The organism is Erythrobacter colymbi (genome assembly GCF_002155685.1).
Classification (GTDB): domain Bacteria; phylum Pseudomonadota; class Alphaproteobacteria; order Sphingomonadales; family Sphingomonadaceae; genus Erythrobacter; species Erythrobacter colymbi.
Genome location: NZ_MUYK01000001.1, coordinates 619,850 through 673,046 on the forward strand (window position 1 = coordinate 619,850; position 53,197 = coordinate 673,046).

The window sequence follows — 53,197 nt, forward strand, 5'->3', positions numbered from 1 at the left end:
CGGCCCATTCGATGCCGGGCCGCTCCAGCAGGGCGAGGTTCTCCAGTTGCAGCAGCATCCCCGGAGAAAAGCGCGCATAGGCCTCGTCGAAGGCGGTCTTGTAGCTGTAGGCGCCTGGCGCGGTGATGAAGTTCGCGAGCATCGCGATCGCACGGCCATCGAGCCGGAGTGCGAGGCGTTCGAGCCGCCCCGCCGCCGCAGCCCCCGCCAGCGCCTCTTCGAACAGCGCGCGGGTATCGGGGGCGGAGGCCAGCGCGGAGCCCGCCTCGCCCTTCCATCCGGCGGCTTCGAGTGCGAGGAATTCGGCGGTCCAAGAGGCTAGGCCTTCGTCGCCTTCGACACGCTCGAAGGCGAGCGCGCCTTCCTCGGCCAGCCGGTTATGCTGGCGCCGCAGTTCCTTGCGCTTCTTGGCGCTCATCGCGGCTTCGAGATAGGCCGCCGCGGTGGTCTCGCCCGCCAGCATCGCGCGGTTCTCCCGCGAGGCGACGTAGTGTGCCGCACCCCGGCGCGCGAGCACCCTGTCGAGCGCGGCCACGAGCGGGCCGTCGGCGGGAAGCTGCGGCAGGTGGAGGAACAGCGCGCGGGCCGGGCGGCGGTCGAAATGGGTGAGGAGGTCGTCCCAGAAGGCCTCCTCCAGCCCCTCGGCCACCAGCGGCGTGCCGCAGAAGGCATTGGCGTGGAGCCACCCGGCGGCATGGGTGATCGGGTGGCCGTAATAGCGTGAAGGCCGCGACACGGGCAGCAGCCCGGCGAGCCGCCCCTCGTGGAACCACGCCTTGATCCTGACGCCCTCGCCCCACTGGCGCAGGCCGGGGATCAGGTACCACGGCTCGAAGAAGGGATTGGGCTCGGCCGCGCGGGCGACAAGGCGCTCCCATGCCGCGAGGAAAGCGGGCTCTTCCAGATCGGCGAGGGTCAGCAAGCGCAGCTGGCCATGCGGCAGGACGATGGGGGCGGCCGAAGCCCCGCCCGCACGGGTGCGAAAGCTGTCCGCACGTCCCATGTCCATCGTCGTTAACCCTGCCTTGCCCTGCAAATCTGCATATCCTCGCGGGTTCATCGCATAGGGCGATTAAGAAAGCCTCAGCGGGAGCGAGGGGTGTCCGATGCGGGGACAGGGGTACCGGCAAAGATAAACCCCGCCGGGATCGCGCCCGGCGGGGTTGAGATTTTCACCGACTGGAACGGCTTACGCCGCTCCGTGCGCCAGCGCCGCGAGCAGCAGCAACGCCACGATGTTGGTGATCTTGATCATCGGGTTGACCGCCGGGCCGGCGGTGTCCTTGTAGGGATCGCCGACCGTATCGCCCGTCACTGCGGCCTTGTGGGCTTCGGAGCCCTTGCCGCCGTGGTTGCCGTCCTCGATGTACTTCTTGGCGTTGTCCCACGCCCCGCCGCCGGCGGTCATCGAGAGCGCGACGAACAGCCCGCCCACGATTACGCCCAGCAGCAGCGCGCCCAGCGCCGCAAAGCCGTTGTCTTGCCCTGCGATCGCGGTGATCACGAAGTAGACCACAACCGGCGCCAGCACGGGCAGCAGCGAGGGGATGATCATCTCCTTGATCGCGGCCTTCGTCACGAGGTCGACGGTGCGGGCATAGTCGGGCTTGGAGGTGCCTTCCATGATACCGGGATTGGTGCGGAACTGCTCGCGCACGTCCACCACCACGTCGCCCGCCGCGCGGCCGACCGCGGTCATGCCCATCGCGCCGAACAGGTAGGGCAGCAGCGCCCCCAGCAGCAGGCCGACGATCACGAAGGGGTTCTCGAGGCTGAAGTCCACCTCGACATTCGGGAAGAAGGTCCGAAGGTCGGTGGTGTAGGCCGCGAACAGCACCAGCGCGCCGAGGCCCGCCGAACCGATGGCATAGCCCTTGGTCACGGCCTTGGTGGTGTTGCCGACGGCGTCCAGAAGGTCCGTCTTTTCGCGCACGCTATCGTCCAGACCCGACATCTCGGCGATCCCGCCGGCGTTGTCGGTGACCGGGCCATAGGCGTCGAGCGCCACGACCATCCCGGCCAGCGCCAGCATCGAGGTTGCCGCGTAGGCGATCCCCATGAGGCCGGCGAGACCATAGGCGATGATGATCCCGAACACGATCACCAGCGTCGGCAGCGCGGTCGCCTCGAGGCTGATCGCGAGGCCCTGGATCACGTTGGTGCCGTGGCCGGTTTCCGAAGCCTTGGCGATCGAGCGCACCGGACGGTACTTGGTGCCGGTGTAATACTCGGTGATCCAGATGATGAGGCCGGTGATGGCAAGGCCGAGCAGGGCGCAGTAGAACAGGCTCATGCCGGTGAAGCCGAGCGTGGTTGCGCTCGTCGCCTCGCCGTTGAGGGCTACGTTCATGTCGCCCAGCGCGAAGGTCATCACGCCGTAGATGGCCGGGATCGAGGTCACCGCGGTGACGATGAAGCCCTTGTACATGGCCCCCATCACGTTGGTCCCGCCGCCGAGGCGCACGAAGTAGGTGCCCAGGATCGAGGTGACGATGCACACGCCGCCGATCAGCAGCGGCAGCGCCATCATCGGCAGTAGCAGATCGCCGAGGCCGGTGAGCAGCAACGCGGTGAGCACCATGGTGGCGCCAACGGTGACGACATAGGTCTCGAACAGGTCCGCGGCCATCCCGGCGCAGTCGCCGACGTTGTCGCCCACGTTGTCCGCGATCACGGCGGGGTTGCGCGGGTCATCCTCGGGGATGCCCGCCTCGACCTTGCCGACAAGGTCCGCGCCGACGTCCGCCGCCTTGGTGAAGATCCCGCCGCCCAGACGCGCGAAGATCGAGATCAGCGAGGCGCCGAAGGCGAGGCCGACGAGACCGTCGATCACGGCGCGGCTCGAAGGCGTCAGGCCCATCGGCCCGACCATGACATAGAAGAACACGGCGATCGCGAGCAGCGCGAGGCCGGCCACCAGCATGCCGGTGATCGCGCCCGCGCGGAAGGCAAGGGTCAGACCGGCCTGCAGCCCTTCCGAGGCCGCCTGTGCCGTCCGGACGTTCGAGCGGACCGAGATGTTCATCCCGATATAGCCCGCCACGCCCGAGAGCACGGCGCCGGTGACGAAGCCGATCACCGCGGTGGTGCCGAGCGCGAAGGCGACGATCGCGGCGACGACGACGCCGACGATCGCGATGGTGGTGTATTGACGGTTCAGGTAGGCCTGAGCCCCTTCCTGGATCGCGGCGGCAATTTCCTGCATCCGCGCATTGCCGGCGCTCGCACTGAGCACCTGCTGGCTGGTGATGATGCCATAGACAATGGCAAGCACCCCCAGCCCAATCGAAATGAGCAATAGATTCACGAGCAATCCCCTCTCGTCTTATGTTGCTTCCCCTTCGCAGGGGCGCATGCGCCTCGTTGTGATCCCATGGGCGCAAGGCGGACAGTCATAGGGGCTTGCCGGGGGCTGGCAAGTCTCTGGGCGAGTGCCAATCCCCGTTTTGCGACGGTTTCAGCGATTTTGGGAGGGCAGGGCGCCCGCTCAGCCGTGGCGGTAGCCGAGGCTGGCGGGATCGCCGCGGGCCTCGCTGTCGAGCAAAAGCGGTGCTTTGCCAGAGGCTTGCACGGTTCCGATCCGGTGCGCGGGCACGGGCAGGGCGGCCGAGGGCGGGGCGGTGAAGAGCAACTCGTAATCATCGCCCCAGCGCAGGCAATCATCGGCGCGGGCCGGATCGGCGACGGGGATCGCTTCCCGCGAGAGGGCTAGCGTCACCCCGCTTGCTTCGGCCATGCGGTAGGCATCGAGCAGGAGGCCGTCGGAAACGTCCATCATTGCAGAGACTTGCGCCGCTAGTGCGCGGCCTTCGGCGAGGCGCGGCTGCGGGCGGTTGAAGGCTGCGAGGTGTTCGGGGTCGCCCTCGAACCCCAGCATCGCCCGGCCGACCGGGCCGGTGATCCAGACCCCGTCGCCCGGCTGCGCGCCGCTGCGGGAGGGGACGGGGGTGTGGCTCGCCCGCCCGATGGCGGTAAGGCCGAAGGCGCGCGGGCCGTGTGCCGCTATGGTGTCGCCGCCGAGCAGGGGCGTGTCGAAAGCTTCGAGCGCCTCGTGCAAACCCTTGATAAAGCGTGCATCTCCATCGCCCAGCATGTGCCCCAGCAGCACCCCCACCGGCTCCGCGCCCTTGGCGGCGAGGTCGGAGAGGTTGGTCGCGACCAGCTTCCATGCGACGTCGGCCAGATCGGCATCGGGGCGGAAGTGGGTACCCTCGGCCATCATGTCGTGGGTGAGGACGAGGGTTTCTCCCCCCACCGTCAGCACCGCGCAGTCATCCGCCAGCCCGCGCGCGGCGGGGTGGAGGGGCAGCGCGCGCAGGGCGGCGATGAAATCCGGCTCGTTCATGCCCGCTGATGCCTAGCCAATCGTCCGGGCCTTGTCGAAGGCTCGATGTTTCACGTGAAACCGCCCCGCGATGTCCCGCTGGAGGGGGTCTGAAGGGGTCTAGCGGGGGTCTGGAGGGGGTCTGGTGGGGTGCGAGTGCCCTGCGAGTGCCCTGCGAGTGCGCGGCTGGATCCCCGCCTGCGCGGGGATGACGGCGGAAGGCCCTTACCGCGCCGCTTTCGCCACGGCATCGAGAATGCCGTTCACGAACTTCGCCTGCCCGTCGTCGAAGAAGGCCTTGGCGACCTCGACATATTCGTTGATCGCCACCGCGGCGGGCACATCGTTGCGCGCCAGCAGCTCGTAGGTGCCCGCACGCAGCACCTGCAGCATCGCCTTGTCGAGCCGCGCGAGGTTCCATCCGGCGGCGAGCTTGCTTGCCACCAGCGCGTCGATCTCCTCGCGCCGCGCGTCCACCCCGCGCACCACGTCGTCGAAGAACGGCACTTCGGCCTCGGCATATTCCGCCGCGTCGAAGGCGTCCTCGTCGATCGTGCGGCCGAGGCGATGCTGGTGGAATTCGTCGAGCAGCCGCGCCAGCGCGGTGCCTTCCATGTGCTGCTGGTAGAGCGCCTGCACGGCGGCGAGACGCGCAGCCGAACGGGCCTGCGAGCGTGCGGGTTGGTTCATTTGATCCTCAGTTCCACGGACTTGGCGTGGGCAGGTAGCCCCTCGGCATGGGCGAGGGTCGCGGCGGCGGGGCCGACGGCAGCGAAGGAGGCCTCGTCAAGGCCGAGGAAGCTGGTGCGCTTCATGAAATCGAGCACCGAAAGCCCGCTCGAAAAGCGCGCGCGGCGGCCCGTGGGGAGCACGTGGTTCGGCCCCGCGACATAGTCGCCGACCGCCTCGGGCGTCATGCGGCCGAGGAAGATGCTGCCCGCGTGGCGGATCGCGCCGAGATAGGGCTCGGGATCGTCGACCGCGATCTCGACGTGTTCGGCGGCGAGGCGGTTGGCGAGCGCCGGGGCCTCGGCGAGGAGATCGTTGACGACGATCATAACGCCATGCGCATCCCACGATGCGCGCGCGGTCTTGGCGGTGGCAAGCTGGGTGATCTGCAAGTCGATGCAGTCCTCGACCTGTCGCGCGAAGCCCGCATCGTCGGTGATGAGGATCGACTGCGAGGTCGGGTCATGCTCGGCCTGCGAAAGCAGATCGGCGGCGATCCAGTCGGGATCGTTCTTGCCATCGGCGATAACGAGGATTTCCGAAGGCCCGGCGACCATGTCGATGCCGACCACGCCGTAAAGCTGGCGCTTGGCCTCGGCCACCCAGGCATTGCCCGGGCCGGTGATGACATCGACCGGGCGGATGCGCTGCGTGCCATAGGCGAGCGCGCCGACTGCCTGTGCCCCGCCGACGCGCCAGATCTCGTCGACGCCCGCGATGTGGGCTGCGGCGAGCACCAGCGGGTTCGACTGGCCCTTGGGCGTCGGGGTGACGACCACCAGCCGCTCCACGCCCGCGACCCGCGCCGGAATGGCGTTCATCAGCAGCGATGAGGGATAGGCCGCGCGCCCGCCCGGGACATAGAGCCCCGCCGCATCCACCGGACGCCAGATAGCGCCGAGCCTGACGCCCGCGCCGTCGATATAGTCGCGGTTCGCGGGCAGCTGCGCCTCGTGATAGGCGCGGATGCGCGCGGCGGCGAGTTCGAGCGCCTCGCGCAGATCGGGGGCCAGCTCGTTATAGGCCTGCTCGCAGCGTTCACGGGTGATCAGCCAGTCGGCATCGTCCACCAGCGTATAGCCATCGAAGCGCTGGGTGTATTCCACCAGCGCCGCATCGCCCCGGCCCTTCACCGCCTGAAGGATGCTCGACACCTGCCCCGCGACATCGCTGTCGGATTCGCGGCGGGCATCGACGATGCGGGCGAACTTCGTCTCGAAATCGGGATCGAGCGTGGAGAGGAGGGAGAGGGTCATGCCGGCTCGCGCGCCTCGGCTTCGCGGCGGAAGGCATCGACCAGCGCGGCGACGCGGCGGTCGGTCTTCAGCGCGGTGCGGTTGACGATCAGGCGCGCGGAAATCTCGAGGATGGTGGCGGTCTCGACCAGACCGTTCTCACGCAGGGTCGTGCCGGTCGAGACGAGATCGACGATCTGGCGCGCGAGGCCGAGCGAGGGGGCGAGCTCCATCGCGCCGTTCAGCTTGACGCACTCGGCCTGCACGCCCGCGGCCTCGAAATGGCGGCGGGTGAGGCTGGGATATTTGGTCGCAACCCGCAGGTGGCTGACGCTGGCGGCTTCCTCGGTGTCGTTCGCCATGCGTGCGACCGACAGGCGGCACAGGCCGATGCCGAGATCGACGGGGGCGTAGAGATCGGCGTAGTCGAATTCCTCGATCACGTCCGAGCCGACGATCCCGACCTGCGCCGCGCCGTGGGCGACGAAGGTCGCCACGTCGAAGGCGCGTACGCGGATGATGCGCATGTCGGGGCGGGTGCAGGCAAAGGCGAGCGCGCGGCTCTTGGGATCGTGGAACTCGGCATCCGGCTCCACACCCGCGCGCGCCATCACGGGAAGCGCCTCGTCGAGGATGCGCCCCTTGGGGACAGCAAACGTGAGCTGTCCGATATTGTCGGGAAGGCCGATGGTGGTCATGATCGGGGGCGCACTTAAGGGCGCGGGACGGAAAGGGCAATGGGAATGGCGGGAACGGGTGAACGGCCGACCTATGAACTGATCGACATGAATACGAAGGGCGAAGGCGCGGTGGCGACCGCGTTCGCCAATCAGGTCGCCTATTGCGTCCACGGCGGCGCGCCGCTGACCGCGCGGATTGTCGCGGGGGTGGCGGCGCTGCTCGAGGCAGGGGAGCCGGGCGAGTTACTCGACCGGGTGAGGGGCTGGCAGGGCGCACCGCTCGCCGATGCGCTGCCCTTGCGGGTGGCGGGGGGACTTCATGCGCTGCACCTTTCGGGCGCGGCGGCGGAGCTGGCGCCGATCTATGCGGGGGAGGCGGCGGACGATGCGGCGGTGATCGCGGGGGTGATCGCGCGCCACGAGGCCGCGCTGCTCCCGTGGCTCGATGGCCCGCCGCAGACCAACGAAGCGGGGCGCTCGGCCAATTTCATCGCGGCGATGCTGTGGCTGGCGGAGCAGGGCCTGCCGCCGGTGTTCGAATGCCTCGAGATCGGATCGAGCGCGGGGATCAACCTGATGCTGGATCGCTATGCCTATAACCTCGGCGGGGTGAGGGCAGGGCCGCAGGATGCGGTGATGCACTTCGCGCCGGAGTGGCGGGGGGCGCCGCCGCCCGCGCGGGACATCGCCATCCTTTCGACCAAGGGCTGCGATGTCGCGCCGGTCGACCTCACCGATCCCGCGCAGGCGCTCCGGCTCAAGGCCTATATCTGGCCCGAGCACAAAGTCCGCTTCGAGCGGATGGACGCGGCGATCCGTGCGGCGGGCGAGCGCAGGCCCGCGATCGTGCAGGCCACCGCCGCCGATTTCGTCGAGGCCGAGCTGTCGAAACCGCAGGCGGCGGGCACCACGCGGATGCTGATGCACTCGATCGTGTGGCAATATGTCCCTGCCGACCAGCAGGCGCGGGTGACGGCGGCGATGGAAGCGGCAGGCGCGGCGGCGACAGCCGAGCGCCCGCTCGCCTGGGTGCAGGTCGAGGCGGACCGCACCGTCCACTGCCACAAGCTGACGGTGCGATACTGGCCTGGCGGGGCCGAGGAAGTGCAACTCGCCTGGTCGCATCCGCACGGGGCGGATGTGGAGTGGGTGGTTTAGTCCAACGCCGGTCGTGCTGAGCCTGTCGAAGCACCGTCTTTCCTGACGCAGCGCGCAGTGTCAGAAGAAAAGTGCGGCCCTTCGACAAGCTCAGGGCGAACGGGGAAAGGTTATCCTGCGAGGAACTTTTCCATCGCCGCATTGACTGCCTCCGGCGCTTCCCACGGGACGAAGTGCCCGCAATCCGGCACCTTCACGATTGTCAGCGGGTCGATGATCTCCTCCAGCCCCTCGAGGTTCTCGGGCGGCAGGGCGAGGTCGTCCAAGGCCCAGATCACCAGTGTCGGGATCGTCAGCTTCGGCAGGGCCGGGGGCGTCCAGCCCTCGGGAATCGCGAAAGGCGCGTCCATCTCCGGCACGTCGATCGGGCTTGCGCGGTAGTAGTTGAGCATGCCGAAGGCCGCGTCGCGGTTCTGCCAGTCGCGGAGCAACGCATCGCGCTCCTCGGGCTCCATTGCGCTGGGGCGGTCCCACTTGACCTCTTTCAGCAGCAGGCCGGTAAGCCCATGCTCCTTCACCAGCGCGTCGTTGGCGGGGTCGCGGAAGCCGCGGATGTACTGGCTCGCCTCGCGCTGGCCGGGGTGGGTGTAGAGCAGGCGCTGGAACACCACCGGGTGCGGCGCATTGGCGATCACCGCCCGCGTCACCCGCGCGTGCTGGCCGCCCAGCGCTACCCCCCAGGCAATCGCGCCGCCCCAGTCGTGCCCGACGATGGTGAAATGCGCGATCCCCAGCGTGTCGGCGAGCAGGAAGATGTCGCCGATCAGCTTGTCGGGGGTATAGGCCTCCACGATCTGCGGCTTGGACGAGCCGCGATAGCCGCGCTGATCGGGCGCGATGCAGCGATAGCGGTCCTTGAAATGCGCGATCTGGTGGCGCCAGGTGCGGTGGCTTTCGGGAAAGCCGTGGAGGAAGATCAGCACCGGCGCATCCACCGGACCTTCGTCGACGATGTCGAGGTGGATGCCGTTGGGCAGGTGAACGCGTTTCTGGTCAAACATCACTGCTGCTCCAGCTTGTCCATGTAGCCCTTGGCGACCATCCCTGCGACCTGATCGAACAGCGCCTCGGGTGTGCGGCGCGCCTCGCCCATGGCGAGCTCCATGCCTTCGGCGACGATGATCTCGCGCGTGCCGGCTGCGATGCCATCGAGCATCTGGCGCGCGGCGACGTCGGCCGGGATGCCCTCGTCGATCGCCTTGTCGGACCGGCCGCGCTGCGAACCATCGGCGTTGAGCGCGTTCCTCGACACGTTGGTCGCGACCGAACCGGGGTAGATCGTGTGGACGCTGACGTCGTTGATCGACAGCTCCGCCCGCAGCGCATCGGCATAGCCCGCAAGGCCGAATTTGGCGGCGGAATAGGCGGTGCGCATCGGCACGCCGACCTTGCCCGCAATCGAGGAAATGAACCCGAGCGCCCCCGATCCGCGCTCCGCCATGTGGCCGATCAGCCCCTGAGTGAAGGCAATCTGGGCGAGAAGGTCTACCTCGATAATGTCGCGGTAGACCTGCATCGAGGTCTTAAGCGCGCGGCTGCGCTGCGAAATCCCGGCATTGGCGAAGGCGATGTCGACATGGCCCTTCCACGCGATGGCTTTCGCCGTGGCGTCGGCCAGCGCGGCCTCGTCGCGCACGTCGAAAGTGAGGATCAGCGTCTCGCCGCAGTCCGCCGCCACTTCCGCGAGGCGAGCCTCGTCACGCCCCGATAGAACAACGTGTGCACCGCGCGCTGCCAGCTCGCGCGCCAGCGCCGCGCCTATCCCTGAGGATGCGCCGGTGATCCATGCCACCTTGCCTGCAAAATCCATGTCTCTCTCCCTTTTGGCGAGAGGACTAGCGGGCGCTGGCGGCAAGGGCAATCAGGTTGCGGTTTGCGACCTAATCATCTCGGCCAGTTCCACCGGATAGACCGCCTCGTGCCAGGTCTCCAGCTCGCCGAGCGTGAACCAGCGGTGCTGCGTCATCACTTGCTGTTCGAGCGCGGTGTGGCCGTCCGTGCTGACCTGCGTATCGGCGACGCGGACGAGGAAGAAGCGCTCGTCCGCCTGCACCGGCTCGCCCTCGACCGTGACGAATTCGGGCGTCATCCGCGCGATCTGCGGGCCGGGATCGGCGGTGATGCCGGTCTCCTCGAAGAGCTCGCGCCGCGCCGCGTCCTCGAAAGTCTCGCCCGGATCGACCTCGCCGCCCGCCGTCACCCAGAACGGGTCGCGTTCCGGCACGTCATAGCGGAACATCAGCGCGCGGGTCTCGGCGTCGAGCACGATGATCCGCGCCGCGCGGCGCAGGCGCAGGGCGGGATTGAGGGTGGTCACGCCTCCGGCACGCTCGCCTTGATCGCCACCGCGTGCACCCGCTGGCCGACAATGTCCCCCAGCGCCGCGATCACCGCGCGCTGGCGGGCGAGGCGGTTCATGGGCGCGAAGGCGGCGGATTCGATCTCGACGGTGAAATGCGATTCGCCCGAACCGTCGTCGCCCATGTGGCCCGAATGCTTGGCGCTGTCGTTGATGATCGCCAGCCGCGTCGGCGCGAAGGCCTCGGTCAGGAGCGCATGCATTTCCTCGGCGACGGACATCGGGTCTTTCCTTCTTTGCAAGCGAGAGCGGCAGGTCGGGTCTTGGAACTTGGGGCCGCAATCGCCATTCAGCATGTCTTATGCCTTCACCACGATTCCACGGCCGCGTCGAGAGCCCCGGACGCGTTTGCGAAGCTCCGGGTTGCCGCGAGGCGGGCGAATTCCGCGCGCCCGGGCGGCGGCCGCATGGGTTCGACGGGCCGGGCGAATGGCGCTGGTTCTGCCTCGATCACGTGCGCGAGTTCAACGCGGGCTACGACTGGTTCGAGGGCATGAGCGCCGAGGAGATCCTGCGCGCGCAATCCCCCATCGCGGGCTGGCAGACTGAAAGCCGGGTGTTCCGCCCCACCGCCGGGATCGCCGATGGCCCGCGCTGGGCGGACTATGACGACCCGCTCGATGCCATTGCCGCACGTGCGCGCGGCATCAAGTCCCGCGCCGAGCGCGAGGCGAGGGCGGCGATGGGCGGCAGGTTCAGCCGCGAGGAAGCCGCCGCGCTGGAAGTCATGGGCCTCGGCTCCGACACCGACCGCACGCGCCTCAGGCGTCGCTATTCCGAGCTCGTCCGCCGCTATCACCCCGACCGCAACGGCGGCGACCGCGCGCACGAAGCGCAGCTGACCGCCGTGGTCGATGCCTACCAGCTATTGAGGAAGAGCGCGGCCTTCGTCTGAGCCGTCACAGCATCCGGCGGAAGAAGACGACCCGCTCGGTCTCTTCGAACCCGACCGCTTCATGGAAGGCGTGGCTGGCGGTGTTGTCGAGCAGGGCGTTGGAGGCAAGCTCGGTGCAGCCCTTGGCGCGGCCCCACTCGGCCACCGCCTCGACCAGCGCGCGCCCGACGCCCGTGCCGCGCCATTCGGGCACGATGAACGCGCCTTCTCCGAAGGCCACGGGAGAGGTGTCGCACCCGTCGACATAGTCGCGCCGGATGCTGGCTTCGACAAAGCCGAGGAGCGCGCCGTCTCGCCCCTCGGCGACGAAGGCGACCTGATCGGGATCGCCGGAGAGGAAGGTTTCGGCGATGTCCTCGGCATGGGCGGCGGCGTCGTCATCAGTCCACAACTGCGCGCGCATCGCGGCCCATTGCTGCACGTCGGCGGCGGTCGCGGGGCGGACGGTCACGGCGGTCATGGGATGCGTGTCTCCGGCAGGATTTCAATCGCGCTCCGGGGCCGGTCCGAGCGGCCAGAAATGGCGATAGGGCCGCGCCCCGTCGACCGCGCGGGCGACCGAAGGGCGCGCCAGCAGGCGGGCGCGATAGGCGCGAAGGCGCGGGTGCGTCTCGGCAATCGGATGCGTCCAGTCGGCATAGAACAGCGCCGGGGCCGCCGCGCAATCGGCCAGCGAGAAATCGTCGCCGCAGGCCCAGCGCGCATCGGGCAAGTTGGCTTCGAGCCACGCATAGACCGCAACGAGCGCCGCCTTGGCGCGGTCGATCCGACCCTGGTCGGGCGTAGGCGTGACGAAGGGCAGATGCTCGCTCACGATGGCCTGCATGTTCCCCATTACGTGATTGTCGAAAACCCGGTCCATGAAGCGCACGGCCAGCGCCTGTGCAGGATCGGCGGTGATCAGGCGCGGGCCGGGGTGGTGGAGATCGAGATGCTCGATGATGATCGAGCTTTCCGCCACGGCTGTCCCGCCGTCGTCGATCACCGGGAATTTTGCGAGCGGCCACAGGGCGGACAGCTCGGCCTGATGTTCGGCTTGGTCGGGGCCGAGCGTGCGGAACTCGTAAGTCAGCCCCTTCTCGTCCAGCGCGATGGCGGCCTTCCAGGTGTAGGACGAGAACGGGTGGCCATAGAGGATCATCCCGCCTGCTCCTGCGCCGCCTTGATGATGGCGGCGTCGATCCCGTTGGCCTCGGCATAGGCGGGGCGCTGGGTGATGCGATCGACATAGGCGCGGAAAGACGGGCGCTCGGGGATCGAGCCGAAGCGCAGGCCCCAGACGAACTGGCTGCCGACATAGGTGTCGGCCATGGTGAAGCGGTTGCCGGCCACAAAATCGTTCGCGCTCAGCCAGCTATCGAGCGCATCGAGCGTCAATTCGAAGCTGCCGAAGCCGGCCATACCGCTCTTGCCTTCGGGCACCTGCCAGCCCATCGCATTGGCGACCACCGCCTGCTCGAGCGGCCCGGCGGCGAAGAACAGCCAGCGGAAATAGGCGGCCTTCTCGTGCGTGTCGGGGAGCAGGCCTGCGTCGGGGTGGGTCTCGGCGAGGTAGTGGTTGATCGCCGCGCATTCGGTGACGATGTGGTCGTGGCCGCCGTGATGATGCACCAAGGCAGGGACCTTGTTCATCGGGTTGATGGTCTTGAAGCTTTCCGGACGTGTGGCCCAGTCGAACACCACGTGCTCGTAATCCGCGCCCGCCTCGTGCAGCGCCCAGCGGCTGATCTGGCCGCGGCTCATGGCGACGGTGTAGAAGGTGAATTCGGCCATGGCTCAGGCCTCCTTCCAGACGATGGGTTCGAACCCGCCGAAGATCATGCGCTTGCCGTCGAAGGGCATGTCGCTGCCGTCGGGATTGCCGAAATGCTCGGCCATGCGCGGGTCGGCCATCAGCTTTTCGTGGCTGGCGTCGACCGTGGCGCGGTCCGGCCAGGTGGTCCAGGCGAACACGATCTTCTCGCCCGGTTCGGCCTTCACGGCCATGCGGAAATCGGTGGTGGTGCCGTCCTTGACGTCGTCCTCCCAGCATTCGATCTGCGACAGGCAGCCGTAATCCTTGACGATGTCCCAGAACTTCTCGGCGACCTCGCGGTAAGCGTCCTTGTTGCCCTCCGGCACGGCGAGCACGAATCCCTGAACGTACATGATGCATCTCCTCCCGACCGCGCTTGTAGCAGCCGGGAAGGACGAGTGCGCATCAATTCTGGCGAAAGGCCCAGCGAAGCGTCCGGCCCATGCCCCATGTCGCCGCACGGGCGGGTAGCGCGGTCAGGACGGGGCGCTGCAAGTGCAGCATCGTGCGTGCCCAGTCGGGCAGCATGGCGACGGCATCGGCGGTGATCATGGTCTGCACGGCGAGCGGCGTGCCGGGCGGGCGCTGCGAGAGCACCAGCTGCGCGACCTCGCGCGCTTCCTTCGAGGTGGCGAGATCGTGGCGGAGTTCGCGGAAGATACGGTCCGCCTCGGCGCGGGTTTCGGGCACGGGATCGGCGCCGAGGGCGCGGGCGATCACGGCGAACTGGCGGTAGTATTCGTCCTGCTCGGCGATCGGCATCGAGGGGCGCACATGGCGGATATAGCCCGCAAGGAAGCTCTGCGCCTCGGTGACGTGAACCCAGGCGAGGGTGCGCGGATTGGTCGCCTCGTAGGGCGTCCCGTCGGGGAGCGTCCCGCCGACCTTCGCATGGATGCGGTTGACCCGCTCGATCGCTTTCAGCGCCTCGTCGCGGTGACCGAAGGTCGTGACCGCGATGAACCGCGCGGTGCGGCGCAGCCGCCCGTGCATGTCCTCGCGGAAATTGGAATGGTCGAGCACGCCCTGCAAGGCATGGGGGTGGAGCATCTGCAAGAGCAGCGCGCGCACGCCGCCGGTCATCATGCCGACGATGTCCGCGTGAACCTGCCGGATCGGCGTATCGCGCTCAAACAGCGCCTCGTCCGAGGGCGGGGTGGGTTGCTGACCGTTCGCGGTATCGTGGAACACCCCGCGCACCTGGGAGACCAGCCTGAGGCGCAGCGATTCGACCGGATCGGGCATGGGAGGAATATAGGCGCGAACCGCAAGGGCGAAAGGCGCGCTCGTCAAATTGCGAGGCAGGGGGCGCAAACCACCGCTTGCAGCCTCGCGCCATGCCGTTTAACCGTCCGCCCGCAATGACAACGATCCCCTCCGGCGCCAGCGCCATGCCCACCCAGCCCGATACCACCGTCGACGTCCGCGAGACCTTCGGCATCGATGTCGACTGGCAGGTTCCTGCCTTCTCGCAACGCGACGAACACGTGCCCGAGACCGACGGCGCCTATGTGTTCGATCCGGACACCACGCTGGCGATTCTCGCGGGCTTCGCGCACAACCGCCGGGTGATGGTGCAGGGCTATCACGGGACGGGCAAGTCGACCCACATCGAACAGGTCGCAGCCCGCCTCAACTGGCCCTCGATCCGCGTGAACTTGGACGCGCATATCAGCCGCATCGACCTCGTCGGGCGCGATGCGATCGTGCTGAAGGACGGGCTGCAGGTCACCGAGTTCAAGGAAGGCATCCTGCCCTGGGCGCTCCAGCACCCGGTGGCGCTGACCTTCGACGAATATGACGCCGGTCGCCCCGACGTGATGTTCGTGATCCAGCGCGTGCTCGAGTTCGACGGCCGCCTCACGCTGCTCGACCAGAACCGCGTGATCACGCCCAACCCGTTCTTCCGCCTGTTCGCGACGACCAACACGGTCGGCCTCGGCGACACCTCGGGCCTCTATCACGGCACGCAGGCGATCAACCAGGCGCAGATGGACCGCTGGAACATCGTTGTCGCGCTCAATTACCTGAAGCCCGAGGTCGAGCAGCAGATCGTCAAGTCGAAGACGCCGCAGAGCGACGACAAGCTGATCGCCGACATGGTGAAGGTCGCCGAACTGACCCGTCAGGGCTTCATGAACGGCGACATTTCGACCGTGATGAGCCCGCGCACCGTGATCACCTGGGCGCAGAACGCGGCGATCTTCGGCTCGACCGGCTTCGCCTTCCGCCTCTCGTTCCTCAACAAGTGCGACGAGGCCGAGCGCACGCTGGTGGCCGAATACTACCAGCGCGTCTTCGGCGAAGACCTGCCGGAAGGCGCGGGCAAGAAGCGCTGATGGGGGTGCGGGGGGCGCTCCTGCTCGTGCTCCTTGCAGCGCCGCTGGCTGCGCAGGAGACTGTCCTCGCCCCGCCGCCGCCTCGCCCGCTCGATGTCCGGATGGTGCCCGTCGCACCAGCGCCGCGGCACCCCCGGGAGGCGCGCGCCGAAAGCGTCAAGACGGTCGACATCCCGCAGGCGGCCAAGGACGAAGGCCATAATGGCCGCACGACCTACACCGCTACCGTAGGCCCCGATGGCAAGCTGGTCGCTCTGGTGCTCAAGGAAAGCTCCATGTCGCCCGCCATCGATGCCGCGGTCGAGGCGAAGGCACGCACGCTCTATTACTTCCCCGCCACCGACAAGGACGGCAACAAAGTCGAGGGCAAGGTCGACGTTTCGATGTCCTACGCCCGCCACGATGCCGACAGCCCGGGCGGCGGGATCGCAACCTACACCTGCGGCGATCTGGTGCGCGAGTGGGACTGGTTCACCGCCGCCAATGCCGGGCGGCGCAAGCTGTTCTGGCCGAACAATGCCTTCACCTCGCTCACGTCGATCGAAGCGATGCGGCAGGGCGTGACCCCGAGCCGCGAGGAACGGCTTCTGGCGCGGGCCGAGCGCGAGGAGATGTGGCTGAAGCTCATCAAGCGGTGCCGCAAGAAGCCGGCCCGGCTGATGCTCGAAGAGGTCGACCAGCCCGAGGCCTATGCGCGCCTCGTCAATTCGTTCTGACCGCTTGCGCCTGAGTGTGCTAGCCTGATAATACAGCGCTAACCATGGCGTTCTTCGACCGATTCTGGAAAGGCTCCCGCACCGGCGCTCCCGATGGGACGGGCACGCCTGCCGGCTTCTTCCCGCTCTACGAATCCTCCCGTCCCGTCGATGATGACGACGACGGGGACGTCGACGATCTCCCGCGGCCCCGCGTCTCGGCCAAGCCCGATTTCGACGCGTGGGACGCCAAGCTCGGCCTGCTCGACGAGGCGCTCGCGGTCGAGGAGAAGCGCCGCCTGCGCTGGTGGCAGCGCGATTACTGGCGGCAGCGCAGCAAGCTGTGGTGGACGGGGCGCAGCATCCTTGCCGCGCTGGCGCTGTTCGTCACGCTGGTGGGCTGGCTCGCGGTCACTGCGCCGCTCTCCAAGAGCCTCGAGCCGATTGCCCCGCCGCAGGTCACGCTGCTCGCCAGCGACGGCACGCCGATCGCGCGGCAGGGCGCGGTGGTCGAGGCGCCGGTGAAGATCAAGGACCTGCCGCCGCACGTCGCGCAGGCCTTCATCGCGATCGAGGACCGGCGGTTCTACAGCCACTGGGGCATCGACCCGCGCGGCATCGCCCGGGCGGCGTGGACGGGCTATGGCGGCGGATCGACCATCACCCAGCAGCTCGCCAAGTTCACCTTCCTCACGCCCGAACAGTCGATCAGCCGCAAGGCGCGCGAGGCGCTGATCGCGCTGTGGCTGGAGAGCTGGCTGACCAAGGACGAGATCCTCGAACGCTACCTCTCCAACGCCTATTTCGGCGACAACCAGTACGGGCTGCGCGCGGCCTCGCTGCACTATTTCTACCGCCAGCCCGAAAAGCTGCGGCCCGAACAGGCGGCGATGCTGGCGGGGCTGCTCCAGGCACCCTCGCGCTTTGCGCCGACCAAGCATTACGACAAGGCCAAGGCGCGCATGGAGCTGGTCATCAAGTCGATGGTCGAGGAGGGCTACCTCACGCAGGCCGAGGCGGACGCGCTGCCCGATCCGCGCATCGACGTGCGCACGCGCGACGACAACCTGCCGACCGGCACCTACTTTGCCGACTGGGCGCTGCCGCTGGCGCGCGAGGGGATGGATGCGGGCTATTCGCGCTCGGTGCTCACCACCACGCTGGATTCGCGGCTTCAGGCGCTCGCCAACCGCATCGTCGCGCGCGCGCCTCTGGGCAAGGCGCAGGTCGCGCTGGTGGCGATGCGCCGCAACGGCGAGGTGGTGGCGCTGGTGGGCGGGCGCGACTACGCCAAGTCGCCCTTCAACCGCGCCACGCAGGCGCGCCGCCAGCCGGGCTCGACCTTCAAGACCTTCGTTTACCTCACCGCGCTCGAGAACGGGTGGGAGCCCGACGACACCATCCCCAACACCCCTATCACGCAAGGCTCCTACCGCCCCAAGAACGCGCGCGAGCAATATTCCGACCAGATCACGCTGAAGGATGCCTTCGCCTCGTCGAGCAACGTCGCCGCGGTGCGCCTGCTGCAGGCCGTGGGGAGCGACAAGGTGATCGCCACCTCGCGCCGCCTCGGCATCACCGCACCGATGGCCGAGGGCGACCCGAGCCTCGCGCTCGGCACTTCGGCGATGACGCTGATGGAACTGACCGCCGCCTATGCCGGGATTGCTGCCAACGAATATCCGGTCGAGCCCCATGCCATCGCGCGCGGCGACCGCAGCTTCTGGGAGTGGATGACGACCCGCAGCGATTCCATGTCCTCGGACGATCACGAGGACCTTGAGGGTATGCTGCGCGCCGCGATCAACCGCGGGACGGGGCGCAACGCCTCGCTCCCCATCGCCAACTACGGCAAGACCGGCACGACGCAGGATTACCGCGACGCGCTGTTCGTGGGCTATGCGGGCGATCTGGTGGTGGGCGTGTGGATCGGGAATGACGACAACACGCCGCTGAATGGCGTCACCGGCGGCAGCCTGCCGGCGAAGATCTGGCGCGACTTCATGCGCTCGGCCCTCAAGATCGAGGCCGCGCCTGCGCCGGTGGTCGAGGATACCCCCGACCCCGAAGGCCCGGTGCAGCCGCTCGACGTTCTCGACGGGCAGGAAATCCCGCTCGGGCAGGACGGCGCGAGCGTGAAGGTGGACGAGGGCGGGGTGACCCTCAAGCAGGAGGGCGTGCCGGTCGAGGTCAGGGTCGATGGCGGGGGCGTGGTGGTGAAACCCGCACCCGGCGCAACGCCAAGCCCGCCGCCCTAGACCATTAGAATGTTCATCACGGCGGTGGCAATGGGCCGGCTGCGGTCGGTCTGCCACGCCTCGACCGTGACGTTGGCGTTGCGCCGTCCGAGCCGCGTGATGCGCCCCACGGCAAAGCTCGCCTGCGATTTGCCCGCGGCGAGATATTGCACTGTGATGTTGATCGGCTTCAGCTGCGGATCACGCCCCGCGGTGACCAGCGCGGTGCGCAGCGCGGCATAGCCCGCGTTCTCGAGCAGGCCTGCGGTCGCCCCGCCGTGGAAGTGCTGCGGGCGGCCCTCGACCGTGGGGCCGAAATCGACCGTCAGGACGGGCATCCCGCCCTCGTCCGCGCCGGTCGCGACGATCCCGAGCGAGCGGGCATAGGCGGGCAGTTCCACCGCGTCAGCCATGGCCCATCGCTCCCCTCAGCGCAGGGTTATCCTCGCGTGGGTCGGCGCCGATGGTCATGAAGCAGCCCGCGACATGGGCGACCGGATCATCCGGGCTCTCGTCATAGGCGATCCCGCGCACGAAGGCGGCGGAACGCGTGATGCGGTAGCATTCGACCCTGCCGCGCACGCTTGCCCGCTCGCGCGCGGGGCGCTGGTAATCGACGCGCAGGTCGAGCGTCGCGACCGGCTGGAAGCTGCCGCGCGTCTGCCAGATTGCCATGCCGCTCGCCATGTCCATCAGGCTGATGATCGGGCCGGAGGCGAGCACGTGGCGGCTGGAATCCCCGATCAGATCCTCGCGCCACGGCAGTTCGAGCTCGACCCAGTTGTCGCCCTGATCGGTAAAGCGCAGGCCGAGCCAGCCGGTATGGCCGTGGCGGAAGAACCACTTGGACGCCTCGCGCGCGTCGAACCGGGGGGTGGCGGGGGTGTTCATGGGGGAGCGCATAGGGCGAGGGGCGCGACGGTGGCAACGCCCTTTTTGCGAGGATAGTCCCCGGTCCCGTTCGCCTCGAGCGAAGTCGAGAGGCCGGTCACTGGTGTCTCGACTACGCTCGACACGAACGGCGCCGGTTACAGCACGCCCCCCGCCAGCCGGTCGATCGCGCCTTGCAGGATCACCGCCGCCGCATGGCTGTCGATGGCGGCGGCGCGTTTGGCGCGGCTCATGTCCATGCCGATCATCGCGGCTTCGGCAGCCTGGGTCGACCAGCGCTCGTCCCACAGGAGGACGGGCAGGGCGAAGGCCTCGGCCATGTTGCGGGCATAGGCGCGGCTGGCCTGTGCGCGCGGGCCTTCGGTGCCGTCCATGTTGCGGGGGAGGCCGAGGACGATGCCGCGCACGCTGCGGCTCTTGATCAGGGCGGCGAGGGTCTCGCGGTCTTTGCCCCACTTGCCGCGGGCAATCGTGGTGCCGTTGGTGGCAAAGCGCCAGCCCGCATCGCAGGTCGCGGTGCCGAGCGTCTTGGTGCCGAGATCGAGGCCGAGCAGCGCGCCGCCCGCTTCGCCCACCGCCTCGCCGAAGCTGCGCGCGTCCTCGAAGATCAATTCGCGGGCTTCCATGCGTCCACCCGCCGCGTCACGTCCGCCTTGGTGTTCGCCCAGAACAGCGGCAGATCGTAGACGTGGTAATTGTTGCCCGGCAGCACGTAGCTGCCCATTTCCGGCGGCGGACCGATCAGCAGCAGGCCGCGCATGTCGCAGCGCGCGGGGACCAGTCCGGGCTGGAGCGTGCCGTTCTGCATCGAATCCTCGGGCACCAGCGTGCCGAGATTGGCGCTGGCAGGCGCCGTGCCGCCGGTGAGACCGGTGAGCGGATTGGTGCACAGCATCGGCTCGGTTCCGGGCAGCTTGCCGTCGAGCGCCGGGGTGACGGCATAGGCGTCGAGCACAAGCGAGGGATCGGCCGGTTCGGCAAAGCTCGACCAGCTCAGCACGCAGCCGGTCTGGTCGGCGGCGGTGCAGGCGGGGATGCCCATCGCGGGCAGATCATGCAGCGGCGAGACCGGCCAGCCGATCACATAGGCCGCCACCACCCGCCCGGCGAGCGGGGTGCCCTTCACCTCCTCGGCGATCAGGCGCTTGAGGTGCAGCGCGCCTTGCGAATGGCCCGCCAGCACGATCGGGGTCTTGGGATCGACGCTGGAGAGGAAGAAGCGGAACGCCTCGCGCACATCGGCATAGGCCGCATCCACCGCCTTCTTGCCTTCCGGCGCATCGGTGAGAAAGGCGCCCATCGTCGCCTGACGGTAGCGCGGGGCCCAGATTTCGGTCGCGGCGTTGAAGGGGCTCGCCATCCCGCGCAGGTAGATCTTCGCGATGCGCTCGGCCTCGGGATCGCCGCCATTATCGAGCGGGGCGTTCCACGCGGCGCGGCTGACGAAGCTGGTCGGGTGGACGAAGAACACCGCGAAGCGCTGTTTGGGCTCGGCAGGCGTGGGCAGCAGGCCGCGGTCTCCGGCATAGGCTGGCTGCCAGCGCGCGGGATCGCTCGTCCCGATGCCAGGGCGCGAATACCACAGCTTGGGGTCTTCATAAGCGTTGGCCGCGAGCGGCTTCACCGGCGTGAACGCAGCCGAGGGCACCATCGCCAGGCGCGTCAGCTGCCCGGGGAACAGTGCCAGCGCAAAGCCGCCCGCGATCACCAGAATGATGCAGGCGGCAACGATATAGAGGAACTTGCGGGCCATCGGGGGCTGCCTCGCGCTTTACTTGGGGGCGTAACCCTCGGCGAGGGCGGGGCGCAGGGTGGTCCAGGCGCGGTCGCCGCGCAGGCTCGAGAACCAGGTAGCCGGGTTCCAGGTGGTGGAGCCATCGAGGCTGAAGGTGATGAACTCCGCGCGCCCGCCGATATTGGCGAGCGGCACCGCGCCGCCCAGACCGTTCTCGATCGCCGCCGCGCGGCTGTCGGCGCTCTGGTCGCGGTTGTCGCCCATCACGAAGACGGAATCGGCGGGCACCTTGTAGGGGCCGTAATTGTCGAGCGGCTGGTCGGTGTAGTCGATGGTGAGATAGGTCGCGCCGTTGGGCAGGGTCTCGCGCCAGGTCGGCGGATCGAAGTAGTCCTTACCGTCGGGGCCGGTCTTGCGGTAATCCTCGAAGGCGGAGAGGCACGGGCTGCCCTTGCACAGCAGCTCGGGCTCGAACGGCAGGCGCACCGAAGGGACGACCTCGCGCTTGATCGGGGTGCCGTTGAGGATGATCTGGCCGCCGCGCACCTCGATCGTGTCGCCGGGCAGCCCGATCACGCGCTTGATGTAGTCCTCGTCGCGGGTCGGATGGACGGGGATGACGATGTCGCCATATTCGGGCGTATGCGGCAGCACCCGCCAGTCGCCGCGCGGCAGCAGGTGGAAGCTCGCCGAGGCCCAGGACCAGCCATAGGGATACTTGCTCACCACCAGCCGGTCGCCGACCCACAGGGTCGGCATCATCGAGGTCGAGGGGATGTAGAAGGGCTTGGCCACAAGGCTGTGGAACGCCAGCACCGCCAGCAGCATCAGCGCAAGGCCGCGGATCTCCGCGAGCCAGTTGACCTTTTCGGGGGTTTCGCTGTCAGTCACGGGCGGGCTTTCGATAGTAGCCATGGGGAAGGCCTAGCGCAGGGGGATGGCTTCGATGATCACGAAGGCCTGCGCCCAGGGGTGATCGTCGGTTAGGGTCAGATGGATGCGCGCCTCATGGCCTTTTGGGCAGATTTCTTCAAGCCGCAAAGCCGCCCCGCCGGTGAGCGCGAGCGTCGGCGCGCCCGAGGGTGCGTTGACGACGCCGATGTCCTTCATGAACACGCCGCGCTTGAACCCGGTGCCGACCGCCTTGGAGAAAGCCTCCTTGGCAGCGAAACGCTTGGCGTAGGTGCCGGCGATGGTGAAGGGGCGGCGGCGCGCCTTGGCGATCTCCACCTCGGTAAAGACGCGGTTCTCGAACCGCTCGCCATAGCGGGCGAGCGAATTGGCGATCCGCTCGATATTGCAGAGGTCGGAGCCCATGCCGATGATCACGACGTTTCCCCCACAGGAACGGGATCGATCATTTGAATGCCCTTATGATGACCGCCGCGAGCAGCCCCAGCGCCATGACGTGGAGCATCACCTGCGTCTTGAACAGCGGGTGCGCGAAGTCGCCCTTGGCGGCTTTCAGCGCGCCGACATAGCCAAAGATCTGCAGGCCCACCCAGCCGACCGCGAAAATCACCATCACGCCGGTGTTCAGCGCAAAGCCGAGAAAGCCGATGGCGAGCAGAAACAGCGCCGCGGCGCTGAAGGCCCACAGCTTCTGCTGACCGGAGAGGGCGGGAAGACCCGGCTCGCTCACCGCGCCTCGTCCATCAATTCGCGCATCCGGCGGATGGCGTTTTCGAGACCCACGAACACGGCCTCGCCGATCAGGTAATGGCCGATGTTGAGCTCGGCGATCTGGGGGATGGCGGCGATCGGCTGGACGTTGTCGAAGGTGAGGCCGTGGCCCGCGTGGGGCTCGATCCCGTTCTTGGCGGCGAGCGCGGCCATGTCGGTGATGCGGCGCAGCTCGCGGGTCACCCGCTCGGCATCGCCATCGAGAAAGGCGTGGGCATATTCGCCGGTGTGGAATTCGACCACCGGCGCGCCGAGGCGCAGCGCGGCTTCCAATTGCCGCTCGTCGGCCTCGATGAAGAGCGAGACCCGGATGCCCGCCGCGCGGAGCTCCTCGCAGATCGGCACCAGCGTGTTGTGCATCCCCGCCGCATCGAGCCCGCCCTCGGTCGTGCGCTCCTCGCGCTTTTCGGGGACGATGCAGGCGGCGTGGGGCTTGTGACGCAGGGCGATGTCCAGCATCTCGCGGGTCGCCGCCATTTCGAGGTTGAGCGGGAGGTTGGTCGCGGCCTGAATGCGCGCGAGGTCCTCGTCGCGAATATGGCGGCGGTCTTCGCGCAGGTGCGCGGTGATCCCGTCACCGCCTACGCTTGCGACGATCTCGGCCGCGCGCACCGGATCGGGACGATCCCCGCCTCGCGCGTTGCGGATCGTGGCGACGTGATCGATATTGACGCCGAGACGAAGGTGGGAGGGGGTCAGAGTCTGGTTCATGACGCTTTCCGGCAGACGACCGCGGAGAGCAGGTCGTAGGACAATCCCTTGCCACTCCAGACCTCGCCGAAATCATAATCGGCTTCCGATTTGCCGGCGAAGACGACCAGCGCGATGCCCCGCTCCGGCAGGATGAAGTTGCGCGCCTGATAGCCGCCGATCGCGCCGCGCCGCTCGATGATGCGCACCGGGGCCTCGCAACCGTGAAGCGGCAGGGTCGCATCCCATTGGGCCAGCGCGGTGTAGCCCAGTTGCGGATCGCCGCGCCACATCTCGGCGCGCGCGTTCTCGCCCAGCAAGCGGCCCGCCATCAGGGCACGATCATAGGCGAGGAGGTTTTGTGCGGTTCCCGAAAAGCCGCCTGCGGCTCCGTAATTCGCGATGTCCTGCGGCGCAGTGGCATCGACGCCAGGGGCGAGGCGCGTGGCCGGCGTGACGAAACCGGCCGCGCCCATGCTGGCGGGCTCGACCAGCCGCTTGCGCATCAGCGCGGCCAAGTCCTGCCCTGTGGTCCGTTCCAGCACGCGCGCCGCCAGCAGCGTGTCGCAATTGGTGTAATCGAAGTCCCCGCCCGGCGCGCGCGTCCGGCGCGCGACGCACAGCATGGGATCGAGCGGCTTCGCGCCCGTCCAGTCGAATGCGGGATCGTCCTCGGGATCGTAGAGGCCCGACTGGTGGCGCAGGAGCTGACGCAGCGACGGGGCCGGCGGGCCGCTGTCGGGCCAGTCGGCGAGCCACTTCGACACCGGGGTGTCGAGATCGAGCTTCCCGGCCTCGACCTCCTGCATCACGACCGTCGCGACGAGCTGCTTGGTGACCGAGGCCCACGGCCAGGTCGCGCCCGGCTCGCGGCCCTCGCTTGCCCAGGTCAGCCCGTCGAAGGCGCCGCCGCTCACGGCTATCTCGCCATCGAGGGCATAGGTCGACAGCACGACCTGGGGGATCGTCCGCGGATCGCCGACCCAGTCGCCTTGCGGCGCGTCCGTGGCGGCGGTGAGCAGGCAGAATGCAGCAAGTGCCGCCAGTATGCGCATCAATTATTCCTTCCGGCTGCCGGGTTTTGTAACCTCTACGGCTGCCAGCGCCTCGGGGATGTCATTCTCGTCATAGGTGGGAAAATCGATGGCGAGCAGCGGATAGAAAGGCACGCCGAGATCGACCGACCCGCAGGAACGGTCGATGATTGCGCATTCGGCGATCACCTCACCGCCTTCGCGCGCGACGGCGGCGATGGCTTCGCGGCTGGAGAGGCCGGTGGTGACCACGTCCTCGACCATCAGCACCTTGGCGCCCGGCGCGAGCGCGAAGCCGCGGCGCAGGTGGAACACACCCTCGGGCCGTTCGAGGAATAGCGCGTCCTTGCCGAGCGCGCGGCCGACCTCGTGGCCGATGATGATGCCGCCCATCGCCGGAGAGACCACCACGTCGACCTTTTCACGCACCTCGGCGGGGATGCCGGCGACCACCGCCTCGGCCAGACGCGCGGCCCGTGCGGGGTTCATCAGCACCCGCGCGCATTGCAGGTAATGTCCACTATGGCGCCCGGAAGAGAGCTTGAAATGCCCTTCCAGCAAAGCGCCCGACTGGCGGAATTCGGCCAGCACCTGTTCCTGATTCATCGACGAACTCCTTAAGAAGGATAAGGAAAGCTGCCGACTTGCGCGTCAGACATGGCTCCTTGCATAATTTTCTCCCTAGAAGCGCTTGAGGCCCTCGGCAAGCATCGCTAAGGGCGGGTTTGAAGCTGGCCCTAGGGCTGGCCAAACGCCGTCTGTCGCGGGTCCGAGGGGGCTTTAGCGCGCGGGCGGTATGGGATCAGATTCGAACCACTTGGACACATTCTCATGGGTCAGAGGGACACCCGTATGAAAAAGGCTATTCTGGCGGCGGTTGCTGCCGGGCTTGCGGCGTTTGCGCCGCTGAGCGTCGTGGCTGAGGCCGCCGCTCCCGCTGCTCCGGTCGCTGCCGAAGCGCCTGCCGCGACCACCGCGGCGGCTCCCGCTGACGCTGCCGCGCCTGCCGCTGCCCCGGCTGCTGCCGCTCCCGCCGCCGACGCGGCGAGCGCCTACACCCCGATGGCCCCGACCAAGGGCAAGGGCATGCCGACCGATCCGACCTCGGGTGAGCCGGGTGCGATGCTCAAGTCGATGCATTTCCAGGACCAGTATTCGGCCAACGGCGAATACGCGCTGTGGATGCACGACATGATCCTGCTGCCGGTCATCACCGCGATCAGCCTGCTGGTGCTCGGCCTGCTGCTCTACGTGGTGGTGCGCTTCAACCGTCGCCGCAATCCGGTGGCCTCGAAGACCACGCACAACACCCTGATCGAAGTGGTGTGGACGATCGTTCCGGTGATCATCCTCGTGATCATCGCCGTGCCCTCGATCACGCTGCTGGCCCGCCAGTACGAAACCCCGCCCGCCGACGCCGTCACCATCAAGGCGACTGGCTACCAGTGGTACTGGGGCTATTCCTACCCCGACCACGGCGATTTCGAAGTCGTCTCGAACATGCTCGACGAAGCCGCCGCGCTGAAGGCGGGCGAGCCGCACCAGCTGGCGGTCGACAAGCGCATGGTCGTGCCCGCGGGCGTGCCGCTGCGCATCCAGACCACCGCCTCGGACGTGATCCACGCCTTCGCGGTGCCCTCGCTGTGGTTCAAGATGGACGCCGTTCCGGGCCGTCTCAACGAGAAGCTGCTGACCATCAAGGAGCCGGGCGTGTACTACGGCCAGTGCTCCGAGCTGTGCGGCGCGCGTCACGGCTATATGCCGATCGTGGTCGAGGCGCTGCCGCCGGCCGAGTTCGCGGCATGGGTCAAGGCACAGGGTGGCTCGATGCCCGGCGAGGAAGCGGCCGCTCCGGCTGCTGCCGCCGCCGCGCCCGCCGCTGCCCCGGCCGCCGCAAGCTGAACCCGATAGAAGAACAGAAGCAGAAGAGTAGCTGACCATGGCAACCACCGCAGAAGGCTTCGACATTCACCATGATCACGGGCACGACGCCCACGATCATGCGGACCACAAGCCGGGCTTCTTCGCCCGCTGGTTCATGTCGACCAACCACAAGGACATCGGCACGATGTATCTGATCTTCGCGATTATCGCGGGGATCGTCGGGGGTGCCATTTCGGGCATCATGCGTGTCGAGCTCGCCGAGCCCGGCATCCAGTACCTCCAGTGGTGGGCCCAGTTCATGGGCGGCGGCAATGATCTGAACACCGCGCTCCACATGTGGAACGTGTTCATCACCGCGCACGGCCTGATCATGGTGTTCTTCATGGTCATGCCTGCCATGATCGGCGGCTTCGGCAACTGGTTCGTGCCGCTGATGATCGGCGCGCCGGACATGGCCTTCCCGCGCATGAACAACGTCTCCTTCTGGCTGACCGTGGCGGGCTTCTTTAGCCTGCTGTTCTCGCTGTTCGTCCCCGGTGGCACCGGCCCCGGCGCGGGCACCGGCTGGACGGTCTATGCCCCGCTCTCGACCTCGGGCTCGAAGGGTCCGGCGGTCGACTTCGCGATCTTCTCGCTGCACCTTGCCGGTGCCGGCTCGATCCTGGGCGCGACCAACTTCATCACCACCATCTTCAACATGCGCGCGCCGGGCATGACCCTGCACAAGATGCCGCTGTTCGTGTGGTCGGTGCTGGTCACCGCCTTCCTGCTGCTGCTCGCGCTGCCCGTGCTGGCCGCAGCGATCACCATGCTCCTGACCGACCGCAACTTCGGCACGACCTTCTTCGATCCGGCCGGCGGCGGTGATCCGGTGCTCTACCAGCACCTGTTCTGGTTCTTCGGCCACCCCGAAGTCTACATCATGATCCTGCCGGGCTTCGGCATGATCTCGCAGATCGTGGCGACCTTCAGCCGCAAGCCGGTGTTCGGCTACCTCGGCATGGCCTACGCCATGGTAGCGATCGGCGTGGTCGGCTTCATCGTCTGGGCGCACCACATGTACACCGTGGGCCTCGACGTGAACACGAAGATGTACTTCACCGCGGCGACCATGGTGATCGCGGTGCCGACCGGCGTGAAGATCTTCAGCTGGATCGCGACGATGTGGGGCGGCAGCCTCCAGTTCAAGTCGCCGATGGTCTGGTCGCTGGGCTTCATCTTCCTGTTCACCGTGGGCGGCGTGACCGGCGTGGTGCTCGCCAACGGCGGGATCGACGACAACCTGCACGACACCTACTACGTCGTGGCGCACTTCCACTACGTGCTGTCGATGGGCGCGGTGTTCTCGATGTTCGCCGGCTTCTACTACTGGTTCCCTAAGATGAGCGGACGGATGCACAGCGAACTGCTGAGCCACCTTCACTTCTGGACCTTCTTCGTCGGCGTGAACGTGATCTTCTTCCCGCAGCACTTCCTGGGGATGAACGGGATGCCGCGCCGCTATCCGGACTACGCGGAAGCCTTCCATTTCTGGCACCAGATCAGCACCTACGGGTACTACATCATGGCCGGTTCGATGGTGTTCTTCTTCGTCAACATCCTCTACGCGCTGGCCGCCGGAAAGAAGGCCGAAGCCAACCCGTGGGGCGAAGGCGCGACGACGCTCGAATGGACCCTGCCGAGCCCGCCGCCCTACCACCAGTTCGAAACGCTTCCTGTCATCACGGATGCGCACGACTACCACGATCACCGTCCCGCGACCGCCTGAGGCGCGAGGCCTGATCGGAGCTCCCTGACCGGAGCGCAATGAACAAGGGGGAGCGCGGCTGACCGGTCGCGCTCCTTCGCAATGGAACCGACGAGACGATGGCAAGCACTGCACCCTCGACTGCCGCATACCCGCTGCCGACGGAGTGGCGCGATTTCTTCGCGCTGACCAAGCCGCGGGTGATGACGCTGGTGATCTTCACCGCGATCTGCGGCGTGCTCGCGGCGCCGGGCACCATCCACCCCATCATCGGCTTCACCGCAATCCTCGCCATCGCGATGGGCGCGGGCGGCTCGGCCGTACTCAACATGTGGTGGGAAGCCGACATCGACGCGGGCATGAAGCGCACCATGAACCGTCCGCTCCCGGGCGGACGGATGCGGCGCGAGGACGCGCGTGATTTCGGCATCTTCCTGTCGGGCGTATCGGTGGTGCTGATGGGCCTTGCGGTGGGCTGGCTCGCCGCTTCGCTGCTCTTCGGCGCGATCATCTACTACGCCGTCATCTACACCATGTGGCTGAAGCCGCGCACCCCGCAGAACATCGTCATCGGTGGCGGCGCAGGCGCCTTCCCGCCGCTGATCGGCTGGGTCGCCGTGACGGGCGACATCACCGCGATGCCGCTGCTGCTGTTCGCGATCATCTTCTTCTGGACGCCGCCGCACTTCTGGGCGCTCGCGCTGTTCGTGCAGTCGGATTATGCCAAGGTCGGCATTCCGATGCTCCCCGTGGTCGCGGGGGAGAAGGTCACCCGCCGCCAGATCATGGGCTACACCCTGCTGCTCGCCCCCATCGCCATCGCGCCGTGGTATATCGGCGGTACGAGCTGGATCTACGGCTCAGTCGCGGTGGTGCTCTCGGCGCTGTTCGTGATCCTCGCCGTGCCGGTCTTCACCCGCATGCGCGCCGAGGTTGACGCCATGACGCCCGAGAAGACCCTCTTCAAGTTCTCGATCGTCTATCTCTTCGTGCTGTTCGCCGCGCTCGTGGCCGACCGTGTCGCCGCCTATCAGGGGTGGATCGCATGACGCCCGAGGAAGAGCGCGAATTCATCCGCCGCCGCAAGGCGAGAAACTGGGTCGTGCTCGGCACGCTCATCTTCTTCGTCGTGCTGTTCTACGCGATCACCATCGTGCGCATCGGAGCGCAACACTGATGGCGTCCGCTCCGCCCCTTTCGCCCGACGCCGCGCGCAGCAACCTGCGCACGGGCGCGCTCGCCTTTGCGGGCGCGCTGGCGATGCTGGGGCTGGGCTATGCCTCGGTGCCGCTCTACCGCCTGTTCTGCCAGGTCACCGGCTTTGGGGGAACGACGATGATCGCCTCCGAAAGCAAGGCGCGCGCCGCCGCTGCCGCCGCGACGGGCCAGAAAATCTCGATCCGCTTCGATGCGACGACCGCGATGGGGATGCCCTGGACTTTCCACCCGTCGCAGGCGACCGACACCGTCACCATCGGCGAGCGCGACATCGCGACCTATGTCGCGCGCAACGACAGCAACCAGCCCGTCACCGGCGTCGCCACGTTCAACGTGACCCCTGAACAGGCCGGCAAGTATTTCAACAAGATCCAGTGTTTCTGCTTCACCGAGCAGACGCTGCAGCCCGGGCAGGAAGTGACCATGCCCGTGCTCTATTTCGTCGACCCGGCGATGCTGGACGACCCCAACATGAAGGGTGTCGAACAGATCACGCTGAGCTACACTTTCCACCGCGCCGAGGAGCCGCTAGCAGCGGCCCCCTCGGCAACCAAATGATCCGCTAAACCCAGGGACGGGAACGACCACATGGCTGGCAAGGCAAACCACGATTACCACATCCTCGAACCCGATATCTGGCCGCTGGCCGGCTCGATCTCGGCGCTGACCTTCACCAGCGGGCTGGTGCTGCACATGCACCCCGACGTGTTCGGCGACGCCGCCGGCATCGTCATGTGGGCGGGCCTCGCCGGGCTGATCGCGACCTTCTTCATGTGGTTCAAGAACATCGTCGTCGAAGCCCAGCGCGGCGATCACACGCCGGTGGTGCAGCTGCATCTGCGCTACGGTATGATCCTGTTCATCGCTTCGGAAGTGATGTTTTTCGTCGGTTGGTTCTGGAGCTTCTTCGACTTCGCGCTGTTCCCGACCGCGCTCGAATACGACGCGGCGACGGGCGCCACCACCAGCCTGTTCGGCACCGAGGGCGCCAAGGCCGCCTTCATTCCCGAAGGGCTGCACGTGCTCGATCCCTTCGCGCTGCCGCTGCTCAACACGCTGATCCTGCTGTGCTCGGGCACCACGGTGACCTGGGCGCACCATGCGCTGATCCATGGCGACCGCGACGGCCTCAAGCAGGGCCTGTGGGCGACGATTGCGCTCGGCGTGCTGTTCAGCGCGATCCAGGCCTACGAGTATTCCTCGGCGCCCTTCGGCTTCGGCGGCAACACCTATGCCAGCGCCTTCTACATGGCGACCGGCTTCCACGGCTTCCACGTGCTGATCGGGACGATCTTCCTCGCGGTCTGCCTGTTCCGCGCCTACAAGGGCCACTTCACCCCGCGCCAGCACTTCGGCTTCGAAGCGGCTGCGTGGTACTGGCACTTCGTCGACGTGGTGTGGCTGTTCCTGTTCGTCGCCATCTACGTGTGGGGCGGCTGGGGCGCTGAATACCACTGATGATCGCAGGGCCATCCGGTCCGCGTGAACAGAAGGGGCAGCCGGGACTAGTCTCGGCTGCCCTTTCCGGTTTGTGCCCCCGCTGCGGCGCGAAGACCCTGTTCTCCGAGCCCGCCGCGCTGGCCGAGGCCTGCGGCAGCTGCGGGCTCGATTTCCACGCGCTCGAGCGGGGCGGGCGGTTTGTCGGCGTTCTGACAATGCTGGTGGCGCTGGTGCTGATCCTCGCCGCGCTCGGCATCGACGAGTGGCTGAGGCCGCCGCTGTGGGCGAGCTTCCTGTTCTGGGCGCCGGTGACGGTCGGCAGCGTGCTGTTCGCCCTGAGGTTCTGGAAGACCATGTGGGTCTATCACCAATACGAAGAGAGCCAGCCATGACCGCTCGCCGCATTCCGATATTCTCGACCATTGTGGTGATCGCGGCAGTGCTGACGATGATCGGCCTTGGCATCTGGCAGCTCGGGCGCAAGGGCGAGAAGGAGGCGCTGATCGCGCGTTACGAGGCGGCGCAGGCGCAAGAGGGATTTCAGTCCTTCGACCCTTCCGCCCCCGAAGCGGCTTACACCAAATCGATCCAACATTGCGCCAGCCCATCAAGACAGACGGTTGTCGCCGGCCGCAATTCCAAGGGTCAAAGCGGCTGGGTGCATGTCACGCGTTGCACGATTAGCGGCCCATGGCCCAGGTCCGAGGCGGCTACCAGAGAGCTCCTACCGCTGATCGCGCATCATTCGGGCAAGAGCGGAGGCGTGACATATGCGCAGGTGGCCCAGATGCTCAACGACATAAGCGGCGCGCTGCGATTCGGAGAAGACTACCCTAGATATGCCGACGTCGTCCTCGGGTGGTCACGATCGCCTGAGCCGGTGGCGTGGAGCGGAGGCTTTGTGGCAGGCACCGTCGTCCCGACCGGAGAGCTCGGCTTCAAGATCGTCGCCGACCCGCCGCTCGCGGGTTTGGAAGCCAATGCCAAGCCCGATCCGGGCGACCTGCCCAACAACCACCTCGCCTATGCCGGGCAGTGGTTCTTCTTCGCGCTGACCGCGCTTGTCATCTACGTGCTGGCATTGCGCCGCCGCCGAGGCTAGGCGCTTCGCTCATGCAATACGTCTCGACACGCGGCAGCGCACCGGCGCTCGATTTCGAAGGGGTGACGCTCGCAGGGCTCGCCAGCGACGGGGGGCTTTACGTTCCCGCCGAATGGCCGCGTTTCTCGCCCGACGAGATCCGCGCGCTTCGCGGCCTTGCCTACCCCGATCTCGCCGCACGTATCATGGCCCCGTTTGTCGCGGGGAGCCTCACCGAGGACGAACTCTCGGCGATCTGCCACAAGGTCTATGGCGATTTCGGCCATGCCGCGGTGGCCCCGCTGGTGCAGCTTGATAGCCAGCACTGGCTGCTCGAACTGTTCCACGGCCCGACTCTCGCCTTCAAGGACGTCGCGCTGCAACTGCTCGGCCGCCTGTTCGAGACCTTCCTCGAACGCCGCGGCGAGCGCCTCACCATCGTCGGCGCCACCAGCGGGGATACCGGCTCGGCGGCGATCCAGGCGGTCGCGGGGCTCGAGCGGGTCGAGATCTTCATGCTCCATCCGCGCGGCCGGGTGAGCGACGTGCAGCGCCGCCAGATGACCACGGTGCTGAGCCCCAACGTCCACAACCTCGCGATCGAGGGCAGCTTCGACGACGCGCAGGCGCATGTGAAGCGGATGTTCACCGATGCGGACGTGACGAGCGTCCTCAACCTCGGCGCGGTCAATTCGATCAACTGGGCGCGGCTGATGGCGCAGGTGGTCTATTTCTTCGCGAGCGCGCTGCAACTCGGCGCGCCCGACCGGACGGTTGCCTACTCCGTGCCGACCGGCAATTTCGGCGACGTGTTCGCGGGCTATGTCGCGGCGAAGATGGGCCTCCCCATCGAGCGCCTGATCGTCGCCACCAACATCAACGACATCCTCCACCGCGCGCTGTCGGCGGGCGATTATTCAGCGGGCGGCGTGACGCCCACCATCACCCCCTCGATGGACATCCAGGTCAGCTCCAACTTCGAGCGGCTGCTGTTCGACGCGGGCGGGCGTGACGGGGCGGCGATGGCCGAGCAGATGCGCGCCTTCGAGCAAGCCCGCGCTATGCAGCTGACCAGCGCGCAGGCAGAAGGCGCGTCGGCGCTCTTCACCAGCGCCCGTGCCGACCAGACCGAGACGGCGCGCGCGCTCCAGTGGGCCTACCGCGCCGCGGGCCAAGTGATCGATCCGCACACCGGCGTCGGCCTCCATGCCGCGCGGGTGCTGGCCGAGGCCGGAACCGTGCCTGCCAGCGTGCCGCTCGTCACGCTCGCCACCGCGCACCCCGCCAAGTTCCCCGACGCGGTCGAGCGCGCCATCGGCCTGCGTCCGGCGCTGCCCGCGCGCGTCGGCGACCTGTTCGGCCGCGAGGAGAGCTTCGCCGAGATCGCCGGCGATTACGCCGCCACCCGCGACTACGTGCTCGGTCACGCCGGGAACGCTTGATGGCCAGTCTCATCCAGCAGCCGCTGGTGATGGAATGCACCGGGTGGGACAGCTACCGTCTCCTCGACAGCGGGGCGGGGCGCAAGTGGGAGGCCTTCGGCCCCCATTCCTTCATCCGCCCCGAACCCCAGGCCATGTGGCAGCCGCGCCTGCCGGACTGGACTGCGGCGGGCGAGTTCATTCCCGGCTCGGACGAGGACGGCGGCGGGCGCTGGCAGTTCACGGGGCAATTCTCCGGGCGCCTGCCTGACGAGGGCTGGGAGCTGGCATGGAACGAGGTGCGCTTCACCGCCCGCCCGACCCCCTTCCGCCACCTGCAATTCTTCCCCGACATGGCCCCCGTGTGGGACTGGATGCGCGCGCAGCTCGAAGGGATGGACGCGGCCGAAACGATGAACCTGTTCGGCTACACCGGTCTCGGCACGCTGGCGCTCTCGCGGCACGGCAAGGTGACCCATGTGGACGCCTCGAAGAAATCCGTCGCCCAGGCGCGCGAGAATGCCGCGCTCTCCGGCATGACCGACCGCCCGATCCGCTGGCTGACCGACGATGCGGCGAAGTTCACCGCGCGCGAGGTGCGGCGCGGGCGGCGCTATGACGGGATCATCCTCGATCCCCCCAAGTTCGGCCGCGGGCCGGATGGCGAGGTGTGGCGGCTCGAGGAGCATCTCCCGGGCCTCATCGCCGATTGCGCCCGGCTGCTCGATGGTGAGAGCCGCTTCCTGTTCCTCACCGTCTACGCCGTGCGCATGAGCAGCCTTGCGATTGCGGGCCTGCTCGCCGAGGCGCTCGGCCACCTGCCCGGCCGGATCGAGCACGGCGACCTCGCAGTGCGCGAGGAAGGGGAGGGCGGACGGCTGCTGCCGACGGCGATCTTCGCGCGGTGGAGCAACGACTGACAGGCCCACCCCCGACCCCTCCCGCAAGCGGGAGGGGAGCATCAGCGCCCATCTCACCCCTCCCGCCTGCGGGAGGGGAGCGAGACTTGCCAGCTTGCTGGCTAGTCGCAGCAGGGTGGGCCTGCGGGCAGTCACCGCAACACTGGACACCGCGCCCCCATCCTGCCAACGGGCCTCGCGATGGCCGACACCCTTATCCTTGAAGTCAATGATCTCGTCGTCGATGTCCTGACCGGCATCTATTCCGAGGAGACCGGCAAGCCCCAGCCGCTGCGCATCTCGATCGCGGCGGCCTATCGGGTGGCCGACCGCTACGATCCTGACACGCCTCTGGAAGCCTCCAAGAACTACATGGACCTGAAGTTCGCCGCCTCCGAAGGCCTGCCCAAGGGCGTGCACTTCAAGCTGATCGAGGCGGTCGCGGACCACATCTGCGAGAGTCTGTTCGTCGGCGATGCCAAGGTGCAGGCGGTAACGGTCAAGATCGTCAAGCTCGCCATTGCGGAGGCGGACGAGCAGATCGGCATCACGCTGCACCGCGAACGCCGCGCCGTGCACGGGGCCTGAACGGGTGCAGCGGCAGCTCGAGATCGGCCTGCTGCCCGATGCGGCGCTCGACGCGGCGACCGCCGTCATGGCGCGCCATCTGGAAGTCGCCCGCGCGCTGCTGGCCGAGCCTGAGACGACCGCGCTCGCCATCATCCTCCCCCCCGCCGCGCACGACCACCGCGACTGGCGCCTCGCACTCGCCCGCGATCTGGCGCGGGAGGGTGCGCCCAAGCGGGTCAATATTGTCTCCGGTCACCCCGGCGAGCGGATTGCGAGCGCCTTACGCTTTTTGGCAGATGCTCCCGGCGTGACAGGGCAGTATCTCGTGTGCCATGAATGACAGCGTGTCGCACCATGAGCCTCGCAAGCCCGATCTGATCCTCGTTGGTGACAAGCCGCGCCCGCTGGTCGACGGCTTCATGCGCCGCATCACCTATCTGCGCCTCTCGGTCACCGACCGCTGCGACCTGCGCTGTTCCTATTGCATGCCCGAGCGCATGACCTTCCTTCCCAAGAAGGAAGTGCTGAGCCTCGAGGAGCTGTATGATCTCGCCACCGGCTTTATCGCCCGCGGGGTCACCAAGATCCGCATCACCGGCGGCGAGCCGCTGGTGCGGCGCGACATCATCGATCTGTTTAGCGCGTTGGGACGCAGGCTCGGCCACGATCTCGAAGAGCTGACGCTGACCACCAATGGCACGCAGCTTGGCGTTCATGCCGAGGCGCTGGCGAAGGCTGGGGTCAAGCGGGTCAACGTCTCGCTCGACACGCTCGATCACGCGCGCTTTGCCGAACTCACTCGGCGCGACAGCCTTCCGCAGGTGCTCGAAGGCATCGCGGCGGCCAAGGCGGCGGGGATCAAGGTCAAGCTCAACGCCGTGGCGCTGAAGGGCGTCAACGAGGACGAGCTTCCCGATCTCATCGCCTGGGGCCACGCCGAGGGCCATGACGTGACCCTGATCGAGGTGATGCCCTTGGGCGATGTCGAGGAGGAGCGGCTCGACCAGTATCTCCCGCTCGATACGATCCGCAACCGGCTGGCGCAGCGCTGGACGCTGACCGACAGCGCCCACACCACCGGCGGCCCGTCGCGCTATGTCGACATCGCCGAGACCGGCGGAAGGCTCGGCTTCATCACCCCGCACACCGGCAATTTCTGCGCTGGCTGCAACCGCCTCCGGGTGACGGCGACCGGCCAGCTCTACCCCTGCCTCGGCGGGGGCGAGAGGGTCGATCTGCGCGCGGCGTTGCGTTCGGACGATCCCGAGGCGCAGCTCGCCGCCGCGCTCGACGAGGCGCTGCGGATCAAGCCCGAGAAACACCACTTCCGCATGGACGAGCGCGGGGCCGCTCCGGCCCTCGCCCGCCACATGTCGATGACGGGCGGCTGAGGCATGGCGACCGTCGTCCCCCTCGGCAAGCTCGCCGACCTTGCAGGCGCGCCCTCGCTGCCGCTGCCGCTGGCCCTGTCGACCGGGCTCGACTGGGAAGGTCTCAAGGCCGCACTCCCTGCCGCCTTGGCCGAGGCGCTCGACGATCCGCGCATCCGCGTGGCGGTCAACGGCGCGCTGCTGCCCAACAAGGCCAAGCTGCAGGCCAATGCCGGAGACGAGATCGCGCTGCTCCCGCCGGTGTCGGGGGGCTGATGCGCGATATCCGCCTGCTCGACCGGATGTTCATCCCCGGCACGCTGATCGGCCCCTTCACCAACGCCAACCCCGGCCTTGGCGGGGTGTGCACCTTCGTGGGCGAAGTGCGCTCCGACACCGGGGTCGAGGCACTCGAACTCAGCCATTACGAGCCGCTGACCCTGCCCGGGATGCACGAGCTGGCCGACCGTGCCTTTGCGCGCTTCACCCTGATGGGCCTCCTCATGGTCCACCGTGTCGGGTTGATGCGCCCGGGCGAGCCGATCGTCTGCGTCTCGGCCGCCGCGCTCCACCGCCGCGACGCGATCGACGCGGTCGATTTCTGTATGGACCATCTGAAAAGCGCCGCATGGTTCTGGAAGCGCGAGAAGCGTGACGGCCAGTGGCACTGGATCGAGCCGCGCGAACAGGACCACAGCGATCTCGCGCGCTGGCAGGCGTGATTTGACCGCGATCAAAGCGAGGGCGCCGGGCGCAGGGTAATCGCCTTTCCAACAACGGAAAGGATCATCCCATGAGCCACATCGTCCACGATCTCATCGCCCGCGGCGACGCCCGCGTCGTCGATCACCCCGCCGAAGCCCCCGTCCGCCACCAGGTCGAGGCCGACCGCAATTTCGGCCTGCCCACCGCGCTCTACGGCGCGACCGTGGCGGGCTATCTCGGCTTCCTGCTGGTGGTCGGCACGGCCTTCGCCAACCCCGTGCTGGCGATCCCGATGGCAATCTTCGTCGTCTTCATCATCGCCGGCTTTGGCGTCCCCGCGCTGTGGACCCGCCTTGCGGGCAACACCAGCGAGCCGCAAACGCTCGGCGAGTTCGAGGCGTGCGGCATCCAGACCAACACCGGACGCCTCGCGGCCAAGGACGCGACCATTCAGGTGCTGATCCTGCCCGCCCTGCTGGTGTGCTGGGGCCTCGCCGTGGCCGTGATCGCGGCGGTGGTGCGCTGATCCGACAAGTCCCCCCTCGGGGCGGCAGCCTCTCTCCCCACTGCCGCCCCGGAACTCCAAGGCCTGTTCATGCTCGATAGCGCGGCATGGGCAGGCTTTTCTGTTTTATGCGCAAGGTTAAGCGGCTGCCCCGCGGGGTTTCACGCAGAGGCGCAGAGGAAGCAGAGGCGCTGAGATGTAGTGCGCGCGGCGCAGCCGCATTTCACCTCGAACGTCGCGGTTTGCGACATTGTCATGGAAGCAGAATGTGCCTTCGGCACAGGGCGACACCTCTGCGTCTCCCCTCTTCCTCTCTGCGCCTCTGCGTGAATCCGAAAAGCCGACTACCGCCCCGATATGTCCTGCAGCAGCTCCGCATCGAGCAAGGCGATCCCCCGCTTCCCCTCGCGCCGGATCGCGCCCATGTCTTCGAGTTCGCCGAGCTTGCGGCTCACCGTCTCGATCGTGAGGCCGAGCATGTTGGCGATTTCGCCGCGGGTCAGGGGCAGTTCAAACTGCCGCGCGAGGTGGCACGAGCTTTCGCTCGCCGCCGCGGCGAAATCGTGGAGCAGGGCCGCGAGCCGCGCCTCGGCGCTGGCGTGGCCGGTCAGCTCGAGCAGGTTGCGCGTCGCCAGCAGATCGGCCTGGCTGCGGCGCAGCAGCGCGCGGGCCAGCGCCGGGTAATCCTCGATCGCCCGCTCGATATCGCGCCGCGCGAAGGTGCACAGGCGGCTTTCGGTGAGCGCCACCACATCGTGATGCGCGAAAGGCGCGAAGAGCTCACCGATGAAGCCCGCCGGATGGACCAGCGCGAGGATCTGCTCGTTGCCGTCCTGATCGATCGCCGAGACCTTGAGCGCGCCGGTCAGCAGCGTCGCGCAGGCGGCTTCCTCGTCACCGGCGGCGAACAGCATCTCGCCGCGCTTCAGCGTGCGGGTGCGGCCCGCGGCGGCCATCGCCTCGCGTTCCTCGGGGGTAAGCACCGCGCAGGCCGCGGTCTCCTTTACCGGACAGGTGGCGCAGGCGAGGTTCATGTCCCCATCACCTCCCACAAGCGCGCGATTTCCGCGTCCTCGCGGGCGAGCACGGCGGCGACTTCGGACTGCGCGGCGGCAAGCGCCGGATCGGGGCTGAGCGCGCCTGCGGCTTCGGCCGAGAGGGCATCGAGCGCGGCGAGAGCCTCGGCGGTCTTGCTGCGGCGCGTGTCGAGTTCGGCCAGCGCGACGATTGCGGTGGCCCGCGCATTGCTCTCGAAGGGTTGTCCGGCAGCCGCCCGGGCGAGTCGCGCCGCCTCGCTCTCGCGCGCGGTAAAGGCAGCGTGGGCGGCCTTGGCGGCACCGCGCAGCTCGGCCAGACGCGCCGCCGGTGTCGCGGGGCGAATCGGTGCGGCAGGCGCGGGCGCCTCGGTCGCGATCCCGCGCTCCACATCGCGGATCGCCAGCGAGGGATAGGAGTGGCTGCCGCTCGCACAGGCCGTCAGCCCCGAGGCAAGCAGGGCGATGGCGGCGGTTTTTGTCAGTTCTGAGCGCATAAAGATCCCGTGTCCTGTTACCATGACACCCGCGCGTGGCAAAGCGTCCTAACAGATATGCGCATCCGACTTTTTGGTCATGCCGCCCGCGCAGGGGCGTTGACTTGGCCCCGCCTTTCCCCTAACGGCACGCATCCTTTACGGGGCTGCATCTGCGCAAGCCCCGCATTGCCGTTCGGTTTTTGTGGCGCAAGCGCGATGGCCGGACACCGCACAGACAAGAGAGTTTAGAGCCATGTTCGCTGTAGTGCGCACGGGCGGCAAGCAATATCGGGTTGCCGCCGGAGACAAGATTGCCGTTGAAAAGCTCGCAGGCGAAGCCGGCGACACGATCACGCTGGGCGATGTCCTGCTGGCCGGTGAAGGCGAAACCCTCGCCGATGCCAAGTCGGTGACCGTCTCGGCCGAGATCATCGCCCAGGCCAAGAGCGAGAAGGTGGTCGTCTTCAAGAAGCGCCGCCGTCACAACTATCGTCGCAAGAACGGCCACCGCCAGCAGATGACGCTCCTGCGCATCACCGCTGTCGGCGCTGCCGCTGCCGAGAAGCCGGCCAAGAAGGCCGCCGCCAAGAAGACAAAGACCGAAGCCGCCGAAGCGGCTGCCTCGGCCGAATAAGGAGCCCGGACCATGGCACATAAGAAAGCAGGCGGTTCGTCGCGTAACGGTCGTGATTCGGCCGGTCGTCGCCTTGGCGTGAAGAAGTTCGGCGGTCAGGAAGTGATCGGCGGCAACATTATTATCCGTCAGCGCGGCACCAAGGTGTACCCGGGCGTGAACGTGGGCATGGGCAAGGACCACACCCTCTACTCGCTTACCGACGGCGTCGTGCGATTCCACGCTGGCAAGCTCGGCCGAAAGTACGTCTCGGTCGACGCCATGGCCGAAGCGGCCGAATAAGCGGACGATTCGATAAAGGGATCGTCCGGTAAGGATGGTCCCGGCGGGTGCAAGACCCGCCATTCGAGGGAGACAGGACCGTCCTCAACCGAGGGGGTCCGTCTCCCTTTTGCGTTCTCCCTCACCATTGCCGCGAGATTCCAAAAGCTTCGCGGCCATGAAACTGTCACGCGTCAGCCCTAGGGCCGGCGCGGGGCGAGGTAGGGAGAACTCTCGTGTTCCATCGCAGCGAAAGACTGTTCCTGAGGCCCGCTTTCCCCGAGGATTGCGGCGCAATTCTCGCCGGGATCGGCGAGGAGAGCATCGTCAAGAACCTCGCCCGCGCGCCGTGGCCCTATACGCTCGACGATGCGCGCCACTTCGCCGCCCTGCCGCAGGACATGCGCCTGCCGCACTTCCTCGTCACCGTGCCCGGCAAGGGCGTGATCGGCAGCGCGGGGATGGGCGAGCACGAGGGTGAGCCCGAGCTCGGCTACTGGATCGCACGTGCGCACTGGGGGCAGGGCTATGCCACCGAGGCGGCGGGCGCGGTGCTCAAGGTCGCGCGCGCGCTCGGCCACCGGCGGGTGGTCGCGGGGCACTTCGTCGACAATCCCGCCTCGGGCAAGGTGCTGCGGAAGCTCGGTTTCGTCCCCACCGGGCGGCCGGGCAAGCGCTTCAGCCTCGCGCGCGGGTGCATGGTCGAATCGGTCGAATATGCGCTCGATCTGGAGGCCGACATGGACCCGGCCCCGTTCGCCCGGGCGGCCTGACCGGATCAGACCCGCGCGCTTCGGGGCGCGGGTCTTGTTCGCATCTGCAAAAAGCCTTAGGGGCGTTGCCCTATGGTCGCCAGAAAGAGGCTAACTCCCGAGGAATCGCGCAGCACCGCGCTCGAAGCCGCGCGCGCGCTGCTGATCGAGGCGGGGCCGCAGTCGGTGACGCTGAAGGCGGTCTCGGCGCGGATCGGGCGCACCCATGCGAACCTGCTCCACCACTTCGGCTCGGCCTCGGGCCTGCAGAAGGCGCTGGCCGAGCATCTGGCGCGCACGGTGTGCGAGACGATCCTCCAGGCCGTCCATGCCAGCCGCGCGGGCCTGGGCTCGGCGCGCGAGGTGGTCGATCTCGCCTTCGATGCCTTCGACCGCGAGGGCGCGGGCGCGCTCACCAGCTGGATGCTGCTGACGGGCAACGAGGACGCGCTCGATCCGATCATCTCGACGATCCACGACCTGCTCGACGAACTCGCCCCGACCGAACCGCCCGAGCATATCGCCGAGCGGCGCCTGCACCGCGATACGCTCAGCCTCGTGCTGATGGCGCTGGGCGATGCACTGATCGGCGGCGCGCTTGCCAAGTCGCTCGAGCTGCCGCGCGATGCCGCGCGCGAGCGGGCGACGGCGATGCTCGAAGCGAGCTTCGCCGAACACCAGCAGCACTAGCTCTCGGGCGTCTCCACCCCGGCGCGCTGCCATGCGGGCAGGCTCGCAGGATCGAGGCTGTCCACCCGCAGGTGATCGACCGCGAGGCCAAGCTCGGGATAGGCCGCCATCCGCCGCGCCTCGTCCGACGCGCCGAGCGGCACCACCACCAGCCGGCGATTGACCTTCTGCCGCCAGTTCATCCGCGCGGTGTTTTCCTGCCCGACATAGCAGCCCTTGGTGAAGCTCACCCCGTGGAGTTCGACCGCGTTGGTTTCCAGCCACAGGATGTCGCCCATCTCGGCCCGCCCCTCGGGCACGCCGAGGCCGAGTCGATGGGCGAGCCACGCCGCGTCGGCGCTCTCCCCGCCGGGGTGCGCCAGCCAGCGGTGGCCGAGTTCGGCCAGGCGCGGGTCATGGGCGAGGTTCTCGTGGGGCAGGGGGCTCCAGTGGACGGCAAGGCTCTCGTCGCGCGCAATCGCGATTTGGCGGCGCAGGCGGTACATCGACAGGCGCTTGACCAAAGCGTCGGCCTCCGCGGCCTCGCAATCGAGCAGCAGATCGGGCCCGTCGTTCCACACGAGGAAATCGAACATGTGCTTGCCCTGTGCCGAAAGCAGCGCGGCGTAGCAGGGCAGGGGGCCGGTCACGTCATTGGTGACAAGGCCCTGGAGGAAGCCCGCCACGTCCTCCCCGGCGTCCTGCGGGGCAAGGCGGATGATCGCGCGGGTGGTCAGTTCGGTTGCAGTCATGGGTGACAGATAGGATCGCACATGGCTAAGGGGAACCCATGACCGACCGCCTCACGATCCGCCGCCCTGACGACTGGCACCTGCACTTCCGCGATGGCGACATCATGCGCGAGGTGGTGCCCTATACCGCGCGGCAGTTTGCCCGCGCGATCGTGATGCCCAACCTCACCCCGCCGGTGACGACGACGGCGCTGGGCGCGGCCTATCGCGAGCGGATCATGGCGGCGGTGCCCGCAGGCGTGCGGTTCGAGCCGCTGATGACCTGCTACCTCACCGACAACACCGATCCCGACGATCTGGCGCGCGGGGCAGCCGACGGCGTGTTCACCGCGGCCAAGATGTATCCCGCCAACGCCACGACCAACTCGGCCGCGGGCGTGACTGATGTCGAGAAGCTCTATCCCGTCCTCGCGCGGATGGAGGCCGAGGACATCGTGCTGTGCATCCACGGCGAGGTGACGGACCACTCCGTCGACGTGTTCGACCGCGAAAAGGAGTTCATCGAGAGGCACTTGCGCGGCATTGTTGCGGCTTTCCCGAACCTCCGGATCGTGTTCGAGCACATCACCACCAGCGATGCGGTCGATTTCGTCAACGAGGCCGGGCCGCAGGTTGCCGCAACCATCACGCCCCAGCACCTCCACATCAACCGCAACGCGATGCTGGTGGGCGGCATCCAGCCGCACAACTACTGCCTCCCCGTCGCCAAGCGCGAGACGCACCGGCTGGCGCTGCGCGCGGCGGCGACGAGCGGGAGCCCGAAGTTCTTCCTCGGCACCGATTCGGCCCCGCATCTGAGGAGCGCCAAGGAAAGCGCCTGTGGCTGCGCGGGGATTTTTGGCGCGCCCTATGCGCTCGAAAGCTACGTCACGGTGTTCGACGAGGAGGACGCGCTCGACCGGTTCGAAGGCTTCGCCTCGCTCCACGGTCCGGCCTTTTACAAGCTGCCGGTGAACGAGGAGACCGTCACCTTGGAACGCGCCGAGGTGGCGGTGCCAGCATGCCTGCACGTCACCGGCGAGGAGATCGTCCCCTGGCATGGCGGGCAGCTGCTGGGGTGGAGGTTCGTCGGCTAATCATGTCGTCATCCCCGCGCAGGCGGGGATCCAGCTTTCTGGACTATTCGCAAAGCAGCTGGACCCCCGCCTGCGCGGGGGTGACAGCATCAGGAAGCAGACCCCCGCTTCTTCGCCCACAGATCCCACACGAACACCGCCACCGCGATCCAGATCAGCACGAAGCATGCGAGCTTGGCCGGTGCGAGCGGCTGGTGGAACACGAACAGGCCGAGGAAGAACACGATTGTGGGCGAGAGATACTGGATGAAGCCCAGCGTCGAATAGTCCATCCGCCGCGCGGCGATGGCGAACATCAGCAGCGGCACGGCGGTGACGACGCCGGAGAACACGATCAGCAGGCTCATCCACGCGTCATGCCCGAAAGCCGAGCCTTGCGGGCTCATCGCGTACCATGCGGCGATGCTCCCGGCGACGGGCAGCAGGATCGCGCTCTCGATGGTGAGGCCGGGGAGCGAGCCCACGGCAACCTGTTTCCTCACAAGGCCATAGACGCCGAAGCTGAAACCGAGACTGAGGCTGATCCACAGGCTCGTCAGCGTTTCCGCTCCCGTCGCCAGCAGCGCCACCGCGACCCCTGCGATGGCGACCGCGAGCCATTGCCGCTTCGACAGCTTCTCGCCCAGCACCACCGTGCCGAGCAGCACGTTCAATAGTGGGTTGAGGTAATAGCCGATCGAGGTCGCAAACACCTCGCCCGCCATGATCGCCCAGATATAGACGAACCAGTTGATCCCGATCAGCACCGAACTCGCCAGCAGGGCGAGCAGGCTCCGGGGCGTCTTCAGCGCCGCGAGCAGCTCGGGGAACTGGCGGCGGTAGGCGACGATCAGCAGGCACAGCGGCAGCGTCCAGATGATCCGCCAGCCGACGAATTCGAACGGGGGGACGCTCCTCACCAGCATCAGGTAGAGCGGCAGGAAGCCCCAGATGATGTAGGCCCCCAGCGCCGGTGCAAGGCCGGAGGCGACGGGGCCGGACGCCTGCGGAGCGTCGTGAGGGGCGGGGGTGCTCATGGTGCCGCGGCGTTAGGGGTGCAGGCGCCGGGGCGCAAGCCGCAGGATCGCTGAACGGTGGCTTTCAACCGCATGGCCGATTCGTTCAGATTGCACTCTCTATAGATGAACGAAATTGGGCTTGCGGCCGTTCCCACCAGCGGCCGCCGGCGCGGGGGCGCGTTTTTGCCTTCGCGGGGGACGCCTTCGGGGCCATCCGGCTCCGGAGGCGTTTCCACGTCTGGTTGAAGGCAAATTAACCAACCTGTGGCAAAGGCTTGGGGCGATGCGCCGCGCCCTTCCCCTTCTGCTGCTTGCAAGCTGTGCCGCTGCCTGTGCGCCTGCGGGCCCCGGCGCGGCGGACGATGCCGCGCTGATCGCGCAGGACCCCGTGATCGCCCGCGCGCTCAACGACCCGCTGATGAGCGACCCCGATCTCGCCAGCCGCAACGAGGCCAACGCCGCTATCGGCTTTGCCGACAGCACGGCGCTGCCGGTGCTCGCGGCGAGCAACGAGGATGCGCAGGCCGCGCGCGAGGCGCTGCGGATCGAACTGCTCGAAAGCGGCACGCTCCCCGATCTCCCGCCCGCCAGCGACAAGCCGGGCGGCGCGCCGCTCGGCCCGATGTCGGGGCCGGCGGAGCTTCTCGCCGCCGTCGGCGCGCCCGCGGCCTGTGCGGGCAAGCTCAGGGAAGACTTCGCGCTCGCCGCCAAGCTGCCGCCCGCCGCCCTGCTTCCGCCGCCCGCGATGGTGGTGCAGGCAGGTGGAGCAGATACGGGCGAATGCCGCCTTCGCATCGTCCGCTACCAGACCGCCGCGCCGCTTGCCGATGTGCTGCAATACCACTTCGTGCGTGCGAGCCGGGCAGGGCTCACCCCGCAACGCTTCGCGCAGCCGCAGGAGAGCATCGCGGCGAAGGGCAAGAACGGCGAGCGGCTGGCGGTGCATCTGCGTCCGGCACCCGGCGGGCTGACCGGCGTGACGCTGGTCTACCGCGCGCCGCAGACGAACTAGGGCCGCACCCCGATCATCACCGTCGCGCGCGGCTGGTCCATCTCGTTGCTGGCGACCGGATAGGCGCAATAATCGGCGGCGTAATAGGCCGCCGGGCGATGGTTGCCCGACAGGCCGACCCCGCCGAAGGGCGCCTTCGACGAGGCCCCGTTGGTGGGCGCGTTCCAGTTGATGATCCCGGCGCGGATATTGGCCCAGAAGCGCCCGTAATCCTCGGGGCTGCCGCCGATCAGCGAGGCCGAGAGGCCGAAGCGGGTGTTGTTCGCCTCGGTGATGGCGGTGTCGAGGTCGGGCACGCGGATCACCTGGAGCAGCGGGCCGAACAGCTCGATATCGGGGCGCTCGGGCACGTCGGTGACGTCGATGATCCCGGGGCTGAGGAAGGGCAGATCGGGCACCGTGCGGCGCATGTGCAGCAGCGGGCGGCCCCCGGCGGTGAGCAGCGCGACGAAGCTTTCGGTCAGGCGGTCGGCAGTCTCGTTGTCGATCACCGGGCCCATGAAGGGCTGCGGCTCGCCGAGCGGGTGGCCGACCATCAGCTTGCGCGCCAGCGGCACGAGTTCGGCCATCAGCGCGTCATAGACGCTCTCCACCACGATCAGCCGCCGCGCCGAGGTGCAGCGCTGGCCGGCGGTGGTGAAGGCGCTCTGCACGATCAGCGCGGCCGCATCGGCGAGCTTGGGCGTGTCAGTGACGACGACGGGGTTGTTGCCCCCCATCTCGAGCGCGACGATCTTGCCCGGATTGGCGGCGAGCTTGCGATTGATCGCGATGCCTGCCTGCGCCGATCCGGTGAACAGCACGCCGTCGATCCCCGGATGGGCGACCAGCGCCTTGCCTTCCTCCGGCCCGCCGATCACGCACTGGATCACGTCCTCGGGCACGCCGGCGCGGTGGAAGGCCGCGACCAGCGCCTCGCCCACGGCGGGGGTTTTCTCGGACGGCTTGAACACCACCGCATTGCCCGCGATCAGCGCGGGGATGATGTGGCCGCAGGGGATGTGGGCGGGGAAGTTGAACGGCCCGATCACGGCCATCACGCCATGCGGCTTGTGGCGCAGCGCCGCGCTCGCCCCGACGCCGGAATCGAGCTTCTTCTTGCCCGTCCGCTCGGCATAGGCCTGCACCGCGATGTCGATCCGCGCGACCACCGAATCGATCTCGTTGCGCGCTTCCCACAGGGGCTTGCCCGCCTCGCGCGCGATGAGATCGGCGAGCATGTCGCTGTCGCGGCGCACGGTGTTGGCAAAGCCGCGAAGCAGAGCGATCCGGTCGGTCAGCGCGCGTGCGGCCCACGGCGCCCAGGCACGGCGCGCGGCGGAAACGGCCGCGTCGACGTCGCCCAGAGGGCCGCGCCAGACTTCCTCTCCGCTCGCCGGTTCGTGGGAAATGAGGATGTTGTCGGTCAATCCGCCGCTATCCAATGCCTGTCCTGCCCCCGCAATTCCGGTCTCGCCCCTAACGCTGTTGGCGCGCAAAAGATAGGGGCGAGCAACCTAGGGATGTCCCTGAGGTGTGGGCGGGGGACCATGCGCCTCGCCCATGCGGCGCAGGGCGGCGACCTTGGCGTGGAGCGGGGCCCAGTCGTCGGCTTGGTCGATCGCGGCCCAGATCGCCTCGACCTCCTCGATCAGCATCGACTGGGGTTCGGGATCACTCCAGTAGGGATGGTCCGAGGAGACGGGGAAGTAACCCGCCAGCGCTTCGCCGAGCGCGCCGGTTGCCTCCCCGCGCCCGCCGCGGTTGGCGAAGAAGAAGGCATCGGGCTGGAGCGCGCCCTCGCGCATCTGCGCCTCGCAGGCGGCGACGAGCTGCGTGTCGGCCTCGACGCCCCGGCTTTCCACCCCCAGCCGCCAGCACCACCGCCGCGCGACGGCGGCCATGTAGAGCGGCCCGAAACGCTCGAGCGCGGCCACAAGGGGCCCGGTCTCGGCATGGAGCCGCAGCGCCACTGCCAGTTGCCCGCAATTCCAGTGCAGCGCCTCGGGCTGGCGGCCGAAGGCGTAGAGCCCGGCGTGGTCGAAATAGGCGGCGGTGAAGCCCGGCTCCCACGCGGGCAGCCAGCGCCACGGGCCATAGTCGAAGCTCTCGCCGGTGATGTTCATGTTGTCGGTGTTGAGCACCCCGTGGACGAAGCCTGCGACCATGTAGCTTGCGGCCAGATCGGCCATGCGCTCGACCACAGCGTGCATCAGCCGGATCGCGGGATTGTCGCGGTCGGGGGCGTCTGCGGGCGGGGGCGGGGCGGGGAAGTGCTGGAGGCAATAGGCGATGAGCTGCTCCATCTCGTCCGCCGCTTCCAGCGCGAGCAGCCGCTGCAAGGTGCCGAAACGGATGTGGGAGTGGCTGAGGCGCACCAGCACCGCCGAGCGCGTGGGGGAGGGTTCGTCCCCGCGATAGAGGCTCTCGCCGGTCTCGATCACGCTGAAGGTCTTGGAGGTGTTGACGCCGAGGGCCTCGAGCATCTCGGTCGCGAGGATTTCGCGCACCGCGCCCTTCAGCGTCAGGCGGCCATCGCCGGAGCGGCTCCACGGGGTCTGGCCCGAACCCTTGGTGCCGAGGTCTATCAGCCGCCCGTCGCCGCCCCGCATCTGCGCAAAGAGGAACCCGCGCCCGTCGCCGATCTCGGGGTTGTACACGCGGAACTGGTGTCCGTGATAGCGCAGCGCGAGGGGGTGGGGGAGGTTGCCCTCCAGCGCCTCGAACCGCCCGAAGTGCCGCAGCCAGTCTGCGTCGCTTAGCCCCGCCAGCCCGACGCTCGCCGCCGCGCGGTCGTTGCGCCAGCGCAGCCGCGTTTCGGGGAAATCCGCCGGGGCGACAGGATCGCCCAGCCAGGGGGCTAGCGAAAGGATCGCCGGATCGGGGCGGTAGGTGACAGCCTCATCCGGATGTTGCATGGCCAAGCTCATCCCGCGATAGTGGGGGCAAGCACCCGCGCGCGCAAGCCGCCGGGTTAGGCACATAATGGGGAATAACGCCGGTCATGGCCGCGACTTACGAAGACCGCTACTGGACGAGCAGCGACGGGCTGACCCTGCATTACCGCAACTATCCCGGCCCCGAGGGAGCTACGAAGCTGCCGGTGCTGTGCATGCACGGCCTCACCCGCAACGCCCGCGATTTCGGCCCGCTGGCCGAGGCGCTGTCGGCCACTCGCCGCGTGATCGTCACCGAGATGCGCGGGCGCGGGATGAGCGATTACGCGCCGGATTCGGACACCTACAACCCGCTCGTCTATGTGCAGGATGTGGAAAAGCTGCTCGCCGAACAGGCAATCGGCCGCTTTGCCGTGGTCGGCACCTCGATGGGCGGGCTGATGACCATGCTGATGGCCGCCGGCAAGCCGGGGCGCATGAGCGCGGTGGTGATGAACGATATCGGCCCCGAGGTGCAGACCGAAGGCCTCTCGCGCATTTCGGGCTATGTCGGGCAGGGCCGCTCCTACCCCACGTGGGTTCACGCCGCGCGCGGGCTGGCCGAGGCGCATGGCGCCGCCTTCCCCGATTTCGACCTCGACCAGTGGCTCGAAATGGCCAAGCGCACGATGGTGGTGAGCCAGAACGGGCGGATCGCCTTCGATTACGACATGGCCATTGCCGAGCCCTTCTCCAAGCCCGGCAACGCCGCGCCGCCCAACCTGTGGCTCGCTTTCGAGGCGCTGGCGGGGGTGCCGATGCTGCTGGTGCGCGGCGCGCTGTCCGATCTGCTCAGCGAGGAGACGGTGCGGCAGATGGGCGTGCGCAATCCGGCGCTGAAGACGATCACCGTCCCGCGCGTCGGCCACGCCCCGACGCTCGACGAGCCCGAGGTGCGCGCGGCGATCCTCGCGCTGCTGGACGGGGCCGAGTGAGCGAGCCGTCGGGGCCGCCTGTCCCGCGCATCCTCCACTGCCATTCAACCTTCTCCCCCGGCGGCAAGGAGGTGCGCTGTGCGCGCCTGATGAACGCCTGGGGGCCGCGCCTGCACCACAGCATCGTTTCGGCCGAGCCGGAGGCGATGGGGGCGGCGGGGCTGATCGGGCCGCGGGTGCCGGTCGATTACCCGTCCGGTTTCCCCTCGCTGAAAGGCAGGCCCACGCCCGCAAGGCTGGCGCGGCTGGCGCGGGCGATGCGGGGCTATGATCTCGTGTGCACCTACAACTGGGGCGCGATGGACGTGGTGATGGCGCACCGCGCCTATGCCGATGCGATGCAGCTCCCCCCGCTGGTCCACCACGAGGACGGCTTCAACGAGGACGAAGCCGAGCGCCTCAGCCCCTTGCGCAACCTCTACCGCCGTGCGGCGCTGGCGCGGGCGGCGGGGCTGGTGGTGCCCTCGCAGGTGCTCGAGACCATCGCCCGCGAGGTGTGGCGCCAGCCCGAGGCGCGCGTCACCCGCATCCCCAACGGCATCGACACCCCCGCCTTCGCCGCCGCGCCCGATCCCGGCGCGCTGCCGGTCACGAAGGGCGAGGGGCAGTTCTGGGTCGGCACGCTGGCAGGCCTGCGCCCGGTCAAGCGCCTGCCCGATCTGGTCGCCGCCTTTGCGCAGCTCCCGCCCGAATGGTACCTCGTCATCTGCGGCGAGGGGCCGGAGCGCGCCGCGATCCTTGCCGCGGCCGAAGCGCTGGGCATCGCCGCGCGCGTCCACCTGCCCGGCAATGTCGATCCCGCCAGGGTCGTCGGCCTGTTCGATATCTTCGCGCTGTCTTCCGCCTCCGAGCAGTTCCCGCTCTCGGTGGTCGAGGCGATGGCGGCGGGGCGGCCCGTGGCTTCGACCGACGTGGGGGATATCCGCGCGATCCTCGCCCCCGACAATGCCGCGCTGCTGACGCTGCCGGGCGATCCCCTCGCCCTGGGCGAGGCCCTCGCCACCCTTGCCGCAGACCCTGCGCTTCGCGCCAAACTGGGCGAGGCCAACCGCGCGCGGGCGCGGGCCGAATTCGACATCGCCGCGATGTGCGCGGCCTACGAGAGCGTCTATGCCCGCGCGATGGGCCGCGCGTTCTGAGCCCTCTCGCGCTTCATCCCCCGTTCAACCCCGCCGCCCCATCTCCCCGGCCAAACCGCCCCTGCCATTGCGCGAGCGGCTCCACCTGCCTAAAGAGCGCGGCGGTGCCCCGGCTGCGGCGGGCGGCACATGACTTTGACGAGGACACCAAGGCCCCCAATGGCGCGCACTCCTTCCAACATTCCGGCTATCCCCGACACGACGCGCGAAGACGAAGTGCTGATCCGCGAGATCGACGAAGCGGTGCGCGAGGATGCGGTCTATGACTTCATGCGCAACCACGGGGTCAAACTGCTCGGCGTCATCCTCGCGCTGATCGCGGCGCTGGGCGGGTACATGGTGTGGCACCACTTCGCCGAACAGAAGCTCGAACAGCAGTCCGAAGCACTGATCGCGGCGCTCGACGCGGCGGACGCGGGCGATTTCAAGGGCGCGGCGGACAAGGTCGCGCCGCTGCTCGCCGACGGCAATTCGCCCGGCGCGCGCACCGCGGCGCGCTACATCCAGGCTGGCGCCGCGCTGGAATCGGGCGACACCGCCAAGGCGAGCGGCCTCTACAAGCAGATCGCCGCCGACGAGAGCGCGCCCCCGGCGCTGCGCAACCTCGCGAAGATCCGCGATGTCGCGATAAATTACGACAGCATGAAGCCCGCCGACGTGATCGCGCAGCTCGGCCCGCTCGCCAAGGAAGGCAGCCCGTGGCTCGGTTCCGCGGGCGAGCTGGTGGCGATGGCCCATCTCGAAGCCGGCAACCGCGCCGAAGCGGGCAAGATCTTCGCCGCCATCGCCAAGGACGAAAGCCAGCCCGAAACCCTGCGCAGCCGCGCGCGCCAGATGGCGGGGCTGATGGGCGTCGATGCGGTGGTCGATGTGGACAAGCTGCTCAAGGACCAGGGGGTCAGGTCCGATGGCGAGGGGGCAGAAGCCGATGCGGGCGCCGCCCCGACGGCTGCGGCCGAATAAGAGACGGGATTGGAACGGACGGATATGACACACTCGAAGATCCTGCGCGCGGCGCTGCTGGCAGGCGTGCTCGCGGCGGGCCTGACCGGTTGCAAGGGCGGGCTGTTCGGCGGCGGCAAGGACAAGACCACGCCGACCGTGGGCAACCGCGTGCCGATCCTCTCGCGCATCGAGAGCGGGGCCGAGGTCGATCCGGCGCTCGCCGCGGTCAGCGTCGTGCTCCCCCCGCAGCGGACCAACGCCGAATGGGCGCAGGCCGGCGGCGCGGCGGGCAAGTCCTACGGGCACCTTGCGCTGGCCGAGAACCCCTCGAAGATCTGGACCGCCAGGGTCGCCGGATCGAGCAACCGCGAGCGTCTTGCCGCGGCGCCCGTGATCGGCGGCGGCAAGCTCTACGCGATCGGCACCGACGGCGTTATCAGCGCATTCGACAAGAACACCGGCGCGAAGCTCTGGAGCCTCCAGAACGACGAGAGCATGACCAAGGATATGCGCCCCTCGGCCTTCGGCGGCGGGGTCAGCTATGAAGCGGGCAAGCTCTACGCCACCAACGGCGTGGGCGAGGTGAAGGCGATCAACGCCGAAACCGGCGAGATGCTGTGGAAGGTGAAGCCCGCAGGCCCCCTGCGCGGCGCGCCGACCATCGCCTTCGACGAGCTGTTCGTGATGACGCAGGACAACCAGCTCCTCTCGCTCAGCACCAAGGACGGCTCGCTGATCTGGGACGAGAGCGGCTCCAACACCCAGTCGGGCGTGTTCGGCGTGGCCGCCCCCGCCGCTGGGCAGGGCACGATCGTCGCGGGCTATTCCTCGGGCGAGCTGACCGCCTACCGCTACGAGAACGGCCGCAGCCTGTGGTCGGACGCGCTTGCGCGGACCAACATCTCGACCACCGTGGGCTCGATCACCGATATCGACGCCGATCCGATCATCGATTCGGGCCGCGTCTACGCGCTCGGGCAGGGCGGACGCATGGCGGCCTATGAACTGGTCACCGGCCAGCGCATCTGGGAACTCAACCTTGCCGGCATCTCCACCCCCGCCATCGCAGGCGAGTGGATCTTCACCCTCACCGATGACGGGCGCCTGCTCGCCATCGCGCGTTCCTCGGGCCGGGTGCGCTGGATCAGCCAGCTCCAGCGTTACAAGGACGAGGAAGACAAGAAGGGCCCGATCTTCTGGACCGGCCCGGTGCTCGCCGGCGGCCAGCTGTGGGTCGCCAGCTCGCGCGGCGAGGTGTGGAAGGTGAGCGCGGGCGAAGGTTCGGCGACGCTGTTCGCCGAGATCGATGCGCCCGTGAGCCTTGCGCCGGTTGTGGCCGACGGGGTGCTCTACCTGTTGGACGACAGCGGCACGATCCACGCCTGGAAGTGATTCCCACAGGCCATTTCGTGCCAGAGGGGGCCCAGACCCCCTCCAGCCTCCCTCAGACCCCCTCCAGACCCGCACCGGCGCGGGTCAGCGGGGCTTTGCCCGTCTGTTAACCCTTATGCTGTAGGGCGGATGCGCCATGAATGCGCCGTCCTCGCCCTTTCCAACCGCGCGCCCGCGCAGCGACGTTTCGACCGGCGTCGGGCTTGCGGGGCTGGCGGGTCTGGTGGTGTGGATCGCCTTCTGCCGGTCCTATCCGCAGATCGCCGACGCGCTTGGGCTCGGCGGCGCGTTGGCGGGTGAAAGAGGCGTTCTTTCAGGGCCTTATGCCGCGCTCGCCGCGATGCTGTTCACCGCGCTGCCGATGGCGGCGTGGTCGCTGCTGGTCGACAAGGTCCACCTGCGCCCCTCGACGGGCATCGACTGGAGCCTGAAGCGCAGCGTCGCCGAGGTGATGCCGGTCGCGGTGATCAAGCTCGTCGGCCTGTGGGCGACCTGGGCTTTGCTGGCCGCCTTCTACTGCCTCGCTCGCTGGTACTGGAGCGGCAACTACCTGTTTTCGATGGAAGTTCTGAGCTTCGCCATCTTTCCGTTGGTGATGCTCTCGGTGCCCTATGTCATCTGGCTCGACCGCTATCTGGTGGAGCCGCGCGACGGGGCCTTCCACTTCGGCGCCTTCGTCGTCGGCGGCGGGGTGATCGGGCGCGAGCAGTGGGACACCGCGGCGATCGCCAAGCACTGGCGCGCCTGGGCGATCAAGGGCTTCTTCGGGGCCTTCATGATCTCGATCCTCCCCCCGGGCTTTGCGCAGGTGGTGGAGGCCAACCCCCAGCAATTCCTCGGCAATCCGGTCGAATTCGCGATGCTGCTGGTGACGCTGCTGTTCCT

63 protein-coding genes (2 of these 63 cut by a window edge) are annotated in these 53,197 nt (G+C 68.0%); 32 read left to right on the forward strand and 31 right to left on the reverse strand.

The features are described 5' to 3' along the window. The 6 genes from BZF57_RS02800 to hisG all read right to left on the reverse strand — a co-directional run. On the reverse strand, positions 1–1,009 hold the 5' portion of the coding sequence (locus tag BZF57_RS02800; protein ID WP_240505825.1) for a GNAT family N-acetyltransferase. Its footprint begins 149 nt before the window's first position; the window shows 1,009 of its 1,158 coding nt (coding positions 1–1,009); it begins with the start codon at positions 1,007–1,009; its stop codon lies off the left edge, out of view. A 180-nt stretch (positions 1,010–1,189) separates the two neighbouring features. Next, positions 1,190–3,307 (reverse strand): sodium-translocating pyrophosphatase, encoded by a 2,118-nt coding sequence (locus tag BZF57_RS02805; RefSeq protein WP_086734634.1) that lies wholly within the window; start codon positions 3,305–3,307, stop codon positions 1,190–1,192. A gap of 180 nt (positions 3,308–3,487) precedes the next feature. After that, complete coding sequence (gene thiL / locus BZF57_RS02810) at positions 3,488–4,345, reverse strand: thiamine-phosphate kinase (RefSeq protein ID WP_086734365.1); 858 nt, start codon at positions 4,343–4,345, stop codon at positions 3,488–3,490. A gap of 204 nt (positions 4,346–4,549) precedes the next feature. Beyond that, positions 4,550–5,014 (reverse strand): transcription antitermination factor NusB, encoded by a 465-nt coding sequence (gene nusB, locus BZF57_RS02815; RefSeq protein WP_086734367.1) that lies wholly within the window; start codon positions 5,012–5,014, stop codon positions 4,550–4,552. Next, a complete protein-coding gene (hisD, locus tag BZF57_RS02820; RefSeq protein ID WP_086734369.1) occupies positions 5,011–6,309 on the reverse strand; it encodes a histidinol dehydrogenase in 1,299 nt (432 codons plus the stop codon). The genes nusB and hisD overlap by 4 nt, the downstream gene beginning before the upstream one ends. Beyond that, positions 6,306–6,986, reverse strand: coding sequence for an ATP phosphoribosyltransferase (gene hisG / locus BZF57_RS02825; RefSeq protein WP_086734371.1), 681 nt, complete (start codon positions 6,984–6,986; stop codon positions 6,306–6,308). Before hisG ends, hisD begins: the two co-directional genes overlap by 4 nt. Before the next feature lie 45 nt (positions 6,987–7,031). On the opposite strand from hisG, the gene BZF57_RS02830 reads away from it, so the two are divergent. Continuing rightward, entirely contained in the window at positions 7,032–8,126 is a 1,095-nt protein-coding gene (locus BZF57_RS02830) for a DUF2332 domain-containing protein (protein WP_086734373.1), read from the forward strand. Between the two features lie 110 nt (positions 8,127–8,236). Here the strand turns inward: BZF57_RS02830 and BZF57_RS02835 are convergent, their stop codons facing one another. The 4 genes from BZF57_RS02835 to BZF57_RS02850 are packed head-to-tail and all read right to left on the reverse strand — an operon-like array spanning position 8,237 to position 10,706. After that, on the reverse strand, positions 8,237–9,127 hold the full coding sequence (locus tag BZF57_RS02835) for an alpha/beta fold hydrolase (protein WP_086734375.1): 891 nt from the start codon (positions 9,125–9,127) through the stop codon (positions 8,237–8,239). Then, positions 9,127–9,936 carry an SDR family NAD(P)-dependent oxidoreductase gene (locus BZF57_RS02840; protein ID WP_086734377.1) on the reverse strand — a complete coding sequence of 270 codons (810 nt, stop codon included), beginning with the start codon at positions 9,934–9,936 and terminating at the stop codon, positions 9,127–9,129. Before BZF57_RS02840 ends, BZF57_RS02835 begins: the two co-directional genes overlap by 1 nt. Positions 9,937–9,987: 51 nt before the next feature. Further along, complete coding sequence (locus BZF57_RS02845; RefSeq protein ID WP_086734379.1) at positions 9,988–10,443, reverse strand: NUDIX hydrolase; 456 nt, start codon at positions 10,441–10,443, stop codon at positions 9,988–9,990. Further along, positions 10,440–10,706, reverse strand: a complete 267-nt coding sequence (locus BZF57_RS02850) for a BolA family protein (RefSeq protein ID WP_086734381.1) — start codon at positions 10,704–10,706, stop codon at positions 10,440–10,442. Before BZF57_RS02850 ends, BZF57_RS02845 begins: the two co-directional genes overlap by 4 nt. Before the next feature lie 80 nt (positions 10,707–10,786). On the opposite strand from BZF57_RS02850, the gene BZF57_RS02855 reads away from it, so the two are divergent. Beyond that, a complete protein-coding gene (locus BZF57_RS02855; protein WP_086734383.1) occupies positions 10,787–11,380 on the forward strand; it encodes a J domain-containing protein in 594 nt (197 codons plus the stop codon). A 4-nt stretch (positions 11,381–11,384) separates the two neighbouring features. Here the strand turns inward: BZF57_RS02855 and aac(6') are convergent, their stop codons facing one another. Genes aac(6') through BZF57_RS02880 form a run of 5 tightly spaced genes read right to left on the reverse strand, consistent with a single transcriptional unit; the run spans position 11,385 to position 14,420 of the window. Further along, positions 11,385–11,840 carry an aminoglycoside 6'-N-acetyltransferase gene (gene aac(6') / locus BZF57_RS02860; protein ID WP_206073181.1) on the reverse strand — a complete coding sequence of 152 codons (456 nt, stop codon included), beginning with the start codon at positions 11,838–11,840 and terminating at the stop codon, positions 11,385–11,387. Between the two features lie 24 nt (positions 11,841–11,864). Further along, entirely contained in the window at positions 11,865–12,521 is a 657-nt protein-coding gene (locus tag BZF57_RS02865; RefSeq protein ID WP_086734385.1) for a glutathione S-transferase family protein, read from the reverse strand. Continuing rightward, positions 12,518–13,153, reverse strand: coding sequence for a glutathione S-transferase family protein (locus BZF57_RS02870; RefSeq protein WP_086734387.1), 636 nt, complete (start codon positions 13,151–13,153; stop codon positions 12,518–12,520). The genes BZF57_RS02865 and BZF57_RS02870 overlap by 4 nt, the downstream gene beginning before the upstream one ends. Before the next feature lie 3 nt (positions 13,154–13,156). Next, positions 13,157–13,528: a DUF1428 family protein gene (locus tag BZF57_RS02875; RefSeq protein WP_086734389.1), complete on the reverse strand. Its 372-nt coding sequence runs from the start codon at positions 13,526–13,528 to the stop codon at positions 13,157–13,159. A 52-nt stretch (positions 13,529–13,580) separates the two neighbouring features. Next, positions 13,581–14,420, reverse strand: a complete 840-nt coding sequence (locus tag BZF57_RS02880) for an oxygenase MpaB family protein (protein ID WP_086734640.1) — start codon at positions 14,418–14,420, stop codon at positions 13,581–13,583. 116 nt (positions 14,421–14,536) lie between these two features. Here BZF57_RS02880 and cobS point away from each other — a divergent pair, with 116 nt between their 5' ends. Genes cobS through BZF57_RS02895 form a run of 3 tightly spaced genes read left to right on the forward strand, consistent with a single transcriptional unit; the run spans position 14,537 to position 18,467 of the window. Next, positions 14,537–15,514: a cobaltochelatase subunit CobS gene (gene cobS, locus BZF57_RS02885; RefSeq protein WP_086734391.1), complete on the forward strand. Its 978-nt coding sequence runs from the start codon at positions 14,537–14,539 to the stop codon at positions 15,512–15,514. Further along, positions 15,514–16,230: a TonB family protein gene (locus BZF57_RS02890; protein WP_086734393.1), complete on the forward strand. Its 717-nt coding sequence runs from the start codon at positions 15,514–15,516 to the stop codon at positions 16,228–16,230. The genes cobS and BZF57_RS02890 overlap by 1 nt, the downstream gene beginning before the upstream one ends. 44 nt (positions 16,231–16,274) lie before the next feature. Next, on the forward strand, positions 16,275–18,467 hold the full coding sequence (locus BZF57_RS02895) for a transglycosylase domain-containing protein (RefSeq protein WP_086734395.1): 2,193 nt from the start codon (positions 16,275–16,277) through the stop codon (positions 18,465–18,467). On the opposite strand, the gene BZF57_RS02900 is transcribed toward BZF57_RS02895, so the two are convergent. The 10 genes from BZF57_RS02900 to pyrE all read right to left on the reverse strand — a co-directional run bounded on the left by BZF57_RS02900 (position 18,464) and on the right by pyrE (position 25,085). After that, complete coding sequence (locus tag BZF57_RS02900; RefSeq protein WP_086734397.1) at positions 18,464–18,859, reverse strand: PaaI family thioesterase; 396 nt, start codon at positions 18,857–18,859, stop codon at positions 18,464–18,466. The two genes, BZF57_RS02895 and BZF57_RS02900, sit on opposite strands and share 4 nt — an antisense overlap. Further along, a complete protein-coding gene (locus BZF57_RS02905) occupies positions 18,852–19,337 on the reverse strand; it encodes a PaaI family thioesterase (protein ID WP_086734642.1) in 486 nt (161 codons plus the stop codon). Before BZF57_RS02905 ends, BZF57_RS02900 begins: the two co-directional genes overlap by 8 nt. A gap of 137 nt (positions 19,338–19,474) precedes the next feature. Continuing rightward, positions 19,475–19,963: a Holliday junction resolvase RuvX gene (gene ruvX / locus BZF57_RS02910; protein ID WP_086734399.1), complete on the reverse strand. Its 489-nt coding sequence runs from the start codon at positions 19,961–19,963 to the stop codon at positions 19,475–19,477. Continuing rightward, positions 19,945–21,090: a DUF3089 domain-containing protein gene (locus BZF57_RS02915; protein ID WP_086734401.1), complete on the reverse strand. Its 1,146-nt coding sequence runs from the start codon at positions 21,088–21,090 to the stop codon at positions 19,945–19,947. The genes ruvX and BZF57_RS02915 overlap by 19 nt, the downstream gene beginning before the upstream one ends. Positions 21,091–21,108: 18 nt before the next feature. Beyond that, positions 21,109–21,987, reverse strand: coding sequence for a signal peptidase I (gene lepB / locus BZF57_RS02920; RefSeq protein WP_086734403.1), 879 nt, complete (start codon positions 21,985–21,987; stop codon positions 21,109–21,111). A gap of 9 nt (positions 21,988–21,996) precedes the next feature. Beyond that, complete coding sequence (gene acpS, locus BZF57_RS02925) at positions 21,997–22,401, reverse strand: holo-ACP synthase (RefSeq protein ID WP_086734405.1); 405 nt, start codon at positions 22,399–22,401, stop codon at positions 21,997–21,999. Positions 22,402–22,429: 28 nt separating this feature from the next. After that, positions 22,430–22,714 carry a pyridoxal phosphate biosynthetic protein gene (locus BZF57_RS02930; RefSeq protein ID WP_086734407.1) on the reverse strand — a complete coding sequence of 95 codons (285 nt, stop codon included), beginning with the start codon at positions 22,712–22,714 and terminating at the stop codon, positions 22,430–22,432. Further along, a complete protein-coding gene (locus tag BZF57_RS02935; RefSeq protein WP_086734409.1) occupies positions 22,711–23,466 on the reverse strand; it encodes a pyridoxine 5'-phosphate synthase in 756 nt (251 codons plus the stop codon). The genes BZF57_RS02930 and BZF57_RS02935 overlap by 4 nt, the downstream gene beginning before the upstream one ends. Continuing rightward, positions 23,463–24,500 (reverse strand): serine hydrolase domain-containing protein, encoded by a 1,038-nt coding sequence (locus tag BZF57_RS02940; protein ID WP_086734411.1) that lies wholly within the window; start codon positions 24,498–24,500, stop codon positions 23,463–23,465. Before BZF57_RS02940 ends, BZF57_RS02935 begins: the two co-directional genes overlap by 4 nt. A 3-nt stretch (positions 24,501–24,503) precedes the next feature. After that, positions 24,504–25,085: an orotate phosphoribosyltransferase gene (gene pyrE / locus BZF57_RS02945; RefSeq protein ID WP_086734413.1), complete on the reverse strand. Its 582-nt coding sequence runs from the start codon at positions 25,083–25,085 to the stop codon at positions 24,504–24,506. Positions 25,086–25,331: 246 nt separating this feature from the next. On the opposite strand from pyrE, the gene coxB reads away from it, so the two are divergent. The 16 genes from coxB (at position 25,332) to BZF57_RS03020 (ending at position 37,340) form a co-directional block, all read left to right on the forward strand. Next, positions 25,332–26,381 (forward strand): cytochrome c oxidase subunit II, encoded by a 1,050-nt coding sequence (coxB, locus tag BZF57_RS02950; RefSeq protein WP_086734415.1) that lies wholly within the window; start codon positions 25,332–25,334, stop codon positions 26,379–26,381. Positions 26,382–26,418: 37 nt separating this feature from the next. Further along, a complete protein-coding gene (gene ctaD / locus BZF57_RS02955) occupies positions 26,419–28,131 on the forward strand; it encodes a cytochrome c oxidase subunit I (RefSeq protein ID WP_086734417.1) in 1,713 nt (570 codons plus the stop codon). Positions 28,132–28,229: 98 nt separating this feature from the next. Further along, on the forward strand, positions 28,230–29,159 hold the full coding sequence (locus tag BZF57_RS02960; protein ID WP_086734419.1) for a heme o synthase: 930 nt from the start codon (positions 28,230–28,232) through the stop codon (positions 29,157–29,159). After that, positions 29,156–29,287, forward strand: a complete 132-nt coding sequence (locus tag BZF57_RS21715; RefSeq protein WP_276206597.1) for a hypothetical protein — start codon at positions 29,156–29,158, stop codon at positions 29,285–29,287. Before BZF57_RS02960 ends, BZF57_RS21715 begins: the two co-directional genes overlap by 4 nt. Then, on the forward strand, positions 29,287–29,886 hold the full coding sequence (locus BZF57_RS02965) for a cytochrome c oxidase assembly protein (RefSeq protein WP_086734421.1): 600 nt from the start codon (positions 29,287–29,289) through the stop codon (positions 29,884–29,886). The genes BZF57_RS21715 and BZF57_RS02965 overlap by 1 nt, the downstream gene beginning before the upstream one ends. Before the next feature lie 30 nt (positions 29,887–29,916). After that, positions 29,917–30,786, forward strand: coding sequence for a cytochrome c oxidase subunit 3 (locus BZF57_RS02970; RefSeq protein ID WP_086734423.1), 870 nt, complete (start codon positions 29,917–29,919; stop codon positions 30,784–30,786). Positions 30,787–30,857: 71 nt separating this feature from the next. Next, entirely contained in the window at positions 30,858–31,160 is a 303-nt protein-coding gene (locus tag BZF57_RS02975; protein ID WP_086734425.1) for a DUF983 domain-containing protein, read from the forward strand. Further along, positions 31,157–31,870, forward strand: coding sequence for an SURF1 family protein (locus BZF57_RS02980; RefSeq protein WP_086734427.1), 714 nt, complete (start codon positions 31,157–31,159; stop codon positions 31,868–31,870). The genes BZF57_RS02975 and BZF57_RS02980 overlap by 4 nt, the downstream gene beginning before the upstream one ends. Positions 31,871–31,881: 11 nt before the next feature. Next, the gene (thrC, locus tag BZF57_RS02985) at positions 31,882–33,291 is read left to right on the forward strand and encodes a threonine synthase (protein WP_086734429.1); all 1,410 of its coding nucleotides are present in this window, start codon (positions 31,882–31,884) and stop codon (positions 33,289–33,291) included. Further along, positions 33,291–34,190: an RsmD family RNA methyltransferase gene (locus BZF57_RS02990; RefSeq protein WP_086734431.1), complete on the forward strand. Its 900-nt coding sequence runs from the start codon at positions 33,291–33,293 to the stop codon at positions 34,188–34,190. The genes thrC and BZF57_RS02990 overlap by 1 nt, the downstream gene beginning before the upstream one ends. Before the next feature lie 180 nt (positions 34,191–34,370). Further along, complete coding sequence (locus BZF57_RS02995) at positions 34,371–34,757, forward strand: dihydroneopterin aldolase (protein ID WP_086734433.1); 387 nt, start codon at positions 34,371–34,373, stop codon at positions 34,755–34,757. Between the two features lie 4 nt (positions 34,758–34,761). Then, complete coding sequence (locus tag BZF57_RS03000; RefSeq protein ID WP_086734435.1) at positions 34,762–35,079, forward strand: Rossmann fold domain-containing protein; 318 nt, start codon at positions 34,762–34,764, stop codon at positions 35,077–35,079. After that, on the forward strand, positions 35,072–36,130 hold the full coding sequence (moaA, locus tag BZF57_RS03005; protein WP_086734436.1) for a GTP 3',8-cyclase MoaA: 1,059 nt from the start codon (positions 35,072–35,074) through the stop codon (positions 36,128–36,130). Before BZF57_RS03000 ends, moaA begins: the two co-directional genes overlap by 8 nt. A 3-nt stretch (positions 36,131–36,133) precedes the next feature. Beyond that, positions 36,134–36,385: a MoaD/ThiS family protein gene (locus BZF57_RS03010; protein ID WP_086734438.1), complete on the forward strand. Its 252-nt coding sequence runs from the start codon at positions 36,134–36,136 to the stop codon at positions 36,383–36,385. Next, positions 36,385–36,831, forward strand: coding sequence for a molybdenum cofactor biosynthesis protein MoaE (locus BZF57_RS03015; RefSeq protein ID WP_086734440.1), 447 nt, complete (start codon positions 36,385–36,387; stop codon positions 36,829–36,831). The genes BZF57_RS03010 and BZF57_RS03015 overlap by 1 nt, the downstream gene beginning before the upstream one ends. A gap of 71 nt (positions 36,832–36,902) precedes the next feature. Beyond that, positions 36,903–37,340, forward strand: coding sequence for a hypothetical protein (locus BZF57_RS03020; protein WP_086734442.1), 438 nt, complete (start codon positions 36,903–36,905; stop codon positions 37,338–37,340). A gap of 323 nt (positions 37,341–37,663) precedes the next feature. Here BZF57_RS03020 and BZF57_RS03025 read toward each other — a convergent pair whose 3' ends face one another. After that, positions 37,664–38,353, reverse strand: coding sequence for a Crp/Fnr family transcriptional regulator (locus BZF57_RS03025; protein WP_086734444.1), 690 nt, complete (start codon positions 38,351–38,353; stop codon positions 37,664–37,666). Further along, positions 38,350–38,850, reverse strand: a complete 501-nt coding sequence (locus BZF57_RS03030; RefSeq protein ID WP_086734446.1) for a hypothetical protein — start codon at positions 38,848–38,850, stop codon at positions 38,350–38,352. The genes BZF57_RS03025 and BZF57_RS03030 overlap by 4 nt, the downstream gene beginning before the upstream one ends. 235 nt (positions 38,851–39,085) lie before the next feature. Between BZF57_RS03030 and rplU the strand changes: the two genes are divergently transcribed. The 4 genes from rplU (at position 39,086) to BZF57_RS03050 (ending at position 41,169) form a co-directional block, all read left to right on the forward strand. Continuing rightward, complete coding sequence (gene rplU, locus BZF57_RS03035) at positions 39,086–39,466, forward strand: 50S ribosomal protein L21 (RefSeq protein ID WP_086734448.1); 381 nt, start codon at positions 39,086–39,088, stop codon at positions 39,464–39,466. A gap of 12 nt (positions 39,467–39,478) precedes the next feature. Then, positions 39,479–39,748, forward strand: a complete 270-nt coding sequence (rpmA, locus tag BZF57_RS03040) for a 50S ribosomal protein L27 (protein ID WP_086734450.1) — start codon at positions 39,479–39,481, stop codon at positions 39,746–39,748. Between the two features lie 215 nt (positions 39,749–39,963). Beyond that, entirely contained in the window at positions 39,964–40,500 is a 537-nt protein-coding gene (locus BZF57_RS03045; protein WP_086734452.1) for a GNAT family N-acetyltransferase, read from the forward strand. A gap of 72 nt (positions 40,501–40,572) precedes the next feature. Then, positions 40,573–41,169 carry a TetR/AcrR family transcriptional regulator gene (locus BZF57_RS03050; protein WP_086734454.1) on the forward strand — a complete coding sequence of 199 codons (597 nt, stop codon included), beginning with the start codon at positions 40,573–40,575 and terminating at the stop codon, positions 41,167–41,169. Here the strand turns inward: BZF57_RS03050 and ygfZ are convergent. Further along, positions 41,166–41,900, reverse strand: coding sequence for a CAF17-like 4Fe-4S cluster assembly/insertion protein YgfZ (gene ygfZ / locus BZF57_RS03055; protein ID WP_086734456.1), 735 nt, complete (start codon positions 41,898–41,900; stop codon positions 41,166–41,168). The genes BZF57_RS03050 and ygfZ overlap by 4 nt on opposite strands. Before the next feature lie 38 nt (positions 41,901–41,938). Between ygfZ and pyrC the strand changes: the two genes are divergently transcribed. Then, on the forward strand, positions 41,939–42,976 hold the full coding sequence (pyrC, locus tag BZF57_RS03060; RefSeq protein ID WP_086734458.1) for a dihydroorotase: 1,038 nt from the start codon (positions 41,939–41,941) through the stop codon (positions 42,974–42,976). Positions 42,977–43,065: 89 nt separating this feature from the next. Here the strand turns inward: pyrC and rarD are convergent, their stop codons facing one another. Continuing rightward, the gene (rarD, locus tag BZF57_RS03065; protein ID WP_086734460.1) at positions 43,066–43,992 is read right to left on the reverse strand and encodes an EamA family transporter RarD; all 927 of its coding nucleotides are present in this window, start codon (positions 43,990–43,992) and stop codon (positions 43,066–43,068) included. Positions 43,993–44,257: 265 nt separating this feature from the next. On the opposite strand from rarD, the gene BZF57_RS03070 reads away from it, so the two are divergent. Continuing rightward, complete coding sequence (locus tag BZF57_RS03070) at positions 44,258–44,986, forward strand: hypothetical protein (protein WP_086734462.1); 729 nt, start codon at positions 44,258–44,260, stop codon at positions 44,984–44,986. Here BZF57_RS03070 and astD read toward each other — a convergent pair. Both astD and BZF57_RS03080 read right to left on the reverse strand, forming a co-directional pair. Continuing rightward, complete coding sequence (astD, locus tag BZF57_RS03075; protein ID WP_086734464.1) at positions 44,983–46,395, reverse strand: succinylglutamate-semialdehyde dehydrogenase; 1,413 nt, start codon at positions 46,393–46,395, stop codon at positions 44,983–44,985. The two genes, BZF57_RS03070 and astD, sit on opposite strands and share 4 nt — an antisense overlap. An 87-nt stretch (positions 46,396–46,482) precedes the next feature. Next, positions 46,483–47,883 carry a protein adenylyltransferase SelO family protein gene (locus BZF57_RS03080; protein ID WP_086734644.1) on the reverse strand — a complete coding sequence of 467 codons (1,401 nt, stop codon included), beginning with the start codon at positions 47,881–47,883 and terminating at the stop codon, positions 46,483–46,485. Positions 47,884–47,969: 86 nt separating this feature from the next. Between BZF57_RS03080 and BZF57_RS03085 the strand changes: the two genes are divergently transcribed. The 5 genes from BZF57_RS03085 to BZF57_RS03105 all read left to right on the forward strand — a co-directional run. Beyond that, the gene (locus BZF57_RS03085; protein WP_086734466.1) at positions 47,970–48,836 is read left to right on the forward strand and encodes an alpha/beta fold hydrolase; all 867 of its coding nucleotides are present in this window, start codon (positions 47,970–47,972) and stop codon (positions 48,834–48,836) included. Next, positions 48,833–49,975, forward strand: a complete 1,143-nt coding sequence (locus BZF57_RS03090) for a glycosyltransferase (RefSeq protein WP_086734468.1) — start codon at positions 48,833–48,835, stop codon at positions 49,973–49,975. The genes BZF57_RS03085 and BZF57_RS03090 overlap by 4 nt, the downstream gene beginning before the upstream one ends. Positions 49,976–50,134: 159 nt before the next feature. Then, complete coding sequence (locus tag BZF57_RS03095) at positions 50,135–50,938, forward strand: tetratricopeptide repeat protein (RefSeq protein WP_086734470.1); 804 nt, start codon at positions 50,135–50,137, stop codon at positions 50,936–50,938. A gap of 24 nt (positions 50,939–50,962) precedes the next feature. Continuing rightward, positions 50,963–52,312, forward strand: coding sequence for a PQQ-like beta-propeller repeat protein (locus BZF57_RS03100; protein WP_086734473.1), 1,350 nt, complete (start codon positions 50,963–50,965; stop codon positions 52,310–52,312). A 136-nt stretch (positions 52,313–52,448) separates the two neighbouring features. Then, positions 52,449–53,197, forward strand: the 5' portion of a protein-coding gene (locus tag BZF57_RS03105) for a methyltransferase family protein (protein WP_086734475.1). Its footprint extends 655 nt past the window's final position; the window shows 749 of its 1,404 coding nt (coding positions 1–749); it begins with the start codon at positions 52,449–52,451; its stop codon lies off the right edge, out of view.

What these genes read in the sequence shown, in the direction of transcription:
- thiL (WP_086734365.1), bottom strand. Translation starts at nt 4,345, where the DNA reads ATGAACGAGCCGGATTTCATCGCCGCCCTGCGCGCGCTGCCCCTCCAC.
- nusB (WP_086734367.1), bottom strand. Translation starts at nt 5,014, where the DNA reads ATGAACCAACCCGCACGCTCGCAGGCCCGTTCGGCTGCGCGTCTCGCC.
- hisD (WP_086734369.1), bottom strand. Translation starts at nt 6,309, where the DNA reads ATGACCCTCTCCCTCCTCTCCACGCTCGATCCCGATTTCGAGACGAAG.
- hisG (WP_086734371.1), bottom strand. Translation starts at nt 6,986, where the DNA reads ATGACCACCATCGGCCTTCCCGACAATATCGGACAGCTCACGTTTGCT.
- BZF57_RS02830 (WP_086734373.1), top strand. Translation starts at nt 7,032, where the DNA reads ATGGCGGGAACGGGTGAACGGCCGACCTATGAACTGATCGACATGAAT.
- BZF57_RS02835 (WP_086734375.1), bottom strand. Translation starts at nt 9,127, where the DNA reads ATGTTTGACCAGAAACGCGTTCACCTGCCCAACGGCATCCACCTCGAC.
- BZF57_RS02840 (WP_086734377.1), bottom strand. Translation starts at nt 9,936, where the DNA reads ATGGATTTTGCAGGCAAGGTGGCATGGATCACCGGCGCATCCTCAGGG.
- BZF57_RS02850 (WP_086734381.1), bottom strand. Translation starts at nt 10,706, where the DNA reads ATGTCCGTCGCCGAGGAAATGCATGCGCTCCTGACCGAGGCCTTCGCG.
- BZF57_RS02855 (WP_086734383.1), top strand. Translation starts at nt 10,787, where the DNA reads ATGCCTTCACCACGATTCCACGGCCGCGTCGAGAGCCCCGGACGCGTT.
- BZF57_RS02865 (WP_086734385.1), bottom strand. Translation starts at nt 12,521, where the DNA reads ATGATCCTCTATGGCCACCCGTTCTCGTCCTACACCTGGAAGGCCGCC.
- BZF57_RS02870 (WP_086734387.1), bottom strand. Translation starts at nt 13,153, where the DNA reads ATGGCCGAATTCACCTTCTACACCGTCGCCATGAGCCGCGGCCAGATC.
- BZF57_RS02875 (WP_086734389.1), bottom strand. Translation starts at nt 13,528, where the DNA reads ATGTACGTTCAGGGATTCGTGCTCGCCGTGCCGGAGGGCAACAAGGAC.
- BZF57_RS02880 (WP_086734640.1), bottom strand. Translation starts at nt 14,420, where the DNA reads ATGCCCGATCCGGTCGAATCGCTGCGCCTCAGGCTGGTCTCCCAGGTG.
- cobS (WP_086734391.1), top strand. Translation starts at nt 14,537, where the DNA reads ATGACAACGATCCCCTCCGGCGCCAGCGCCATGCCCACCCAGCCCGAT.
- BZF57_RS02890 (WP_086734393.1), top strand. Translation starts at nt 15,514, where the DNA reads ATGGGGGTGCGGGGGGCGCTCCTGCTCGTGCTCCTTGCAGCGCCGCTG.
- BZF57_RS02895 (WP_086734395.1), top strand. Translation starts at nt 16,275, where the DNA reads ATGGCGTTCTTCGACCGATTCTGGAAAGGCTCCCGCACCGGCGCTCCC.
- BZF57_RS02900 (WP_086734397.1), bottom strand. Translation starts at nt 18,859, where the DNA reads ATGGCTGACGCGGTGGAACTGCCCGCCTATGCCCGCTCGCTCGGGATC.
- BZF57_RS02905 (WP_086734642.1), bottom strand. Translation starts at nt 19,337, where the DNA reads ATGAACACCCCCGCCACCCCCCGGTTCGACGCGCGCGAGGCGTCCAAG.
- ruvX (WP_086734399.1), bottom strand. Translation starts at nt 19,963, where the DNA reads ATGGAAGCCCGCGAATTGATCTTCGAGGACGCGCGCAGCTTCGGCGAG.
- BZF57_RS02915 (WP_086734401.1), bottom strand. Translation starts at nt 21,090, where the DNA reads ATGGCCCGCAAGTTCCTCTATATCGTTGCCGCCTGCATCATTCTGGTG.
- lepB (WP_086734403.1), bottom strand. Translation starts at nt 21,987, where the DNA reads ATGGCTACTATCGAAAGCCCGCCCGTGACTGACAGCGAAACCCCCGAA.
- BZF57_RS02935 (WP_086734409.1), bottom strand. Translation starts at nt 23,466, where the DNA reads ATGAACCAGACTCTGACCCCCTCCCACCTTCGTCTCGGCGTCAATATC.
- BZF57_RS02940 (WP_086734411.1), bottom strand. Translation starts at nt 24,500, where the DNA reads ATGCGCATACTGGCGGCACTTGCTGCATTCTGCCTGCTCACCGCCGCC.
- pyrE (WP_086734413.1), bottom strand. Translation starts at nt 25,085, where the DNA reads ATGAATCAGGAACAGGTGCTGGCCGAATTCCGCCAGTCGGGCGCTTTG.
- coxB (WP_086734415.1), top strand. Translation starts at nt 25,332, where the DNA reads ATGAAAAAGGCTATTCTGGCGGCGGTTGCTGCCGGGCTTGCGGCGTTT.
- ctaD (WP_086734417.1), top strand. Translation starts at nt 26,419, where the DNA reads ATGGCAACCACCGCAGAAGGCTTCGACATTCACCATGATCACGGGCAC.
- BZF57_RS02960 (WP_086734419.1), top strand. Translation starts at nt 28,230, where the DNA reads ATGGCAAGCACTGCACCCTCGACTGCCGCATACCCGCTGCCGACGGAG.
- BZF57_RS21715 (WP_276206597.1), top strand. Translation starts at nt 29,156, where the DNA reads ATGACGCCCGAGGAAGAGCGCGAATTCATCCGCCGCCGCAAGGCGAGA.
- BZF57_RS02965 (WP_086734421.1), top strand. Translation starts at nt 29,287, where the DNA reads ATGGCGTCCGCTCCGCCCCTTTCGCCCGACGCCGCGCGCAGCAACCTG.
- BZF57_RS02970 (WP_086734423.1), top strand. Translation starts at nt 29,917, where the DNA reads ATGGCTGGCAAGGCAAACCACGATTACCACATCCTCGAACCCGATATC.
- BZF57_RS02980 (WP_086734427.1), top strand. Translation starts at nt 31,157, where the DNA reads ATGACCGCTCGCCGCATTCCGATATTCTCGACCATTGTGGTGATCGCG.
- thrC (WP_086734429.1), top strand. Translation starts at nt 31,882, where the DNA reads ATGCAATACGTCTCGACACGCGGCAGCGCACCGGCGCTCGATTTCGAA.
- BZF57_RS02990 (WP_086734431.1), top strand. Translation starts at nt 33,291, where the DNA reads ATGGCCAGTCTCATCCAGCAGCCGCTGGTGATGGAATGCACCGGGTGG.
- BZF57_RS02995 (WP_086734433.1), top strand. Translation starts at nt 34,371, where the DNA reads ATGGCCGACACCCTTATCCTTGAAGTCAATGATCTCGTCGTCGATGTC.
- moaA (WP_086734436.1), top strand. Translation starts at nt 35,072, where the DNA reads ATGAATGACAGCGTGTCGCACCATGAGCCTCGCAAGCCCGATCTGATC.
- BZF57_RS03010 (WP_086734438.1), top strand. Translation starts at nt 36,134, where the DNA reads ATGGCGACCGTCGTCCCCCTCGGCAAGCTCGCCGACCTTGCAGGCGCG.
- BZF57_RS03015 (WP_086734440.1), top strand. Translation starts at nt 36,385, where the DNA reads ATGCGCGATATCCGCCTGCTCGACCGGATGTTCATCCCCGGCACGCTG.
- BZF57_RS03020 (WP_086734442.1), top strand. Translation starts at nt 36,903, where the DNA reads ATGAGCCACATCGTCCACGATCTCATCGCCCGCGGCGACGCCCGCGTC.
- BZF57_RS03025 (WP_086734444.1), bottom strand. Translation starts at nt 38,353, where the DNA reads ATGAACCTCGCCTGCGCCACCTGTCCGGTAAAGGAGACCGCGGCCTGC.
- BZF57_RS03030 (WP_086734446.1), bottom strand. Translation starts at nt 38,850, where the DNA reads ATGCGCTCAGAACTGACAAAAACCGCCGCCATCGCCCTGCTTGCCTCG.
- rplU (WP_086734448.1), top strand. Translation starts at nt 39,086, where the DNA reads ATGTTCGCTGTAGTGCGCACGGGCGGCAAGCAATATCGGGTTGCCGCC.
- rpmA (WP_086734450.1), top strand. Translation starts at nt 39,479, where the DNA reads ATGGCACATAAGAAAGCAGGCGGTTCGTCGCGTAACGGTCGTGATTCG.
- BZF57_RS03050 (WP_086734454.1), top strand. Translation starts at nt 40,573, where the DNA reads ATGGTCGCCAGAAAGAGGCTAACTCCCGAGGAATCGCGCAGCACCGCG.
- ygfZ (WP_086734456.1), bottom strand. Translation starts at nt 41,900, where the DNA reads ATGACTGCAACCGAACTGACCACCCGCGCGATCATCCGCCTTGCCCCG.
- pyrC (WP_086734458.1), top strand. Translation starts at nt 41,939, where the DNA reads ATGACCGACCGCCTCACGATCCGCCGCCCTGACGACTGGCACCTGCAC.
- rarD (WP_086734460.1), bottom strand. Translation starts at nt 43,992, where the DNA reads ATGAGCACCCCCGCCCCTCACGACGCTCCGCAGGCGTCCGGCCCCGTC.
- BZF57_RS03070 (WP_086734462.1), top strand. Translation starts at nt 44,258, where the DNA reads ATGCGCCGCGCCCTTCCCCTTCTGCTGCTTGCAAGCTGTGCCGCTGCC.
- BZF57_RS03080 (WP_086734644.1), bottom strand. Translation starts at nt 47,883, where the DNA reads ATGCAACATCCGGATGAGGCTGTCACCTACCGCCCCGATCCGGCGATC.
- BZF57_RS03085 (WP_086734466.1), top strand. Translation starts at nt 47,970, where the DNA reads ATGGCCGCGACTTACGAAGACCGCTACTGGACGAGCAGCGACGGGCTG.
- BZF57_RS03095 (WP_086734470.1), top strand. Translation starts at nt 50,135, where the DNA reads ATGGCGCGCACTCCTTCCAACATTCCGGCTATCCCCGACACGACGCGC.
- BZF57_RS03100 (WP_086734473.1), top strand. Translation starts at nt 50,963, where the DNA reads ATGACACACTCGAAGATCCTGCGCGCGGCGCTGCTGGCAGGCGTGCTC.